This window comes from Glutamicibacter protophormiae (genome assembly GCF_016894325.1).
Lineage (GTDB): Bacteria > Actinomycetota > Actinomycetes > Actinomycetales > Micrococcaceae > Glutamicibacter > Glutamicibacter protophormiae.
Window position 1 is genome coordinate 1 of the sequence record NZ_CP069806.1, and the last position, 57671, is coordinate 57671.

Consider the following 57671-nt stretch of genomic DNA (forward strand, 5'->3'; position numbering starts at 1 on the left):
GTGAGCAGCGACGAGACCAATAGCATTGGTAGCTCATGGCGCCAAGTAGTCCGGAAGATCGAGGACGACGACCGCGTTAAGGCCCGCCATCGGGCTTTCGTTTCTCTCGCCAAGCCACAGGGATTGATCGGGACTACCCTGCTGGTGGCTGTGCCCAATGATTTGACCCGCGACATGCTGCAGACCCAGCTTCGAGAGCCACTGGATGATGCGTTGCGCGCGGTATTCCAGGACGACATTCGCTGCGCTGTCAGTGTTGACCTGTCGTTGTCAGATGAATTGGAAGCCGAAGAACCTGAGGTTCCGGCCGCGCCGGCAGCACCACCGGCAGTAACTGAAGCGCCTGGTCCGCGCCCGCAGCCAGCACCGCAACCCACTCCCCCATCAAATTCGCAGGAATTCGGGCGCCTGAACCCGAAGTACATTTTCGATACTTTCGTCATCGGGTCCTCGAACCGTTTCGCGCATGCAGCCGCTGTTGCCGTCGCAGAGGCCCCTGCCAAGGCATACAACCCGTTGTTCATCTACGGTGATTCTGGCTTGGGCAAGACACACTTGCTGCATGCCATCGGCCACTACGCTCGCCACCTCTACAAAGGCATCCGCGTACGCTATGTGAATTCCGAGGAGTTCACTAACGACTTCATCAACTCCATCCGCGATGACGAAGGCGCCAGCTTCAAGCAGACCTATCGCAACGTCGACATTCTGTTGATCGACGATATTCAGTTTCTGGCAAACAAGGATGCCACCCAGGAAGAGTTCTTCCATACGTTCAACGCGCTGCACAACCACAACAAGCAGGTTGTGATCACTTCGGATCTTCCGCCCAAACAGCTTCAGGGTTTCGAAGACCGTATGCGTTCGCGTTTCGAATGGGGCCTGCTTACGGATATTCAGCCGCCGGAGCTAGAAACGCGTATTGCTATTCTGCGCAAGAAAGCCGATGCCGAGAATCTTTCCGCACCCAGCGATGTCATGGAGTACATCGCTTCGCGCATCTCCACCAATATCCGCGAGCTCGAAGGCGCCCTCATCCGTGTCACTGCCTTCGCCTCGCTGAACAATCAGCAGGTGGACCTGGCGCTAGCTGAAACCGTGCTCAAGGATTTGATTAGCGACGATGGCGCGCAGGAGATTACTCCGTCGACCATTATCAAGCAGACCGCCGAATACTTCGGGTTGACCATTGAAGAATTGAACAGCAAATCGCGTACCCGCACGCTGGTCACTGCACGTCAGATAGCCATGTACCTGCTGCGTGAATTGACTGAGATGTCTCTTCCGAAGATCGGCGCGGAACTTGGCGGACGCGACCATACCACCGTGATCCACGCAGACCGCAAAATCCGCGAATTGATGGCCGAGCGACGCGCGATCTTCAACCAGGTGACGGAACTGACAAACCGCATTAAACAGAGCCAGCGGGAGCACTAAAAAGCCGAAACCACAGGTGTGGATAAATCTGTGGAAGATCTGGTGATGATCTGCGGATAAGTACGTCTTTGCATGTGGACGTTAAAAATCATGGAACTGAGTTTCAACAAGGTCATGGAACTGAGTGTCACTTCCAAACACATGTTGTTCACATGCACAATCGGCCTCAGGTCTGGCGTTATGGCACTTATCCACAGTATCCACAGGGGTTATTAACACTTCTACCTTTAAGACTTATTCATCCAAATAACGAGTCCACTCCCTGACCAGGACTTCGAAACTGTGCAGAACCCTGAATTTTTGTTGTCTCTTCCACACTTTGGGTCCATCGCTGAGACAGCGTCGGATGGACGTGGCAAAATTATTTGCAGAGAACGTGCAACTACCTGATCTATGCTTAAGAACTTGGCGGGAAACTACCTTCTTGGCCTGGCTTAAGACTTATGGGTTTCGAAAGGCGGATTTTTCGTGAAGTTCAGCGTTGAAAAGGATGTTTTGGCAGACGCCGTATCTTGGACCGCCCGGTCCTTGGCGCAGCGACCACCTTCGCCTGTATTGGCTGGCATTCTGATCACTACCCACGAAGGCATAGTTCGCCTCGAGGGATTCGATTACGAAATTTCGTCCCACATCGAAATTCCTGCGGACATTTCCGAGCAGGGATCAATCCTGGTCTCAGGCAAGCTGTTAGCAGAAATCACCCGCTCGCTGCCAAATTCCACAGTCACCCTCGAAACCGAAGGGTCAAAGATTTCCTTGGCCTGCGGCCGTTCACGCTTCCATCTCGCAACGATGCCAGTCGATGAATACCCAACCCTGCCTGCATTGCCTGAAATTGCTGGCACCATCGATGGGCAGGCATTCGCAGAATCCGTTTCGCAGGTCATCGTCGCTGCATCGAAAGATGACACTCTCCCGGTACTGACCGGTATCAAGGTCGAGATCGAAAATGATCTCATCACCTTCCTCGCTACCGACCGTTACCGGCTGGCCATGCGTGAACTCAACTGGACTCCGAACCAATCAGAAATCTCTACGTCGTTCTTGATCAAGGCAAAAACACTCAGTGAAGTGGCCAAGACCCTCTCGAGCTCGGGTGAACTCAAACTTGCCATCAGCAAGAACGGCGAAATGATTGGTTTCGAGAGTGCGAACCGTCGCACCACTTCATTGCTGATCAATGGTGAATACCCGAAGATCCGTTCGTTGTTCCCCAGCGACACCCCAATCCATGCCACGGTTCGTACCAGTGAATTGATTGAAGCCGTGCGCCGCGTCTCTGTGGTGGCCGAGCGAAATACCCCGGTACGCATGGCATTCACGGATGGACAGCTGACCTTGGATGCCGGTACCGGCGAGGATGCCCAGGCGGAAGAAGCCATTGTTGCAGCCCTGCGCGGCGAAGACATCGTGGTGGCATTCAACCCGACATTCCTCTCCGAAGGCCTGAACTCCTTCAACACCGATTTCGTTCGTTTCTCCTTCACCAGCGCACCCAAACCGGCAATGTTGACCGGGCAGGAAAAGCTGGATGAGGAAGACCAGGACCAGTACCGCTATCTGGTCATGCCAGTTCGCCTGCCGAACTCCAACTAGCAATTTTTCGGTGGGTGGCAGCTGCCACCCACCGCTTCTTCGTGTCAGGATTCCGGTGTATATCTCGCAGCTTTCACTCACGAGCTTCCGCTCGTATGCGCAAGCCGACGTGCACCTTGTCCCGGGGATCAACGTCCTGGTGGGGCCTAACGGCGTGGGCAAGACCAACATCGTCGAATCCATTGGTTATCTGGCGAATCTTGCCTCCCATCGGGTCAGCAATGATGCGCCGCTATTAAATTTTGGTGCCGAACGCGCGTTGATCCGAGGCACGCTGCATCGAGGAAACCAGCAGACGCAGCTCGAAGTGGAGATCACCAGCGGAAAGATCAACCGAGCTCGCATCAATCGCGCGAATCCGGTGCGTGCCCGGGAAATCCTTGGCATGGTGCGCACCGTGCTCTTTGCGCCGGAGGACTTGGCCTTGATCAAGGGCGATCCCTCGAACCGCCGCCGGTTCCTCGATGAATTGCTGGTGACCCTGCGCCCTGTCGAAGCCGGGACCAAAAACGACTACGAACGCATTGTGAAGCAGCGCAACGCGCTGCTCAAGTCGATCCGCGGCAAGTCCAAGCCGACTACCTCGCAGGAAAACACGTTGCAGGCGTGGGACTTGCAGCTGGCAGCCTGCGGAGCGCGACTGATCCGCGGCAGGCTCAACGTCCTGTCGCTGCTGCGTCCCTACATGCAGGCCGCTTATGCGGATCTTGCCGACGGCGCGAAGGAAGCCAGCGCGGTATATCGTTCATCGCTCGAGGGAGAAGTGGATGATGCCAGCCTGCCGGCCCGGGATCTCGAGACCCTTGGACAGGAAGAAATCCAGGAATTGCTGCTGACCGCGATCGAAGCGAATCGTTCCCGCGAGCTGGATCGAGGCATTTCCCTGTTCGGCCCGCACCGTGACGACCTGGTCCTGACCCTTGGCGCGGCACCGGCTAAGGGCTACGCCTCGCACGGCGAAACCTGGTCCTTTGCGCTGTCGCTGCGTTTGGCGGCCTACCGCGTCTTCGGCGACGACGACCCCCGTCCGGGCTCCGGGCCGATCTTGATCCTGGACGATGTTTTCGCCGAGCTGGACGCAACCCGCCGCAACCGCCTGGCCCATATTGTCGCTGGAGCTGAACAGGTGCTGGTCACCGCCGCCGTGGTAGAAGACGTTCCCGAGGCTTTGAAGGGGCATTTCTTCCAGGTCTCCCCTGGGCAGGTTGTCGATGCCTAGCCAGAATTTCGACGACGAGCATCGCATGGATCCGGAAATCGACGCCGCCAGGGCGTTGCTCAATCGCATGCGCAAGCTCGCCGAGGAACGCGGCGATTCGCGTCTGGACGCGGCACGCTTGGCCAAGGTGCGCAAACGCCAGAACTCCCGCAATACGCCGGGCGCAGGCAAGAAAACGATAGACGACGATGCTCCCCGCGACCCGCGGTCCATCGGCGCCGTGGTGGCCAGAATGTCCAAATCACGCGGCTGGAGCACCCAAGTGGCCGTCGGATCGGTGCTCGGCCGCTGGAACGAGCTGGTCGGCGAGAACATCGCAAAGCATTGCCGTCCGGAGTCTTTCGAGGACACCGTGGTGGTGGTCCGCTGCGATTCCACGTCATGGGCCACGCAGCTGCGGCTGCTGAGCCACCAGCTGCTGAAGAAGTTCGACGCCGAGCTCGGTCCGGGCATCGTGACGGTCATCCGGGTGATTGGTCCGAACGCACCTTCGTGGCGCCACGGCTTGAGATCGGTGGCCGGTCGCGGCCCCCGGGACACCTACGGCTAGAAATGCTGGCATGGCATATGGCGCTCTAACGCACCTCCCGGCTGGATCCCCCCTCAGTTGATCACCCAAACTCGCTCAGATGGTCTATTCCGTGCCTTCTGCGGCTGATTTAGGCCACAGAATCCCCGATAATTTTGCTGTAGGCGGTAGAATTAGGGGTAGTGAATTGACTGTGCCGTGGGTGAACCCACGTCTACGTCGCTCCAGACCAAGATCGCTGGACGCGTCCGGGCTCGGACCGCGCATGGTGGTCGCGCGCCAAAATCGAGGAGTTCGTAGCACCCGTGTCTAACGAAAACGCTTCACCGCAGGAACCGGACAACATCCCAGTGCCTGCAGAATCGATGACTTCAAAAGTCGAGCACACTTACGGCGCCCAGGATATTACCGTCCTCGAAGGACTCGAAGCGGTACGCAAACGCCCGGGCATGTACATCGGTTCCACCGGCCCCCGCGGCCTGCACCACCTGGTTTATGAAGTCGTTGACAACTCTGTCGACGAGGCGCTGGCCGGATACTGCGACACCATCAACATCACCCTGCAGGCCGACGGCGGCGTGCGCTGCGAGGACAACGGCCGCGGCATCCCCGTGGACATCCACCCCACCGAGGGCAAGCCCACCGTCGAGGTCGTCATGACCATCCTGCACGCCGGCGGCAAGTTCGGCGGCGGCGGCTACGCCGTCTCCGGCGGCCTGCACGGCGTGGGCATCTCCGTGGTCAACGCGCTGTCCCGCAAGGTCGACACCGTGGTCCGCAGGCAGGGCCACGCCTGGCGCATCGGCTTCTCCAACGGCGGGTTCACCACCACCCCGCTGACCCAGGGCGAGGCCACCGAGCAGACCGGCACCACCCAGACGTTCTACCCGGACCCGGAAATCTTCGACACCGTCGAATTCGACTTCGAGACCCTGCGCGCCCGCTTCCAGCAGATGGCGTTCCTGAACAAGGGCCTGCGCATCACCCTCACCGACGAACGCGTTCCGGAGGCAGCTGAGCCGGAGGCCGAGGTCGAGGAGGAGATCGAGAACCAGGTCGTCAAGCCGCGCCGCGTCGACTACCTGTACAAGGACGGCCTGCTGGACTACGTCAAGCACCTGAACGCCGCCAAGAAGGTCGAGCTGGTCCACGACGAGGTCATCGCCTTCGAGTCCGAGGACTCCGCCCGCGGCATCAGCCTGGAAATCGCCATGCAGTGGACTACCGCCTACGCCGAGTCCGTGCACACCTATGCGAACACCATCAACACCCATGAGGGCGGCACCCACGAAGAGGGCTTCCGCGCCGCGCTGACCAGCCTGCTCAACCGCTATGCGCGGGATAACAAGATCCTGCGCGAAAAGGACGACAACCTCACCGGCGACGACGTGCGCGAAGGCCTGACCGCGGTGCTCTCCGTGAAGCTTTCCGAACCGCAGTTCGAAGGCCAGACCAAAACCAAGCTGGGCAACTCGATGGCCCGCGGCTTCGTGCAGGGCGTTGTCAATGACGAGCTCGGCGACTGGTTCGGCCGCAACCCGAACATCGCCAGGGACATCATCCGCAAGGCGCAGCTGGCCTCCCAGGCCCGCATGGCCGCGCGCAAGGCCCGCGACAACGCGCGCCGCAAGTCCCCCATGGAATCCTTCGGCATGCCGGGCAAGCTCTCGGACTGCTCCTCGAAGAACCCCATCGAGTGCGAAGTGTTCATCGTGGAGGGCGACTCCGCAGGCGGCTCGGCCAAGCGCGGACGCGACCCGCACACCCAGGCCATCCTGCCGCTGCGCGGCAAGATCCTGAACGTGGAGCGCGCCCGGCTGGACCGCGCGCTGGGCAACGCCGAAGTGCAGTCGATGATCACCGCCTTCGGCACCGGCATCGGCGAAGAGTTCGACATGTCCAAGCTGCGCTACCACAAGATCGTTTTGATGGCCGATGCGGACGTCGACGGCCAGCACATCACCACGCTGCTGCTGACCCTGATCTTCCGCTTCATGCGCCCGTTGATCGAGCAGGGCTACGTCTTCCTGGCCAGCCCTCCGCTGTACCGCATCAAGTGGTCCAACGCCCCGCACGACTATGTGTACACCGACAAGGAACGCGACGCGACCCTGGTCGCCGGCGCCGCTGCCAACAAGCGCCTGCCGAAGGAAAACGGCATCCAGCGCTACAAGGGCCTGGGCGAGATGGACTACTCCGAGCTGTGGGACACCACCATGGACCCGGATCGCCGCACGCTGCGCCAGGTCACCATGGACGACGCCGCCGCCGCGGACGAGATTTTCTCCGTCCTGATGGGCGAGGACGTAGAGTCCCGCCGCAACTTCATCCAGCAGAACGCCAAGGACGTCCGTTTCCTGGATATCTAGGCGATACCACCGCGGACCGTAGAACTTTTTTGATGTGTAAGGGAAGAAATTGAGCGACGAGCAGACTCCTGAGAACGAACCGCTGGACGGCGAGGTCGTAGCGCACGAAGGCGGGCGTATTGACCAGATCGACCTGCAGGCAGAAATGCAGCGGTCCTACCTGGACTACGCCATGGCCGTGATCGTCGGCCGCGCGCTGCCGGACGTGCGCGACGGCCTGAAGCCGGTGCACCGCCGCGTCATCTACGCGATGTTCGACGGCGGCTACCGCCCCGAGCGCGCGTACAACAAGTGCGCCCGCGTGGTCGGCGAGGTCATGGGCCAGTACCACCCGCACGGCGACACCGCGATCTACGATGCGCTGGTCCGCCTGATCCAGGACTGGGTCATGCGCTACCCGTTGGCCCTGGGCCAGGGCAACTTCGGCTCCCCGGGCAACGACGGCGCGGCCGCCCAGCGTTACACCGAAACCAAGATGGCCCAGCTGGCCATGGAAATGGTCCGCGACATCAACGAGGACACCGTTGATTTCCAGGACAACTACGACGGCAAGAACCAGGAACCCACGGTTCTGCCGGCTCGTTTCCCGAACCTTCTGGTCAACGGCTCTTCCGGCATTGCCGTGGGCATGGCCACCAACATCCCGCCGCACAACCTGCGCGAGGTCGCCGAGGGCGTGCAGTGGTACCTGCAGAACCCTGAGGTCTCCCGCGAGGAACTGCTGGCCGCGCTGATGCAGCGCGTGAAGGGCCCGGACTTCCCGACCGGCGCCATGATCCTGGGCACCAAGGGCATCTCCGACGCCTATCGCACCGGCCGCGGATCGATCACCATGCGCGCCGTGGTCAACGTGGAGGAAATCCAGGGCCGCACCTGCCTGGTGGTCACCGAACTGCCGTACATGGCCAACCCGGACAACCTCGCGGTGAAGATCGCCGAGCTCGTGCGCGACGGCAAGATCGCCGGCATCGCGGACATGCGCGACGAGACCTCCGGCCGCACCGGCCAGCGCCTGGTGATCGTGCTCAAGCGCGACGCCGTGGCCAAGGTGGTGCTGAACAACCTCTACAAGCACACCGAGCTGCAGTCCAACTTCTCCGCCAACATGCTGGCGATCGTGGACGGGGTGCCGCGCACCCTGCCGCTGGACGGCTTCATCCGTCACTGGGTCACCCACCAGATCGAAGTCATTGTCCGCCGCACGAAGTACCGCCTGCGCAAGGCGGAGGAAGAGGCGCACATCCTGCGCGGCCTGCTCAAGGCCCTGGACGCCTTGGACGAGGTCATCGCCTTGATCCGCCGCTCCTCGACCACCGAGGCGGCACGCGACGGGCTGATGGAGCTGCTGGACATCGACGAGGACCAGGCCCGCGCCATCCTCGACATGCAGCTGCGCCGCCTGGCCGCCCTGGAACGCCAGAAGATCCAGGACCGGCATGCCGAGCTCGAGCGCATGATCACCGAGTTCAAGGAGATCATCGCCGATCCGCAGCGCCAGCGCACCATCGTCTCGGAAGAACTGGCCGAGATCGTGGAGAAGCACGGCGACGACCGCCGCACCAAGATCCTCATGGGCTACGACGGCGACATGAGCGTCGAGGACCTGATCCCCGAAGAGGAAATGGTGGTCACCATCACCCGCGGCGGCTACGTCAAGCGCACGCGCATCGACAACTACCGCTCGCAGGCCCGCGGCGGCAAGGGAATCAAGGGCGCCAGCCTGCGTGGGGACGACGTGGTGGAGCACTTCTTCGTCACCTCCACGCATAACTGGCTGCTGTTCTTCACCAACCACGGCCGCGTCTACCGCACCAAGTGCTACGAACTGGCCGAGGCCGGCCGCGACGCCAAGGGCCAGCACGTGGCCAACGTGATGGCCTTCCAGCCGGACGAGCACATCGCCCAGGTGCTGGACCTGCGTACCTATCAGGACGCCCAGTACCTGATGCTGGCCACCCGCAACGGCCTGGTGAAGAAGACCCGGCTGGAAGACTACGACACCAACCGCACCGCCGGCGTGATCGCAATCAACCTGCGCGAGGACGACGAACTGGTCTCCGCCCAGCTGGTCAGCGAATCCGATGATGTGATGCTTGTCTCGCGCAAGGGCCAATCGGTGCGCTTCACCGCCACCGACACCGCGATGCGCCCGATGGGCCGCGCCACCAGCGGCGTGACCGGCATGAAGTTCCGCGAGGGCGACGAACTGCTCGCCGCCGACGTGGTCCGCGAAGGGTCCTACATGTTCACGGTGACCGACGAGGGCTATGCCAAGCGCACCACGGTCGACGAATACCGCGTGCAATCCCGTGGCGGCTTGGGTATTAAGGTGGCCAAGCTCAACGAGGAACGCGGCGAGCTGGTTGGCGCCATGATCGTTGATGAAACCGACGAGGTGCTGGTTGTCATGGGTTCGGGCAAGGTCGTCCGCTCCGCGGTTTCGCAGGTTCCTTCCAAGGGCCGAGACACCATGGGCGTGATCTTCGCGAAGCCAGACAAGAAGGATTCGATCATCGCGGTCGCCAAGAATACTGAAACCGAGCTTGAAGAGAACTCGGAGGAAGATACCGTAATCTTGGATCCGGAAAACATCACTAATGAGTCATCCGGCACGTCGGAAAGCACTTCCGAGTCCGCAGAAGATGACACCACTAACGGAGGTAACGCATGAGCACGCCCTCGACGCCACGCCCCAGCGGCAGTGCCCCGAAGAGCGCAGCGCCGCGACCTACCCAGGTAAAGCGACCTGCGGCAGCCGGCAGCCGCCCAGCACCGGGCCAGCGCCCGGCGGCCGGGCAGCAGCGTCCAGCCGGAGCTCCCCGTCCGGCGGCTCCACGCCCAACAGGCCAGCAGCGTCCCGCTGGAAACCAGGAGCGTCTGGTGCGCCCTGCGCCGAAGGCCAAGGTCCGCAAGGCCCGCCTGCTGGTTTCCAAGGTGGAACCATTTTCGGTCCTGAAAATCGCCTTCCTGCTCTCGGTGGCTTTCGGCGTCATCACCGTGGTGGCAGCGGTGGGTATCTGGGCCGTGCTGGATCTCAGTGGAACGTTCGATGCCTTCAACCAGCTGATGCGCGAGGCCATTGGCGCTGAAGACAGCTTCGACCTGCGCGATTCTATGTCCCTGGGCCAAGTGGCTTCGTACGCCACCATCCTCGCCGTGGTCAACGTGGTCGTGATTTCGGTGGTCGCCATGCTGGGATCGGTGTTGTACAACATCGCCTCCTCGCTGGTGGGCGGCGCCGGCGTGACCCTCACCGACGACTAGAATCACCCCAAGTCGAGCCCGGGATTAGTGCTGTGATGCACGACACCCGGGCTCGATTTGTATCTTCGCAGAAACCCCGGTAAAGTTTTATTTCGTTCCGAAGAGAACAAAAACAAAAGCAAGGGCGTATAGCTCAGGCGGTTAGAGCGCTTCGCTGATAACGAAGAGGTCCCAAGTTCAAGTCTTGGTACGCCCACCGAATCCTTGCTGGAGGGAAAGAGGAAGTAATGAAAAAGTTCCTGGTTCTCGCAACGATCGCAACTGCTGCCGCAGTGCTGATCAAGAAGGTAAAGGCTTCTTCGGAAACCAAGGATACCTGGCATCAGGTAGCCGATAAAGTTTCCTAACGCTTTTGGGGCCTTAGCTCAGTTGGTAGAGCGCCTGCTTTGCAAGCAGGATGTCAGGAGTTCGAATCTCCTAGGCTCCACAAAAGGGAAAATGGAAAGCGAAAGCTTTCCGTTTTTGCTTTAACCCGCACTGGCCGGTAAATTTATTTCTTGCCATTGGGGGCCTTAGCTCAGTTGGTAGAGCGCCTGCTTTGCAAGCAGGATGTCAGGAGTTCGAATCTCCTAGGCTCCACACGAGAAGACGACGGAAAGCGAAAGCTTTCCGTCGTTTGTTTGTTAACCCCGGTTTCCAGAGGTCGAGCTCCAATCAGAACCGGGCGCGATGCGCTGCCCGGTGCAACCGCACCGACCTGTAGTGCTCCAGCAACTCGTCACCGATCTTCTCCCAAGTCTTGCCTTGGACGCTGTCCATCGCCGCAGCAGCGAAAGCCTCACGTTTGCCGCCGTCGAAGACAAGGTCATTGACTCGATAGGCGAGATCGTCGAGCTGGCCTGGCTCGTACAACCACCCCGTTCGCGAGGAATCCACCAGATCCAACGGTCCTCCCCTGCCCACGGCAACTACTGGAACACGGCTGGCCATTGCCTCCTGGATGGTTTGGCAAAACGTCTCCGACTCCCCCGGATGCACGAAGACATCAAGGGAGGCCATGATTTCAGCCAGCCGGCTCCCGGACAGGAACCCGGTGAAATGAGCTTTTGGCATCAGCGTCCGCAGCTCGCGCTCCATCGGGCCCGAGCCCACGACCACCAAGCGTGCCCCAGGCAGCTCGCTAAGCGCTCGGAGGTCCCCTACCTGCTTGTCTGCCGAGAGGCGGCCTACATAGCCGATGAGACGCTCTCCGGAGGGTGCAACGGCTCTGCGGAAGGCTTCGCTTCTTCGACAGGGCGAGAACAGCGCAGTATCCACACCCCTTCGGAGCAATTTCAAGTTATTGATCCCGAGCCCGTCCAGCTGGGCCATGGAGAAGCTGCTGGGTGCCAGTGTCAGGTCTGCTGCAGTATGAATGGCCCTGACATGCTCCCAGAGCCTGTCAGCCAGCCAGGGGAACTTGTAGCGCGCCGCATAGGTAGGCACTTCTGTCTGGTACACCGCAACGGTCGGTAATCCAAGCTCGCCTGCTGCGCGCAGCGCGCTCCAGCCCAGGAGAAACGGGCTGGCAAGATGAACCAAGTCCACTTGCTCCCGGAGCAGGATCCTTCGCAGCTTCTGCGATGACGCAGTGGAAAGCCGCACCTCGGGATACTTTGGAAGCGGCACCGAAGGCACGGTGATGACGCGGAACCCGCGGTAGCGCTTCGGAACCGCCTTGCCGGTGAACTCATTGGCCAGCGAGCCTGCCGGGGCGATGACCACCGCCTCGTGCCCTCTGAGTGCCAGATGGTCAAGGGTCCGCAGGATTGAATTGGTGACCCCGTTGATGTGCGGAAGAAAGGATTCAGCGATGATTGCTACTTTCACACCTACAGCTTCGACCTTGTACATGGCCGTGATGTGAACTGGACTTGCAGGGGGCATGAACAGCAATGCTTCGCCTGAGCTGTCCGCAGTTGAAACCAAGCACTAATGATTGACAGGATGTCAGGGTGCTGAATGACGATGCGACGACACAGGATACCGGTGCTGGCCAGACGAAGACCGAAAGGGAGTCCCAGATTGCGGTGTTGCTCTTCCCCGCTCTGATCCTGCTCGGCGGCGTGTCCGGAGTTCTGGTTCCCCAGGTATTTTCCGGGTTGTCGTCATGGATCAACCCCTTGCTGATGGTCATCATGTTCTGCATGGGTCTGAGCCTCACCCTGCCCGACTTCGGGTTGGTCTTCAAAAATCCCCTCCCGGTGCTCGGCGGTGTTGCAGCCCAGTTCATGGTGATGCCGGCGATGGGTTGGCTGGTCGCCTGGGGCCTGAACCTGGATCCCGCGCTAGCTGCCGGGCTGATTCTGGTCGGTTGCGCGCCGGGAGGTACCGCTTCCAATGTGGTCGCCTACCTCGCAAGGGGAAATGTAGCGCTATCGGTGTCCATGACTTCGCTGTCCACCCTTGTCGCACCCGTATTCACCCCGCTGCTGGCATTCTGGCTCGCCGGACAGTATCTGCCGGTGGATGCCCGGTCCATGGCCGGAACGGTCTTCCAGGTCGTTTTGATACCGGTGGTGCTCGGTATCGTGCTTCGAATGCTGCTCAACAGCGTAGTGCTGGGGATCTTGGCGGCTTTGCCGTGGTTCTCGGTTGCAGCTATCACCATCGTGGTGACAATCATCGTGGCTGGAAGCTCGGAGGCGATCATGTCCGCCGGGTTATTGGTATTCCTGGCTGTTGCCCTGCACAATGGTCTCGGATTGCTTCTCGGATACGGAATTGGGAAACTACTGCGTGTGCCAGAAGAATCCCGCCGGACCATCGCCATCGAAGTCGGCATGCAGAATTCCGGTCTTGCAGGCGGACTGGCGAAGCAGTATTTCACTCCTGAGGCGGCGCTCCCGGCCGCGGTATTCTCCGTTTGGCATAACTTGTCAGGTGCTGTGATTTCTTCTCTCTGGAGGAGGAAGGATCGTGGAGAGTAATCTAATAAATGCGCTTTGACATATATGTATGCGTATTGATGAATATATTTTCTGGTACTGAACCGGGACCATCGCGGGCGTGAAGAGGCTGATTTAGAAGCCCTATCAACAGCGGGTAATCTTAGCCTGTGACATTTTTGCTTGCCGCGCTGGGCATTCTGGGGATTTCGGCCTCCGGCCCAATCATCGCCGCTTTTCCCCAAGTTCCCGTGCTTTCCATGGCCTTGTGGCGAAACGGCGCTGCCGCGGCTGTCCTGTCCGTTCCCGTGCTCAAGAAGAATCGGCAGTCCTATCGGCAGATCACTGGCCGCGAATGGTTCTTTACCAGTATCGCTGGCGTCGCCTTGGCACTGCACTTCGTCTGCTTCATGTACTCGATGCGCCTGACAAGCGTCGCCGCCGGTACCGCGCTAGTGTGCATCCAAGGCGTGTGGATCGCTCTCTTCCAAGCGTCGCGCGGGGTCCGCTACCGCAAACCGGTTTTCTTCGGCATGGGTATCGCCATCGTGGGCGTCGTGCTGATCACCGGCTTCGATGTGGGACAGGGGCGCGATGCCATCATTGGAGACCTGCTCGCCCTCGCAGGAGGTGTTCTGGCTGCCATTTACACGCTGGCCGGTGCCGCAGCGCGCAAGACCATGAGCACAGCAACCTACTCGTCCAGCTGCTACGGCATCACCGCGGTGATTCTGCTGGTACTTTGTCTCGCGGTTGGCCAGCCTGTCTGGGGATTCGACGCCACAGGGTGGCTTGGCATCATTCTGCTTACGGTGTGCGCCCAGCTCCTCGGGCACACTGCCATGAACCACCTGCTCAATGTGCTGGGCCCGCTGACAGTCTCCACGCTCATTCTGCTGGAGATTCCAGGCGCTGCGCTGCTTGCGGCTCTTGTACTGGGGCAGGTCGTCCCGGCAGCGACCTATCTGGGACTCGGGGTAATCCTCTTGGGGCTGGTCCTCGTGGTCAGGGGCCAAGTACCGCCAAAATCCGGGACATGAGCTGGTTACTGGTCTTCACTCAGGATTTCGCGAACTTCTTCCACCGTGGCTTCGCGCGATGAGACCGGCTGTTGTGGTTCGGCGCTGGAAGGCTCGTTTTCCCATGGGTCCTCAACCGGCTTGGAAGCCTTCCATGCGGCCACCAACAACGCAACGAGTCCGACAATTAGGCCTACGGCTAGTAGCTTTCCAGCACTGCTCTTCTTGCTCATCTTTACTCCTTTGGGTTCAACCCGTTGTCCAACAGGTACCTTCAGCCTAGGCATATGCCACTGCCGTAGCCAGCGTTAGGCCTCTGTGCATTGAAAATTGCCCGAAATTTTCACTGACCGCGTAGGCCGCTTTTAGCGGCTCGGGCTGTGCTCATGGAAGAATGAGAGCATGACCGCAAACGCAACGCACAAAGCTACGATTCACACCTCTTTGGGCGACATTGTTGTCGATCTTTTCGGCAACCACGCTCCGAAGACTGTCAGCAACTTCGTCGGCCTGTCGACCGGTGAGCAGGAGTGGGTTCACCCAGAATCCGGCGACAAGAAGACCAACACCCCGCTGTACAGCGGAACCATTTTCCACCGCATCATCGCGGACTTCATGATCCAGGGCGGCGACCCACTGGGCCAGGGTTTTGGCGGCCCCGGCTACCAGTTCGATGATGAGATCCACCCGGAACTGAACTTCAACGAGCCTTACAAGCTGGCCATGGCCAACGCAGGCATCCGCATGGGCCGCGGCACCAACGGTTCGCAGTTCTTTATCACCACCGTTCCAACTACCTGGTTGCAGGGCAAGCACACCATCTTCGGTGAAGTTACCGAAGCTGAGTCCCGCAAGATTGTCGACGCCCTGAACGCAGTCGCCACCGATGGCCGCGACAAGCCTCTGGAAGACGTAGTTATCAAATCGGTCGACATCGAGGCTCTGTAACCTCTTCGTCCCGCAATTTGAAGGCTCCGGCGATTCCCTTAGTGGAGTCGACGGGGCCTTCGATGTTTAATCACCACTGATCCATCCAACGCTAGGTAGAAAACTAAATGTCCTACGGGCAAGTGAATCCTCAAGGTCAATCACAGCCGACCTGCTATCGGCATCCAGAGACGGTCTCTTATGTCTCGTGCAACCGCTGCGGCCGTCCTGTCTGCCCGCAGTGCCAAGTTCCAGCTCCTGTCGGTGTTCAGTGTGTTGAATGCGTCAGGCAGGCGAATAAGAATGTTCCGATGCAGAAGACGCAGTTCGGAGGCCGCGCTCGTGCCGGTGCTCCCCTGGTCACGATGATTTTCATCGGATTGAATGTGTTCGTCTATCTGTTGCAGTGGATTATTCCGGGCTTTACGAGGGAATTGGTGCTGATCCCGGCGATCGCAGCGTACGAGCCATGGCGCCTGATCAGCAGTGCATTCGCGCACTCCACCGGATCGTTCCTGCACATCCTCATGAACATGTACGGGGTGTATATTTTTGGCACGCTTCTCGAACCGCGACTTGGTAGGCTCCGATTTACTTGGCTTTACCTTCTCAGCGCCTTGGGTGGCTCATTGGGAGTCATGCTCCTGAGCCCGGTCACAACGGCAACGCTGGGAGCTTCGGGTGCCTTGGCAGGACTCTTCCTGGCCACATTCGTCGTTCTGCGCGGAAACAAGCAGGCGCTGCGCCAAATGGCGATCATTCTGGCGCTGAACGTCGTCCTCGGCTTCGTCGTTTCCGGGATCTCATGGCAGGCCCATCTTGGCGGCGCCGTGGCCGGCATAGTCGCCGCTTCCTGCATCATGTTGATTCCTCGAAGTAATCCACAGCGTTCGAAAATTCAGCTCTCACTCCTGGGCGCACTGAGTGCGGCAATGTTGATTTTGACCTATCTTGCAGTCGAAGCCGCTAAATGGCCTCTGGCCTGATTCGAAAACACGTCAGCAAAGATATCCACACTGCTTATCCACACTGTTAATAACTTACAGCCATGTAACTCTGCGGCGGCAAAGTTATTAACAGCCCGGAATGACCGCATTCTCAGGGAATAAGCCATCCGAAGAGTAGATACTCACACCTTTCTCCCCAGTTGTGGATAACTTTTAAACACGGCTGTAGATAGTGCATTTACGAACTGGAAACCTGTTAATAACCAGCGCTTCGAATCTTTAAACGAAGAGGGCAACACCCGCCCAGGATGCGCCAAAAGTGATGTTTCCACAAGCAGGATCCACAGTGTTAATAACTTTTGTACACACCTAATTTGTTGCACAAAAACCATTTGACAAGGCATTTTGATTCAAAAAGCCCACTAATGCCCAAGTTGTCCCCAGCTGTGGATAAAGTTGTGAACAAGTTGTGGTTGAAGGTAATCCACAAGACCTGTGGATACCTGTGGATATCCGCAGGTTAACTGGTGAAAAGTGGCGCCAGGAGCATGGTGGCGAAAGCCAGCATGAAGATGCAGATGAGCCCATCCAGTACTCGCCAAGCTGAGGGTTTAGCAAAGAATCGCGACAGGAAACGCGACGCATAGCCAAGTGCGCTAAACCAGAGCACGCTGGCCAGCATCGCTCCAACGGCAAATGCACCGGATTCTTCTCCTTGGGATGCCCCGATGGAGCCGAGCAGGAGCACCGTGTCGATGTAGACATGGGGATTAAGCCAAGTCAGCATGAGTGCAGTCCCTGCAATAGACCACGCAGTGGTTGGCGATGGCGTGCTCGATGACTCCATGCCTGACGGGGCGATCGTGCGCCGCAACGCAAAAAATGCATAGGAGACCAGGAAGATCGCTCCCCCGATGCGGGCGATCGTCAGGATCCACGGAGCCTGCTCCACAACGATGCCTATGCCGGTAACCCCAGCGAAGATGAGCACCACATCCGACAATGCGCAAAGGGTCACTGTCAACAGAACGCGTTCTCGACGGATTCCCTGTCGTAGAACGAACGCATTCTGCGCCCCGATGGCGACGATGAGTGACAGTCCTGTTGAGAACCCGAGAAAAAGGGAGGCGGTGATCATGGAATGACAGTACGAAAAGCGACAAGATAATGTCTAACTTAAGTATCTACATCTGCATTAGGGTAGCTAATGTGAAATTCGATGTGGAACACCTTCAGACCCTGCTTGCAGTTGTGGACGCTGGAAGCTTCGATGATGCGTCCATTGACTTGGGGATTACTCCGTCAGCCGTGAGCCAGCGGATCAAGGCGCTGGAGAACAGGTTGGGGGCCGTGCTGGTAGTGCGCAGCAGGCCTGTCATTCCTACAGACCAGGGAATCAAGGTATTGCGATATGCGCGGCAGATTGCGGCGTTGAGTGCGGAATTCTCCTACGAAATTACCCAAACCGGCCACCAACGAGTTGCCGTGGGCGTGAACGCTGATTCGCTCTCGACTTGGTTCACCCCGGTTTTCGAAGAACTGGCCCGGTGGGACAACGTTTCAATCGAAATCATGCGCATGGATGAGAGCCGATCGCTGGACATGCTGCGCAGCGGGCGGGTCAGTGCGGTGGTGACAAACAGCTCGGCCGCAGCCCAAGGCTGTTCGGTGCGCAGGTTGGGGGCGTTGCGCTATCGGGCGGTGTGCAGTCCAAGGATGGCCCGCGAATATTTTGCCAACGCAGGCGCTGACGGTTTCCTGATGGCGCCCATGATGATTTTCGACAGGGAAGACCGATTGCAGCATCACCTGCTGGAGCAGTTGGGGCTGGACCCGGCTCAGCGGAAGGGAGCCATGCATACGGTTCCGGATTCATGGCAGTTTTTGCATGCGATCCAGGCAGGAATGGGCTGGGGGATGGTCCCCGACCAACAGCTGGCGCAAGTTGAAGGGCTCGTAGAACTCGATGAGCTGTGGTTCATCGACGTACCGCTGTATTTCCAGCGCTGGGCAGTAGATTCTGAAATTCTCGGACGTTTGGAATCCACACTGCTGAAGGTAGCCAGCGACGGCGGTCTGAATTTGCTAACGTGAGTGCCAAGCGGGCAGTTCGGTCCGCGCCCGGACGAGGGAGCCGTACCCGGAATCAGGACAAGACGGCCAGAGAAGGAATCTGGTTATGTATTGGCTTGTCTTGATTGTTTCCGGCCTCTTTGAGGCCGTCTGGGCGACCGCTTTGGGGCTTAGCGACGGCCTGTCGAAGCTGATACCCACGATCGTTTTCTTTTCGGCGCTGCTGCTCTCCATGGGCGGTTTGGCCTATGCAATGAAAGAAATCCCCACCGGTACCGCCTACGCGGTATGGGTGGGGATTGGCGCATCGCTGACGGTGGTCTATTCCATGGCCACGGGGCAAGAGCCAGTGACACTCTTGAAGATGGTATTCATCCTCGGCCTTGTCGGATGCGTGATCGGCCTGAAGGCCGTAAGCCATTGAGGACTGCTATTTCCAGCCGGTGGTCATGAAGAAACCAACCATGGCGATGCCGAAGCCGATGACGATGTTCCAGCCGCCGATATTCGGGATCGGGAACAGGGTCTGGGACAGGTAGTACACCATGATCCACACCAGACCCAGAAGCATCAGACCGAACATCACCGGCTTGTACCAAACCGGCATCGGCTTATCCACGGCGTGGGTTCCCTGGCTCTCCTGGGACCGTGGCTTGTTCTTGCGTCGTGGCTTTGACTCCGGCACTCGAATGCTCCCTTGGCTTCTTCCGCATAATGTAGTAAATGTGGGAGACGATTGGGTCTTCCCGGTACGCTAGGTGCAGGAGAACGTTCGCATTGTTCCGGTTTTCCTGCGTAGCTTCCATACTAACGGTAATGTGTCCTGCCCAGAGAGTCGGGATATCTCCTCGCGAGAGAGCTTCCGCCCTTCCGCCGCCCGCCCCGTACCAAGGAGCAAGATCGACGTGAACCGTGCAGCAACTGCACCAGGCCGCCGAACAAGCCGTCCGCGACAGTCCCTGGGCGGCCGAATCGCCGGCTTTTTCGGCGAACTGCTGATCACCCTCGGCATCGTGCTCATGCTGTACGTCGCGTGGGAATTGTGGTGGACGAATATCGACTCCGCCCAGGCCCAGCAGGAGGTCACGAACAACCTGGTTGAAAACCTTGGCGATGTGGTTATCCCGGAGACCAATGACGACGACAAGGACTTCGGCCCGGCCCCGGTGGCCAAAATCGGGGCGGGGGAGACCTTCGGCATCATGTACTTCCCGACCTGGGGAGCAGACGGAACCTACCACCCGGTTACCAACGGCGTGGGAGACGACGTCATCAACAGCTTGGGCATCGGGCACTACCCGAACACGCAGCTGCCCGGCGAAAAGGGCAACTTTGCCGTGGCAGCGCACCGCCAGACACATGGCCAGGTGTTCTGGGACATCGACAAACTCCACGAGGGGGACAAGATCTATCTTCAGACCAAGGACGGCTATTACACCTACACCTGGTCCAAGACGGAAATCGTGAATCCCTCCGACGGGGAGGTCCTTCTTCCCGTACCGCACCAATGGGGTGTCGAACCGACAGACTCCATTCTCACCATGACCACCTGCCACCCGAAGTACACGACGCGCCAGCGCATGATCGCGTACTCGGAGCTGACCAATTGGCGCCCGCTTGATGCCGGACCGCCATCGGCAATTCGCGACCTTGTTGCCAAGGCAACGAGCTAGGGGAGAAAGAATGTACGCCTGGATTTTCCGAAACCTGCCCGGTCCTTTGTGGCTTCGTATTATTGAAGCATTGATTCTCATTGCAGCTGTCGTGCTATTACTGATGATGTACGTCTTCCCATGGCTGAATGAGTACATCAGCCCGTTCACCGACTCGACGATTGGCCAAAGCACCCAGTGAGCAGCATCAAGATCCTCGTGATCGACAACTATGACAGTTTCGTCTACACCTTGGTAGGATACCTGCAGGAGCTGGGCGCGCAGACAACCGTCTACCGCAATGACGATCTCTCCTTCGCTCAGGCGGCCGAATTGGCCGCCGAGCATGACGGGGTATTGATTTCCCCCGGCCCCGGAGACCCGGCTGGCGCCGGAGTGAGCATTGAGCTGATCAAATGGTGCGGCGAGCAGGCTAAGCCGATGCTCGGGGTCTGCCTGGGCCATCAGTCGCTGGCAGAAGCCTACGGCGGCGTCGTGACCCACGCCGAGGAACTGATGCACGGCAAGACTTCGCTGGTCTCCCACGAACGGCATCCGATCTTCGCCCGGGTTGCCAATCCGTTCACCGCAACCCGCTACCACTCGTTGGCCGCAGTGCGCGAGAGCATCCCCGACGAGCTGGAAATTATTGCCCAGACCGAAGGCGGAGTCATCATGGGGCTGGCACACCGCACCGCACCGCTGTGGGGCCTGCAGTTCCACCCGGAATCGGTGCTGACCGAGCAGGGTTACCAGATGCTCGGCAACTGGCTGGAATTCGTCGGCCTGCCTGGGGCGGCCGAGAAAGCATCTACGCTTAGCCCGTTGTTCAGCGGCGAGTAAGCAACAGATAAAATACATCGCGTCGGACCACATGGTCCGGCGCGATGCGTTTTAAAGGCGGTTATTCGGTCTTGGGGCCGGTGGTGGGCCGGGTGCGATCTCGTCCGTTATTCGACGAATTGCCGTTGTTTCCGTTATTTCCACTGTTTCCCTGGTCCTCATTGTCATCCGATGCGGAAGGAGGATCCTGCGGGTCTTCGCTGTCCGTCGCACTCGGCGTCGGGGTAGGCGTCGGCGACGGCTTCGGCTTGGCCACCGAGATCTTGACCAGACTGCCCTGCGCGACATCGGCTCCGGCTACCGGATCCTGCGCGAAGAGCGTGCCGGGTTCGTGGTCATCGGTTTCCACGTCCACGAACTGGACCTTGAGCTGGAATTCATCGGCAGTCAGGGCCTTCGTGGCCTCGTCCTGGGACATGTTGGTCGCGGCGGGCACCGTGACCTGCCCGGTGGACAGGATGAGGTCGACCTTGGAACCGGCCTTGACCTTCGAACCCAGCTCAGGGCTGGTGCCGATGACCCAATCGGTCGGGATGGTGGCCGAGTTCTCGCGGCTGACCTCGCCGACTTCGAGTCCGGCCTGGCGCAGCGCATCACGCGCCGCGGTTTCCGACTGGTTTTCCAGGTTTTTCGGGATCGTGCGCTGTTCCGAGCCATCGGAAATATACAGATCCACCGTCGATTCCTTGGCGATCTCCTGGCCGGTGACCGGGTCGGTGCGGGTCGCGTTCCCCTCGTCGACGTCGTCGCTGTATTCGTGTTTTACGCTCACGTTGAAGGTCGCGTTGCGCAGCAGGCTGGTGGCATCCTCCTCGGACAGGTTCAGCACGCTCGGTACCGCGACCGGGGCCTTGCGCTCTTGGTCGGCCTGGATGGAACGGATCACCAGGAAGCTGGCGATGCCCACGGCGAACAGCGCGATGATGGTCAGCAGCACGATCAGGCCGCGGTTTGACTTGTGCCCAGGCTGGTCGTTGGCCCGCGACTCGGCCCGCGATGCGAAGACCGGGTGCTCATTGGTCAGCGGAGCCGGTTCGGCCGCGTACAGCGTCTCGGTGGAGTCATGGGTGCCGTAGATCGGCATGGTGTAGGTGGGCACCGTGGACTCGTGGAATTCCACGCCGCGGGACGCATCCTCCAAGGCGTCGGCAAAGGCGCCGGCGGATTGGAAGCGTTCGTCGCGGTCCTTGGACAGCACTTTGAGCACGATCGGATCGTAGATCGGGTTGATGTCCGGGTTGGCCTCGCTGGGAGGAACTGGGGCTTCGCCGACGTGCTGGTAGGCCACCGACACCGGCGAATCGCCGGTGAAGGGAGGTTTGCGGGTGAGCAGCTCGTAGAACAGGCAGCCGGCCGAGTAGATGTCGGTCCGGTAGTCGACCTGCTCGCCACGCGCCTGCTCGGGGGAGAAGTACTGCGCGGTGCCGACCACCGCGGCGGTCTGGGTCATCGTGGCCGAGTTGTCCAGTGCCTGGGCGATGCCGAAATCCATCAGCTTCACGTGGCCCGACTCGGTGACCATGACGTTGGCCGGCTTGATGTCGCGGTGCACCACGTTCTTCGAATGCGAGTGGTCCAGCGCGTCGCAGACGCCGCGGATCAGCTCGACCGCATGGTACTCATCGACGTCTCCGTCGATGATGACCTGCTTCAGGGTGCGGCCGGTGACGTATTCCATGACCATGAAGGGCAGCGCCTCCGCGGACTGGCCGGTCGCCGGCAGCAGCCCGGTGTCGTAGACCGCGACGATGTTCGGGTGGCTGAGCCCGGCCACGGCCTTGGCCTCGCGCCGGAATCGGTTCACGACCATCGGATTGCCCGCGGTGTCCTGGCGCAGCACCTTGACCGCGACCTGGCGCGCCAATACATGGTCGGTGGCTAGGTAGACGTCGGCCATGCCGCCGCGGCCGATCAGCGACTCGATCTCGTAGCGCTCGTTGATCAGGCGCGGCAGTCCCGCAGGCAGCGCTTCAAATTCGCTCATTACTCGCCGCCTGGCGCCTCATCCTGCGCAGCGCCGGTGGAGGTGGCGGACTGCGTTGGAGTCGGGGTAGGGGTCGGGGTCGGGGTCGAAACCGGCTCCGGGCCCTTGGAAACCGTCAGGCTCACACTGGTCCCCGGGGCGACCTCGCTCTTGGCGGGGACGCTCTGGGAGAGCACGGTGCCGGCCACGGAATCGTCGAATGCTTCCGAGCCCTTGACCGCGGCCAGGCCGGCGGACTGCAGCAGCTGCTGCGCGGCGCTGAAGCTCATGCCGGAGACCGCGGGAACGTTCACGGTCTGCGAGGCCATGGCGTAGACGACCTTGATGGTCGAACCGGCCTCGACGCTGCCGGACGGGCTCACGGAGAGCACGGTGTTCGGAGACGCTTCGGAGGTCTCCTGAGCGACGTCGTTCACCTTCAAACCCAGGGATTCGAGCTCGGCGATGACCGTGTCGATGTTCTTGCCCACCAGCGAGGAACTGACCTGGACGAATTCCTTCTGCGTTTTGCTCGGCGAAGGAGTGCTGGAACTCTGCGTGGGCGCAGTGGTTTCCGTGCTGGATTCCGTGCTCTCCGCGGTGGTTTCGCTGGTCTCGGTAGTCTGCGTATTTGTTGCCCCCGTCGGCTTGTCGCCGCCCGAATTGCCGGTGAAGGCGGGGATCAGCCAGGCGGCCAGGCCGATGAGCGCAGCGAGCGCGATGATCGCGACCAGCGGGATCAGCCACGGGCTGCGCTTGCGCTCCTGGTCCTCATGGTATTCCTGGACGTCGGCATCCTCGTCGTCGAAGCCATCATCCGCACCGGTGCCGGCGCTTGAAACGGTGAATTCGTCCTGCGCCGGGCCGACCGGGGCCACCACGGTCGGCATGGCGTTGGTCATCGCCGGCGCCGAATCCGCCGGGGAGAAGGCCTGGGTGGCGTCGTCCTCAAGGTTCAGCGCCTGGGTGGCGTCCTCGGCCACGCCGGCGGCCAGAATGCCGGGCACCGCCAGCGCGGCGGTGTTGGTGTCTCCGGCGCGCAGGGCGTCGGCCGCCTGGGCCAGCGCCGTGGCGTTTTCCGGGCGGTCCGCGGGGTTCTTGGCCAGCATCGACATGATCAGCTGGCGCACCGGGGCCGGAATGGTTTCCGGCAGCGGTGGCGGCGCATCGTTGACCTGTGCCAGGGCGATGGCGATCTGCGATTCGCCGGTAAACGGCCGGCGGCCGGCCAGGCATTCGTAGCCGATGACGCCCAGGGCGTAGATGTCCGAGCTGCCGGTGGCGTTCTGCCCGGTGGCCTGCTCCGGAGCCAGATACTGGGCGGTGCCCATGACCTGTCCGGTGGCGGTCAGCGGGACCTGGTCGGCCAGGCGGGCGATGCCGAAGTCGGTGATCTTCACGGTCCCCGAGGGCATGACCAGGATGTTGCCTGGCTTCACGTCGCGGTGCACCAGCCCGTGCTCGTGCGCGGCGGCCAGTGCCCGGGCGGTCTGGGCAATCAGCGACAGCGTACGGTCCACGTCGAGCTTGCGCTCGCGTTCGATGATGGTCGACAGCGGCGGGCCTGGAACAAGCTCCATGACCAGGTAGGCCGAGCCGTCCTCCTCGCCGTAGTCGAAGACGCCGGCGATGCCGGAGTGGTTCAGCAGCGCGGTGTGCCGGGCTTCGACACGGAAGCGGGTCAGGAACGACTCGTTGTTCGTGTATTCCTCTTTGAGGATCTTGATCGCCACAAGGCGCCCAAGGACCTGGTCCCGTGCTTTCCATACTTCGCCCATGCCGCCGATTGCAATGCGATCGGTCAACTTGTAACGCCCGCCCAAGGTGGTGCCGGTTATTGGCCTCACTTGTTGAACACCGCCTCTACCATCTTCTTCATGATTGCCCCGGCCGTGTTATGGCCAGTGTTGTAGTCTACTTGCTGGATTGTCACCGTGATGGCGACCTGCGGATCGTCCGCCGGCGCGAAGCCGGTGATCCAGGAGTTCACGATCGGCACGCCATTTTCGTTCCTGACCTGGGCCGTGCCGGTCTTGGCGCGGAGGTCGACACCCGGAACCGCCGCGTTCATGGCGGTGCCCGACTGCACCGGCCCCTTCATCAGGGACTTCAGGTCAGCCGCGACCTCGGGAGTCGTCGCCGTGGAGAACTTCTCCGGCTTCGGCTCCTCGATGACCCGCAGGTCCGGCGCGGTGACCTTCTTGACCATGTTCGGCTTCATGATGACCCCGTCGTTCGCGATGGCCATGGCGGCCATGTTCATCTGCAGCGGGGTGACCTTGTTGTTGTACTGGCCGATGGCCATCTGCGCCAGCTGCGCGGCGGTGATGTCCTTGGTCGGGAACTGGCTCGGGGTGACCGACTGCGGGATGTCCAGCTGCTGGCCGAAGCCGAAGCGCTCGGTCACGTCCGCGAACTTCTCAATCCCCAGCTTCTGGCTGATCTCCATGTACGGGGTGTTGCAGCTCTGCGCGAAGATGAACTCCAAGGTCGCCTCGGAACGGCGTCCGCAGATGCCCTCGTAGAAGTTGTTCATCTTGTCCTTGGATCCCGGGTAGTTCACCGACGCGGGGTTCTTGATCACGGTGTTCATGTCGTAATCGTCGGACTCGAGCGCGGCGACCGTGCTGAGGATCTTGAACGAGGACCCGGGGGAGACCAGGTCGCCGATCGCCGGGTTGACGTAGGGACTCAACCCGTCGATCTCGCTGATCTTCTTCATGTTCTTCGCAGCCTCGGAGGTCGAATGGACCGCCAGGTCGTTGGTGTCGAAGGTCGGCTTGGAGACCATGCTCAGGATTTCGCCGGTCTTCGGGTCGGTGACCACCACGCTGGCGCGCAGGCCGTCAGGGATCGCATCATAGGCGGCCTGCTGCAGCTTGCCGTCGATGGTCAGCTCCACCGAGGCACCCTCGGCCTTCTGGCCGGTGAACATGCCGGCAAGACGGTCGAAGAGCAGATCGGAACTCGAGCCGGTCAGCCAGTCGTTGAGTTCCGACTCCAGCTGGGTGGTGCCGTTGGCCAGCGAGTAGTAGCCGGTCAAATGCGCATACAGCTCGGGGTCGGTGTACTTGCGCTGGAAGTTGAACTGGCCATCGTCGGTTTCCACGGATTCGGCGATCGGCTTGCCGTCCACCAGGATCGCGCCGCGCGGAAGATCGAACTCGCGGAACAGCTGCCGCTTGTTCAGGGCATTGTCGTTGAGGGTTTCGGCGTTGAAGAACTGGATGTAGCTCAACGCACCGAGGCAGATGACGAACATCGCCGTCAGGGCCACCCATACGTGCTTGATTGCCTGATTCACTGATTGGTCACCGCCTTCCGGTCCTTGAGCCTGCTGGTGGTGTGAGTTGCGATTTCATCGGTAGGTCCTACGGAGCCGCTCATGGGGCGGCGTGCATTGTGTGAGATGAGCAGGAGCAGGGCGATGATGATCCAGTTGGCCAGCAGCGAGGAGCCGCCGGCGGCCATGAACGGAGTAGCCAGGCCGGTCAGCGGAATGAGCCGGGTGACGCCGCCGATGATGACGACGCACTGCAGCCCCAGGGTGAAGGCCAGGCCGCTGGCCAGCAGCTTGCCGAAGGTGTCGCGGGCGCCCAGCGCGGCGCGCAGGCCGCGCGAGACCAGCAGCATGAACAGCAGGATGATCGCGGTGACGCCGATCAGGCCGATCTCCTCGCCGAAGGAGGCGATGATCATGTCCGAATTGGCCAGCGGGACGCGGTACGGTGAACCGCCGCCGAGACCCGTGCCGAACAGGCCGCCGTCGGCCATGCCGAACAGGCCCTCGACGATCTGCGCGCTGCCGCCCCGGGCCTGGTAGATCTCCGGGTCGAAGGCGTTGAGCCAGACGTTGACGCGGCGTTCGACGTGGCCCATGGTCAGCGCGGCGAAGACGCCGCCGACGGCCACCATCAGCAGGCCGATGATCACCCAGGAGATACGGGCCGTGGCCACGTAGATCATCAGGATGAACAAGCCGAAGAACAGGATTGCCGAGCCGAGGTCCCGCTGCACCACCAGCACGCCGATGGACAGCAGCCAGGCGATGATCATCGGAGCCATGTCGCGCATGCGCGGAAGCTGCAGCGGGCCGAACTTGCGGCCCGCCATCAGGATCAGGTCGCGGTTCGAAGAAAGGTACCCGGCGAAGAAGATCGACAGGGTGATCTTCGCCAGCTCGCCGGGCTGCAGCGAGAACGGGCCGACATGGATCCAGATGCGCGCGCCGTTGATCGTGGCGCCCAGACCCGGAATCAGCGGAAGCAGCAGCAGGACGATGGATGCCAGCAGGGCGATATATGTGAAGCGCCGCAGGACGCGGTGGTCCTTCACGGCCCAGAGCACCAGGGCGGCAACCAGGATGGCGATGGCCGTCCACATCAGCTGCCGGCTGGACTGGGATGTGCCCTTGGCGAGGTCAATGCGGTGGATCATCGCCAGGCCCAGGGAGTTCAGCGCCACGGTGATCGGAAGTATTACCGGATCGGCATACTTGGCGAAAATGCGCAGGAGCACGTGGATGACCAGGGCCAAGGCGCCCATGATCCCCATCTGGATCAGGAAATTCTTGCTGTCGTTGTCCTCGGTAGCGCTGCCGACCAGGAAGAAGGCGGCACCGCCCACGCATAGGGCCAGAAGCAGCAGCAGGAGCTCGAGATTGCGCCGAGGCACCGGTGCGGTTTGCACTTCGGTCATTGCATGATCTCCTGACAGTAGGCCGGCAGCGGCGATTGCGTTGATTGGTTGTTCGAGCTGCCCGGAACCTGCACCGGGCAATTCTGCTTCGCGGTGACCAGCAGCTCCTGGATGATGGACTGGGCATGTTCCCGGCTGTCGGCCGGAATGGTGGATTCAACGCGCTGGCGCGAGTACTCGGGCAGGGCCTCGAGCGGGACCGAGCTGACGGTGTCGATTTCCGAGAGGGAAATCGGGCCGAGCTCCTGGGGCACGCCCTTGTAAATGGCGACCTTTCCGTCCACCGGGCCGACGAAGTACTGGGTCTGCGTCCACATGTAACCCCAAGCGCCGAGGATGACCACCAGCACGGCGGTCAGGGTCAGCAGGATCGGCATCAGCCAGCGGCGATGCGGAAGGGATTCTTCGATGGGATCCAGTACGCCCCGGGCGGCGGGGGAACGGTGCGTGAGCAATGCCGCGGCGCGGCGTTCTCCGGTGTGCTGGGTGACAACCGGGATCTGCCCGGTCTGCGTGGCCAGCTGCGCGGAGCCCACCAGCAGATGCGGGCGTTGGGAGATCTCGTGGCGCAGCAGCGAGGCGCTGGCTTCGACGTCGCCCTCCGCGGCGATGGCCAGCTGGCCGGTATCCGGAGCCGGTTCAAGCCTTGCCGGTTCATCGCTGCCGGGAGCCTGGTCTTCCACGACCTCGAACATCACCACGGTGACGTTGTCCGGAGCGCCGTTCTTCAGCGTGATGGCGACCAGGTCGTTGACGGCTTGGTCCATGTCGGGGGTTGAACGGATGATCTCTTCGATGACCGGAACGGCCACCGCATCGGTCAGGCCGTCCGAGCAGAGCATCCAGCGTTCGCCCACGCTTGCCTCGAGCTGCTGGACGTCGAGCTCGGGGGAAGCATCCGAATCACCCAGCACGCGCAGGAGCACGTTCTTATGGGGGTGGATTTCCGCTTCCTCGCGGCTGATGCGCCCCTCGTCAACGAGGCGCTGGACGAAGGTGTGATCGGTGCTGATCTGCTCGAAGACACCATTTTTCAGGCGGTAGGCGCGTGAGTCGCCGATGTGCGCCATGTGCAGGGTCGTTCCGGACAGGAGCAGCGAGGTGACTGTGGTGCCCATCCCGGAAAGCTTGGGGTTGGCGCCGACCAGTTCGTTCAAGACGAGGTTGGCGGCCTGGATTTCATCGGGCAGTGCATTGCGTGGATCGGCAGTGACGGCGCGGTCCAGGTGCACCAGATCCAGCACGGTGGAGGCCGAGGCGACGTCGCCGCCTACATGGCCACCCATGCCGTCGGCCAGGACCGCGAGGTGCTCTCCGACATAGGCGGAGTCGTCATTTTTCTTGCGGATTCGTCCGACGTCGGACTTGGCGGCAAATTTAAGCTTCAAAGCCATAGGCTAAGCCTTCAATTCCAGGACAGTCTTCCCGATGCGGATACGCTGCCCCGGCTCAACTGCCTGGGCGCGGGTCAGCTGGCTGTCTCCTACGAAGGTTCCGTTGGTGGAACCGAGGTCTTCAATGAACCAGCGCGAGCCCTGCGGGAACAGGCGGGCATGGCGTCCCGAGGCGTAGTCGTCTTCCAGGACCACAGTGGCATCCTGGGCGCGGCCGAAGAGGATCGGCTGACCCTGCAGGGTGATGGTGCGCCCGGCCAGGGGACCCTCGAGGATCTGCAGTGAGCTTGCGGCCTTGCGGGTGGTCGGCTCCGGTTCTGCCAGCTCGGGGTTCTTCTTGAGGGCCCGAGCGCTGGGCTTTCCGGTGCGGGAACGCGAACCAATGGCCAGGTCGCGGCGCATCGACCCGACCACGCTGAGAACAAGCAGCCATATCAGGACAAGGAAGCCCAGACGGAGCAGGCTCAGAACGAGGTCATTCATGCATGGTCTCCGTTGTTCGTGGTAATCAGTCGGAAGACGATCTTCGTCTGTCCGATATTGATGATTGAACCGTCAAATATACGGGTTTCAGTGGAAATTTTCTTTCCATCGACGTAGGTTCCGTTGGTGGAACCGAGATCGGAAACGACATAGGTGTTCTGCCCTCGGGTTTCCACGCGCACGTGCTGGCGCGAAACTCCGGAGTCGTCCACCGGGATGTCGGTGCTGGCCGAGCGGCCGAGAACGATTGAGTGATGGTGCAACGCGAAGCGCTGGCCGTCGACTTCCAAAATCGCCTGCTTGGGGATGGAGGGGGCCGTCGGCTGCGGCTTCGGCCGACTGGTCGGGCGCGGCTGGGCGGTGGTCTTCGGTGCGGCGGAATCAGGGGGGACCGCAGCGGCGCCTGAGGGTTTGGGTGCGGGTTCGCGAACTGGTGCGGAGGCGGCCGGCTTGGAGCTGGCGTCCTTGATGGATCCGTTGATCTCCATTTCGCCGACCTTGAAGCTCGGATCGGAGACGAAGTGGATCATGATGTCGCTCTGCACCGAGTAGCCCTGGGTGCTTGCGTGTTCCGCAGTGACCTTGGCCAGCTCGTTGACTACGGATGAACCCCATCCCTTGGCGGTCTCGAAGTCCTTCTCGCTCAAGGAGACGACAAAGTCGTTCGGCGCCAGGCTGCGGCCCTCGCTGATTGGCAGGATGCCGCGATCCATCTCATTGCGCAGGGCCGTGGTCAGCTCCACGGGTTTGACCTCGCTGGTGCTGGTGCCTCGGAAGAAGCTGGTGACGACCTTTTCCAAGCCTCGTTCGACCTTGTCGAGAAAGCCCATTACTCGCGCTCCTTCCTACCTTTTTGGATGTCTGTTGAGTCCCGAGCCAAGTAGCCATTTCGGCCGGAACACGGAACTTCATTGTCGATCTTACTGTTTTCAGCTGTGCAATTGCCGGAAATTTGCTGGCGGACACATGGCGCAATAAGCCAACGATATAAGTGCCAAAAAGGTTGCAAATGTGTTGCTGACCACAAAGTACCGTTTCGATTAGGTGATCGGGAAAAGTGTGTGTAAGCTAATTCTTGTTGCCGACACAGTGGGCGGCAAAAAAGTGAATATGCGCGAGTGGCGGAATTGGTAGACGCGCTGGCTTCAGGTGCCAGTGATCGCAAGGTCGTGGGGGTTCAAGTCCCCCCTCGCGCACACGAATGAAATGGCCCCTGACCTGGGATTTTATCTCTCGGGTTGGGGGTCTTTCGCGTCGGGAGTGCTAGAAAAAGTGCTAAGCCTTGCCAGTCGGCGACTTGGGTCGGTGCGGTTCCGCATGGGAGAATCGCTTCATGCGCGCACCTCTTATTGCTGGACACACTCGATGACCGAGGCTGCGCCAACGGAACGCTTTGCTGGGCGCGCGTGGATTCTGCTCACCGTGCGTCTGGGTTCGATCCTCATCGTCACGGTCGTGTTGTGGGTCGTTCTCCGGGCCACCGCCGGGATCGAGTCGTTCCCGCCGAGTACGACATGGGCGACTCTGGGGCTTCTCCCCGTGAACGTGCTTTGCCTGTTGATCGTGCGCAAGTTTCACAGAGATAAGGGGGTCTCCCTCCGCGCTGCGCTGGGCATTCAGAAGGGTCGTATCGGGCGAGACGTGTTGTGGGGCCTGCTCTGGCTCTTCGTCCTGAACATCCCGTTCATGGCGGTGGTGGCTGGAACCGTGTTCGCCCTCTACGGGAGCGATGCGCCATCTGCGTTCGCCACGATCTTCTTCGATCCTGCGTCATCAGTGCGGATGGAACCGGTGGTTCTGCTCGTCATCTCGCTCGTGGCGGTGATCCCGTTCATGCTGATTAATGCGCCAACGGAGGAACTCGTCTTCCGCGGCTACGGCCTGGACGGGATCGCATCCCGATGGGGCGCTACTGTGGCGATCGTAGCCACGTCACTCCTGTTCGGCGCTCAGCACATTCTCTTCGCAGCCACCGTTCCCGGCATGCTCGTCTACTTCATCGCGTTTACGGTATGGGGCCTCTGCGCCGGGTTCATCGTGCGCAAGCAAGGACGCCTCCTCCCGGTGGTGATCGCTCACTGGATCGTGAACATCATGATGTCGTCTCCGGCGATCATCCTCCCGATCCTGCAACTCACAGGCGTTGTTCCGGTGTTCTGAACCCGACACGCGTTGCCGAGGTGGGCAGCGAAGCGGTCTACTGCCGAGCGCTGCATAGTTGGGGTGACGTGGGAGTTCAAGTCCCCCCTCGCGCACAGAATGGATAACCTCCGGGTCAAGATTTAGATCTTGAACCGGAGGTTATTTCTTTTCCGAAAGCATTGTATTTCGCGGCCCGCCGCCGTCGGAAAAACACGTTGTCGGGTCGCGGAGATCTCACTCGAATCAAACTACCCCGACCGCCGCGTGTCGGACATCAAGATCCCCGGCGCTGCCCGCCGGTGGTGCCGCCACCGCTCCAGCGCAACAACCGCATAGGCGATGGCAGTTATGGCTGCGGCAAAACCGGCGACGTATCCCACGACAGGTCCATAGCCGCCTTGCAGGTGTTGGTCGAGGAACGGGTACGGGTACCACCACGGGACTCCGGTGGCCGGGGCCGTCACGAACGGAGCGCGGATCAAGGTGTATCCGAGCCAGGCCAGCGGAAATATCAGCACCAAAGCCACCGATTTCCCGGGGAGCGTGCGGGGCCAGGGGCCGCAAAGCGCGTGGAGAAGCATGAAGGCCGGCCCCAACAGGTGCAAGACCTCGTTCGACTACGGCACGGTGGTTCCCTGATCCAGCGCGATGGACCTGAGTAGCAGGTTGTAGACCACGCCGGTGGCGATCATATAGGTCGTTGCGCAGGCTAGCAGGATGGCTAGCCAGGCGGCTTCCTGCGGCTTCGAGCGCGGTCTGGTCATCCACCATGCGGCAAGCAGCAGCACCACGGCGCAGAAGATATTGGACAGGATCGTGAAGTAGCTGAAGAAGTTGGCCATCGTGGTGGGCAAGTCCCGCCCGAGGCCTACGGTCCTTTCAATGGCCGCCCGGGCCTGGGCCGCGACCGCCGCGAGGATCAGCAGACCCATCGCGCCCTGCGCGGCGGCCCAGGCCTGCCGCGCAGCAGCTGTTGGTTCGGTCGCGCTCATGGGGCCATCCGCTCGATCCGGCCAAGGAGAAGTCATCTGATATTGCGGAGTTTACCAATTCGGGGACGTTCCGGTCACGTGCCCGGTGGCATAAAATCGGACTCGGAAAACCAATGAAGGGACAGGTTGATGGGTGCCAAGGGTGAAGCATTTGAACTAACCGGGACGGTGCGCATGATCGCCGACCGACGAATCGTCGTCTTCGACCAGGAATCCAGTGATCGACTGCCCAGCCGTGGCCAGGTCGCGGTGGAGCTGGTCTTCGCCGGCAAAACGTCAACCGTCGTGCTCGACCCGGACGGGCGCAGGGGGCATTGGTTGTCCATCGACGGCAGCGGGCCGGTGGATATCGAGGCCGAAAGTGGTTCGTCCTTGACTTTTACCGCCCAACTCAGCGACTCCTGGCCGGAGACAGAGGTGCCGATGGATCTTTCCGCAGCGCTGAAGGGCACCCCGGAACTCGATGGGACCTGGGCAGGGCTGACGCCGATGGCACGCTGGGAATGGGTGCGCTGGGTCGGAGCGACCAAGAATCCGCAGACCCGGCAGCGCCGCGTGGAAGTCAGCATCTCCAAGCTGCTGGACGGCAAGCGCCGCCCCTGCTGCTTCGACCTGTCTTCCTGCACCGACCCCGAGGTTGCCAAGAGCGGCAAGCTGATTGGCTAGGAAGGAACGTGCGGCACGACCCTGAACAGGTAGTAGCTGTCGATGTCCGGTTCGGGGTCGAAAATCAGCCCCAGCACGCCGCTGCTCATGACCACCATGCCCAGCACCACCAACAGAGCCACGACAGCCGTGGCAACGGTGAAGAACTTCGAAATCCGCACGCCTAGAGCCCTCCGTCGGCGGTCGTGGACCCGCGGACCACAAGGGAGCTCGGAAGCAGCGACTGCAGCGACTGCGGCGTCTGACCGTCGATCAGCTCGCGCAACTTGAGCGCGGCCTGCTGGCCGACCTCGGTGGCATGGAGCTGGACGCTGGTGATCGACGGGTTCGAGGTGGCCGAGTACGGCAGGTCGTCGAACCCGGCGACGGCCAGGCGGTGGGGGATCCGGATGCCCAGATGCCGCGCCGCGTGCAGCACGCCGAAGGCCTGGGTGTCGGTGGCGCAGGCCAGTGCGGTCACCCCGCTGGCCTCCCAAGCGGGCCAGTTGCGGCTGAATTCGTCGGAAGCCGAGCTGACGTCGATCATCGAGCTTGCCACATTGCCCGGCAGGACCTCGATGCCGTAGCGCTCGGCCGCTTCGAGGAACGCCTGGCGGCGAACCATCAGGGTGTCGGTGCCGGTGCTGCCGTCCAGATAGGCGGCCCTGGTGTGCCCCAAGCCGGAGAAATGGGCCACGACGGCCTCGGCGCCCTGCGCCACATCCATGTTCACCGCGGGAATCGAAGGGTCGATGCCAGGCGCGTCCAGTGCCACCAGCGGAAGCGGTCCGGCCAAGTCCTCGAGGAACGCCTTGGTCGGCGCGTGAACCAGCAGCCCCGCCGGGCGCAGGCCCAGCAGGCGCCGGGTCTCGGTCGCGCTGGGGGAGAGGCCGGCATCGGTCACCGACAGCAGCAGCTGGTAGTCGTTGCCCAGCACCGAACGCACGCCGGCGATCACCTTGGCGAAAAACGGGTTGGAGATATCGGGCGCCACCAGGATGACCAGCGAGCTGACACCCTTGGCCAGCGAGCTGCCGATGCCGTCCACAAAGTAGCCGAGCTCACGGATCGCCTCTCGGACGCGTTCCTCGTTGTGCTTTGATACGCGGCCGGCGGATTTGCCGTTGGCTACCAGCGACACGGTGGCTGTCGACACCCCGGCGTGCTCGGCGACCATTGCAGCGGTCACGCGGCGCGGCGGCTGCTTGCCCGCAGTTTTTTCCCCAATGTTCATGGATCCATACTAGTGCGGATTCTGTGCTGCGACGGGCAATAGTTAAGCGTTTGACGATCATCGTCGTTGCCGGGAGAATCAAGGAAGAACCCGTAATCCATGCCGACGGCTCCCGCCCGGCGCCCAAAGGACAGCACACCATGACTCATGAGGCACCTGCCCCTCGCAAGATCATCCTCGACTGCGATCCCGGCCATGACGATGCTGTCGCGATGCTTCTGGCCCACGGCAGCCCGCTGATCGACCTGCTGGCGGTCACCACCGTGGCGGGCAACCAGACCCTGGACAAGGTCACCGCCAATGCGCTCGCAGTGGGAACCATCGCCGGAATCACCGGCGTCCCGTTCGCGGCCGGCTGCGCCCGCCCCCTGGTGCGCGACATTGAAACTGCGGGCGACGTGCACGGGGACTCGGGCATGGATGGCCCCTCCCAGCCCGAACCGAACATCGAACTCGATCCGCGCCACGCCGTGGACCTGATCATCGACACGATCATGGCCCACGAGCCCGGCGAAGTCACCCTGGTGCCCACCGGGGCCCTGACCAATATCGCACTGGCCGTGCGCAAGGAACCGCGCATCGTCCAGCGCGTGCGCGAAGTGGTGCTCATGGGCGGCGGCTACCACGTCGGCAACTGGAGCGCCGTGGCGGAGTTCAACATCAAGATCGACCCGGAGGCCGCGCATATCGTTTTCAACGAGCAGTGGCCAGTGGTCATGGTGGGCCTGGACCTGACCCACCAGGCGCTGGCCACCGAGCAGGTGGTCGAGCGCATCGAGCAGATCGGGACCGGTCCGGCCCGCTTCGTACGCGAGCTGATGGATTTCTTCGCCCAGGCCTACCGCGACAACCAAGGGTTCGACGCGCCTCCGGTGCACGACCCGTGCGCCGTGGCCTATGTGATCGACCCCAACGTCGTGCGGACCGTCAAGGCCCCGGTCGGCGTGGAGCTGCGCGGCGATCTCACCCTGGGCATGACCGTCGTGGATTTCCGCGCCCCGGCGGCAGACGACTGCCATACCTCCGTGGCGGTCGACCTGGACCACGCCGGATTCTGGAATCTGGTCATCGACGCGCTCGAGCGCATCGGGGATGTCGAGCTTCCGCAGCCCGCCTCCCGCTGACGCTGCGGGGGCTTTGCGCGGCCAATCGGCGGAGCCTATCAGTAACAGCCGACACACTGGTGATTCACTGATATGTGACTAGGGTCAATGCAATTTCTGCCATCCGTTTCATAGACTGATTTCAAAGCGATATTCATTGAAACGAAGGTTGTGAGATGGCAGTCCGAACCCCGCACCAAAACGTAGCATTTGAATCCTTCGGCACCCAGGCGCATGGATACCTTGCCCTTCCAAAATCCGGCAAGGGCCCCGGGGTCATCGTCATCCAGGAATGGTGGGGCCTGACCGGCCACATTCGCGACGTTGCAGACCGCCTGGCCGCCCGGGGCTTCGTGGCGCTGGCTCCGGACCTCTTCGGCGGAAGCATCACCCACGACGGCGAGGAAGCCGGGCGCATGATGTCCGAGCTTCCGGAGGAAAAGGGCGCCGAACTGCTGGCCGGCGCAGTCGACTTCCTGCTGTCCAGCGACAACGTCACGAGCGAAAAGCTTGGAGCCATCGGTTTCTGCATGGGCGGCGGGTTCGTCCTGCAACTGGCGGCGCAGCAGGGCGAGAAGATCGCGGCGGCCGTGCCGTTCTACGGCGTCGGCCAGGGAGTGCCCAACGACTTCAGCGGCGTGAGCGCCGCGGTCCAGGGCCACTACGCGAACTTCGACGACTTCTACCCGGTCGACCAGGCGCATGAACAGGAACAGCAGATCCGCCGCGAATCCGGGGCGGAAGTCACCTACTTCTACTACGACGGCAAACACGCCTTCCACAACGACGAAAATCCGGCCGGAAACTATGATCCGGCCCTGGCCGGCGCCGCCTGGGAGCGCGCCGTGGATTTCTTGCAGGAAAAAGTCGCCTAGAACCCATAAAGTGGTATCCATCACAGCAAGCAGCATCACTACATAAGAGGAGAAAATATGTCTGAGACCATTATTGTCGGCGTTGACGGTTCCGAAACTGCGCAGCGCGCCGCGCGCCGCGCCGCCAACCTGGCCGTCAAGCTGGACGCCGAACTGGTCGTCGTCACCGCGCACGCATCGGACAATACCGAGGTCGTCTCCATCGGATCCGACACCTGGATCCTGGATGACGCCGAGCAGGCCCGCAAGCTGGCCCAGCGCGTCGCCAACGACGTCCAGAGCGCGGTTCCGGGCGTGAACATCACCGCGGCGGCAGGCCACGGCAAGCCGGGCGACGTCCTGATCTCCGAGGCCGAGGGCCGCAATGCGTCGATGATCGTCGTCGGCAACGTGGGCATGAAGGGTCTGGGCCGCGTGCTCGGCTCCGTCGCCTCCTCGGTGGCCCACTCGGCTCCATGCGATGTGCTGGTCGTCAAGACCGACAAGTAAGCAGCAGACTTCACCCGCTGGCGGGCTCCGGAGCATTCCGGAGCCCGCCAGCGGCGCTTAACCGCAATGCCGTGGGTGAAAGACAGTAGGCTTTAAACCGTGCAAAAACTTCGAGTTTCCTACGTTGCAGGCGTCACCCCGGGCAAGTGGATGGACCGTTTCGTCGAACGCTACCCGGATGTCCAACTCGTGGCCGCGCGCCACGACGACGGCGACATCCTCCAATTGCTGGCCGAGGATGCGGCGGACGCGGTGTTCGTGCGCTACCGCGGGGACTCGCCCAAGGACGCAACCCGCCACGTCATCCCGCTGTACGAGGAGCTGGAAGTGGTCTGCGCGGCCAAGGACCACGACGTGGAGTACTACGAGGAGTCCATCCCGGCGTCGGTCGTGGAATCCTTCCCGCAGCTGGATTTGGCCGACTACCCCGAGGGCGTCGGCGGCATTCCCACCGCCATGGAAGTGGTCGCCTCCGGCGCCCAGGTGGCCCGCGTGCCGCAGAGCATCGCCCGGCTCTTCCACCGCAAGGACGTCATCTACCGCCTCATCGAAGACGGCAACCCGACCCGGATCGGCATCGCCTGGCCTGCGGCGATGGAAAACACGACCCTGGTGGATGAATTCATCGGCATCGTGCGCGGACGCAGCGCCAGCTCCTCGCGCCAGGCCTCGGTGCGCCAGGACGAGCAGCAGGCGAAGCAGGCCAACGACAAACTGAAGGCCAAAGCCAAGGCCAAGGCGCAGGAAGCCGCCAAGAAGGCAAAACAGCAGGCCAAGAGCAAAGCCCGCGCTGCAGGTTCCAAGCCGCGCAAGCGCCGATAGACACCGGCGCAATCTCCTAGGACGTGATCCGCAACTCATGAGAGAGTTTGGGTATGAAGCAATTCGATACCCTCACCCTGTCCGTCCAGGACCATGCCCTGATCCTCACCATCGACCAGCCCAAGAGCCTGAACGCGCTGGCCCGCGAGGTGGTCAACGACCTCGAGGCATTCCTCGACTGGTTTGAAACCACCGGCTACGAGTACCGCGGGCTGGTCGTCACCGGCGCGGGGGAGAAGTCCTTCGTCGCCGGCGCGAATATCGTGCAGATGAATTCCATGGACGAGGCGACCTTCCTGGCCTACGCCCGCCAGATGCACGTGGTCACCGAGCGCTTCGAATCCCTGCAGGTTCCGGTCATCGCCGCGGTCAACGGATTCGCTCTGGGCGGCGGCTGCGAACTCGCGCTGGCCTGCGACTTCATCTACGCGTCCGAGCGCGCAAGCTTCGGCCAGCCGGAAGTCAACCTGGGCCTGGTCCCGGGTTTCGGCGGCTCGGTGCGCCTGCCGCAGCGCGTGGGACGCGCCATGGCCCGCGAATTGATCTTCACCGGACGGCGCATCAAGGCCGACGAGGCGCTGCGCATCGGCCTGGCCAACCGCGTCACCGCACCGGAGGAACTGCTTCCCGCCGCCGTGGCGACCATTGCGGAAATTGCCGCGGTGTCGCCGACCGCAGTGGCCATCGCCAAGCGCGCCATGGTGCAGATGGACGGGTTGGACACCCATGATGCCCTGGCCAAGGAAGCCGACGCGTTCATGAGCGCCTTCCACACCGAGGACTCGGTGGAAGGCCGGGCCGCCTTCGTCGAAAAGCGCACGGCGGAATTCCCGGGCAAATAGCCATGCACTACGGCGCCCATCCCGACCAGTGGCTCGAGTACTACGAGCCCGAGGCCGTCACCGCCCGCGGGGCCGTGATGGTCATCCACGGCGGGTACTGGCGCGAAAAATACACCGCCAGCCTGGGCGCACCGCTGGCCGCGGACCTGGCCGCCCGCGGTATTCCGGCCTACAACCTGGAATACCGCCGCGGCCCGGGCAGTGCCGCGCGGATGCTGGCCGACGCCAAGCTGGCCGTGGGGCTCATCAAGGAATCCGGCCCCATCACGGTCATCGGGCATTCGGCCGGCGGGCAGCTGGGCTGCGTGCTCGCCGCCCATGACGAACGCATCACGCAGGTCATCAGCCAGGCCGGGTTGCTGGACCTGGGCCTGGCCCAGGCCCTGGGGCTCAGCGACGGGGCGGTGGACGAGCTGCTCGGCCCGCTGCCGCGCGCCTCCTACGACCCGGTGGAACTATGGCCGATGCGCGCCCGTGTCATAATCGTTCATGGACGGGACGACGAAGACGTACCGGTGAAAATCGCGCGGCGCGCTGCCCAGCGGGCCGCGGCCCTGGGGCAGGAGCACACCTTCTCGCTCTTCGAGGGCGACCACTACACCTGGATCGACCCGCACAGCAGCCAATGGGCCGCCTGCATCCGGGCGTTGTCCCCGGCGCACTATTAAAAGGAGCAACATGAACCCGACCGTCATCGGCGAAGCCCTCGTCGATGTTCTGGCCTCAGGCATCGCCCCGGCCCAGGAATTCGTGGGCGGATCTCCGCTGAACGTGGCGGTTTCCCTGGCCCGGCTGGGCTACCCGGGCACCCTGATTTCCCGCTGGGGCGACGACGAGAACGGTCGCAAGATCGAGTCCTACCTGGCCGGCAACGACGTGCGCTACATCGGCGGCAAGGACAGCGAGCCGACCGTGCTGGCCCATGGCATCCTGGACCCGGCCGGCGGCGCCAGCTTCACCTTCAACGCCTACTGGCAGATGCCGAAAATCGGCCCCGAGCTGCCGCAGGACACCGAGCTGGTGCACACCGGCTCCATCGCCACGCTCTTCAGCCCCGACGAGCTGCTGCCGCTGCTCCGCGCGGCCCGCGCCCACGCGACCATCAGCTACGACCCGAACCTGCGCCCCTCGCTGGTCTCCAGCCACGCGCAGACCGTCACCCAGGTGGAGCAGTTCGTTGGACAGGCCGACGTGGTCCGGGTCTCCGGCATCGACCTGAAATGGCTCTACCCCATGCGCTCGGTGCAGGACTCGGCCCGCGCTTGGCTGGCGCTGGGACCGGCGCTGATCGTGGCGACCTCCGGATCGCGCGGCTCCTGGGGCGTGGTGCGCGCCGGCGACACCGCCCATGAATCCCCGGCAGTGGAGGTTGCGGACACCGTGGGCGCCGGCGACACGTTCACCGCGGCGCTGCTGTGCTGGCTGGCCGAGCACGGCACCCTCGGCGCGGCCAACCGCGCCAAGCTGGCGGACCTGCAGGTCGAGCAGCTGGCCCAGGCGCTGGACTTCGCCTCCCGCGCCGCCTCGGTGACGGTGCAGCGCGCCGGGGCCAACCCGCCGCGCCGCGAGGAGCTGTAGGTGATCAAGCTGATTGCCTCGGACCTGGACGGAACCATCGTCAACCATGACGGTTCGATCAGCGACCGCACCCGGCAGGCGTTCCTCGCAGCCCGGGACGCGGGCATCCAGATCGTTTTCGTCACCGGACGCCCGTTCCGCTGGCTGACCCCGGTGATCGAATCCTTCGGCGAGATGGGAACCGTCATCTGCTCCAACGGAGCGCTGCTCTACGACCTGGAGCACGACCAGGTCATCTGGTCGCGCACGCTGCCGGTGGAAACCGCCCGGAAGGCCGCGCAGATCATCCTGGACCACGAACCCCACGCCGCCTTCGCGGCGGAAACCACCAAGGGGCTGCATCTGGGCGAGGGCTTCGCCGACCGCCACCACAATTTCGGCATCCAGGCTCCGCTGGACCTGTCCAGCGACACGATCGACGCCGAAGGCATCGTGAAATTCCTGGCGCGCTCACCGCGCATGCCGATGGACGACTTCTACGCCGCGGTCGCCCCGCAGCTGGACAGCCTGCTCTCCGTGACCCACTCCGCCTTCGACGTCTCGCTGCTGGAAATGGCCCACGTGGACATCCACAAGGCAACCACGCTGGACGAGTACTGCCGCCGGCTGGGCATCGGGGCGGAAGAAGTCATGGCCTTCGGCGACATGCCCAACGACATCGAGATGCTGCAGTTTGCCGGCCACGGCTACGCCATGGCGTCCGGGCACCCGCTCACGCTGGCCTCCGCCCGCTATGTCGCCCCGCCGCTGGCAGAGGACGGCGTCGCCCAGGTCATCGAGGCACTGCTGCCATGACCCGCGCCTTCACCCACCGGGGAGTGCGCACCGGGCTGGAGGAGAACACCCTCATCGCTTTCCAGCGGGCGGTGGACCTGGGTGTGGACCACCTCGAATCCGACGTGCATGCTTCCGCGGACGGCACGGTCTACCTGTTCCACGACGAGACCCTGGACCGGGTCACGACCGCGAGCGGACGCTTCAACGACTACTCGGATGCGCAGCTGGCGCAGGTCCGCGCCGGGGGCCAGCCGCTGTGCACCCTCGATATGCTGCTGGACGCCTTCCCGCACGCCCTGCTGAACCTGGACGTCAAGGACGAGCACGTCATCGGCCCGCTGGCCGAACTCATCGAACGGCGCCAGGCGCACGGCTCCATCGCCCTGGCCGCCTTCGACACCAGGCGCAGCGCCGCGGTCGCCGCGCTGCTTTCCAAGCCGGTCCGGCGCTCGCCGGGGCAGCGCGACATGGTGCTGATCTGGCTCTGCGCGCACCTCTTCGGACGTGTCCCGCACCGGCTGATCCGGGATTTCTGGGCCGTGCAGGTCCCGCTGAAGCAGGGAGTTATCCCGGTGGCCACACACCGCTTCGTGCGCGCCGTGCAGCGCGCCGGCGCGCAGGTGCACGTGTGGGTCGCCAATGACGAGCCGACCATGCGGCTGCTGGCCGCCCGCGGCGTGGACGCCATCATGAGCGACGATGCGGAGCTGCTGGTGAAGGTGCTCGGCGCGCAGGCCTAGGCCAGCGCGAGGGTATCCAGTACCAGTGCGGCGTTCTCCCTGAGCTGCTCGTCGCCGGCGTCCAGCAGCAGGCGCAGCCAGGTTTCGTGCTGCGCGAGCGGGGCCACCAGGCAGGCCGGGGCCACCAGGTCGTAGAGGTCGTCCGGGGTGCCGTAGGCGGAGAACTCGTTCAGGTAGGCCGCCAGCGCGCGCATGACCCGCTCATCCTCCACGCTGCAGTTCCAGGCCTCGGTCATCGCCGCCAGCGGCGCGGCCAGCGAGGAGAACGGGTGCGCCCAGTGGGCCGCGCCCAGGTTCAGGATGCGTCCATGCTCGCCGGGTTCGGCCGGGACCACCACCTGCGCCAGGTCGAAGCCGCCGTGCTCCAAGCTCAGCGGCACCGGGCCGGCATGCAGTGCCTGGGCCGCGCGGGAGAGCGCGTCCACGTTGGCGACCAGCGCATCGGCGCGGGCCGGGTCAAGGTACAGCGGGTGGGCGGGATCCAGCGAAACATGCAGCATCAGCGCCTGCTCGAACTGCTCGGGCAGGAACTGCGGATCCACCACGGTTACACCGGCATTGAAGAAGTCTTCCTCGTGGCCCATGAGCGCCACCTGGAAGGAGCCGAGCGAAGCCATCGCCAGTTCCCAGTTCTCCATCGAATTGCCCAGGTCGATCATGGTATGCCCGAAGTCCGGGCTGAGCATGTATCCGGCCATGCGGTCGATTGCCAACGGCATGACCACGCGGTCCGGCAGCAGTTCGCCGGCCTTCACGGTCGCGGCCGCCTCGGCGGCCAGCCCCGGGGCATTGGCGCTGAAGATCAGGTCGGCCGCGTCGGTTTGCACCAGCGCCGAGATCTGATGCAGGCTGGCAGGCCAAAAATCCGGGCCGCCAACCCGAGAAATCTTGTAGGCGCTGCACGCCTGGTCGATCCATTCGGCGGCAGCTTCACGCCAGTCATCGCTATTCCACACATCTATCCACTGAGCCACATTCTTAATCGTAGTATGCCGGGTCAAGTGCGCAATGAGTTGCTACGGTAGGAATCACGGCCAGTAATTTGCCCCTCTTTCGAAGGATTTCGATCGTGAACGCTTTTCGACCCAGCTACAGGCACCGTGATTACAAGGCCGTCCTCTTCGACCTGGATGGCGTCCTGACGCCGACGGCGCTGCTGCACCGCTCGGCCTGGCATGAACTTTTCAGCGGCTACCTCGCAGCCGAACACCCCGACCTGGCTCCCTACACCGAAGCGGACTATTTCCGCCTGCTCGATGGCCGCCCCCGCTACGACGGGGTTGCAGCGCTGCTCGGCTCGCGCGGCATCGACCTGCCCTGGGGAACCCCGGACGACGCGCCGGGCTACGGCAGCATCTGCGCCCTGGGCAACATGAAGAACAGCGTGTTCACCGCCGTGCTGGAGCGCGACGGCATCGAACCCTACGCCGGCTCCCTGGCCTACCTGCAGCAGGTGCTCGCCGCGGGCCTGGACGTCGCAGTGGTCTCCTCCTCGCGCAACGCCAAGGCCGTGCTGGCCGGATCCGGCCTCGGTGAACTGATCCCGGTGGTCATGGGCGGCACCGAGGCCGCCGCCCGCCAGCTGGCCGGAAAGCCCGAGCCGGACACCTTCCTGGCCGCCGCCCGCGACCTGGGCTGGCGCCCGGAGGAATGCGTGGTCGTCGAGGACGCCTCCAGCGGGGTCTGCGCGGCCCGGAACGGCGGCTTCATGGTGGTCGGCGTGGCCCGCGAGGACAACGAGGCCGACCTGATGGCCTCCGGCGCGCACTTCGTGGTCGGCGACCTGTCCGAACTGGTCTCGGAGGAGGCCGTCGACGCCTGGGAATACGATCCGTGGTCCATCTCCCGCGACGCCGGGCGCGACGAGAACGGCGCCCAGGACACCGTGTTCTCGCTGGGCAACGGCTTCCTGGGCTGCCGCTCCGCGCAGATCGGGCTGGGGGAGCAGGCCGGCGGGACCTTCATCAACGGGCTGCATGAGACCTGGCAGATCCGCCATGCGGAGGGCGCCTTCGGCCTGGCTGAAACCGGCCAGACCATGATCAGCGCCCCGGATTTCCGGACCCTGCGCGTGTTCATCAACGACGAGGCGCTGGAAATCGGCCGCACCGAGATGCTGCGCGACGACCTGCGCCTGGACTTCCGCGACGGCGCGCTGCTGGCCACCACGGTCTGGCGCACCGCGGAGGGCCACCGGGTCGCGGTCACCGCCCGCACCATGATCTCCTTTTCCGACCGGCACCTGGCCCTGCAGGATCTGCACGTGCGCCTGCTGGACGCCCCGGCCAACGTGATCGTGCAGTCCTCGCTGATCGGCTACCGATCCCAGCGCCCGGTGGCCTCGCCCGGGGAACTGGACGGCTCCGGCTCGGCCGCCGACCCGCGCCGTGCCGAGGAGGCCAGCGTGAACCCGCTGGTGCCGGCCGGCCACCGCCGCGACGGGGCCCGCATGGGCATCTCCTACGAGGTGGCGGGTTCCGGCATGTCGGTGGCGGCCATGGTGGAACACCAGGTCACCACCACCGGCGGCGGCTCGCCGCTGGTGGATCTCACCCGCACGGTGACCGAAGAGCGCGCCGAAGAGGTCGCCAATGCCCGGCTGGAGGCCGGCCAGGGGCTGCGTGTGGCAAAGTTCGCGGTCTTCCACTGCTCGCGCCGCCACCCGGCCGAGGAAATGCTGCAACGCGCGCACCGCGCGCTGAACCACCTGGTGCCGCGCGGCATCGATGCGCACTTCCGGGTCCAGCGCGACTTCATGGCCGCCTACTGGGAACGCAGCGATGTCACCGTGGACAGCAGCGACAAGGCGCTGCAGCGCAAGATCCGCTGGAACCTTTTCCAGCTGGCCCAGGCCTCGGCCCGCGCGGACGGCATGGGCATCAGCGCCAAGGGGGTCAGCGGCAACGGCTACTCCGGGCACTACTTCTGGGACACCGAGATCTACGTCCTGCCGTTCCTGACCTACACCAACCAGCAGTGGGCCCGGAACACGCTGCGCGCCCGCGTGGCCATGATCCCGGCGGCCAAGCGCCGTGCGCGGATCATGAACGAGGACGGCCTGCTTTTCCCGTGGCGCACCATCAATGGCGAGGAGGCCAGCGCCTACTACCCGGCGGGCACCGCGCAGTACCATATCAACGCGGATGTGGTGTATTCGCTCAACCGCTACGTCACCGCGGTGGAGGACGACGAGTTCCTGATCGCCGGGGGTGCCGAAATTCTGGTCGGCACCGCGCGCATGTGGTCCTCGCTGGGCTTCTGGCGCGGCGGCGGGGACAGCGAACGCTTCCATATCCACGGCGTCACCGGGCCTGACGAGTACACCGCCGTGGTCAACGACAACCTGTATACGAACGTCATGGCGCGCTTCAACCTGCGCCGCAGCGCGCAGCTGCTGGGAGAATTCGCGCAGCGCCATCCCAAACCTTATGCAGACCTGGCCAAACGCCTGAATCTGCAACCTGAAGAGCTTTCGAGTTGGGAACATGCCGCTTCATGCATACATATTCCGTACTCGGAACGGGTGGGAATCCATCCGCAGGACGAGCATTTCCTGAATCGCGAGGTGTGGGACCTGGAGAACACCGGAGCGGACAAGCGCCCGCTGCTGCTGCACTACCACCCGCTGGTGATCTACCGCTTCCAGGTCATCAAGCAGGCCGATACAGTGCTGGCGCTGTGGCTGCGTTCCAGCGATTTCACCGCGGAGCAGAAGCTCGCCGACTTCAATTACTACGACCCGCTGACCACTGGCGACTCGACGCTGTCCGCCACGGTGCAGTCGATCCTCGCCGCCGAGGTGGGTTACCGGGACCTTGCGTGGGAGTACTTCGAACATGCGCTGAACGTGGACCTGGAGAACCTGCACGGCAACACGGCCGACGGGGTGCACGTCGCCTCCACCGGTGGGGTCTGGGCCGCGCTGGTCTACGGTTTCGCCGGGCTGCGCGATGACGACGACAGGCTCTGCTTCGATCCCCGGCTTCCGGAGGAATGGAACTCCATGAGCTTCTCCCTGGCCTGGCACGGCACCAGCATCCGCATCACGCTGCGCCAGGACTCGGTCGACTTCACCCTGCGCGGCCCGCATTCGCGCCCGGTGTGGGTGCGCGGAGAGCAACTGGACCTGCCGGTGGATGAGACCGTCACGGTGAAGCTCGATGGCCAGGGGCCGCTGCTCGAGGGGCGCCCGACCCTGGAGCACGTGCTCTCGCTGCAGGCTGACGCCGGGGCCGAGGTGCCGATCAAGCCCTGGTGACGGTCCTAGGAATCCTGGCGCAGGTTGTTGCCCGCGGTTTCGCCGCCGTCGATGGCGATCGAGGAGCCGGAGACGAACCGTGACTCGTCGCTGGCCAGATACAGCACCAGGGAGCTGATCTCCTCGACCTGCGCCGCGCGCCCGGCCGGCACCTGGCCGAAGCCGCGCTGGAGCCCGGCGGTCAGCGGCGTCTGCACGCTGCCCGGGTGGATCGAGTTCACGCGGATGCCGTCCGGGCCGAAGTCCAGCGCCGAGGTCTTGGTCAGTCCCTGCACCGCCCACTTGGAGGCCGAATACGCGGCCCGGTTCTTGAATCCGGTCAGACCGGCGATCGACGAGATGTTGATGATGGACGAGGTGTCCTGCTTGCGCAGTTCGGGCACCGCCGCGCGCATGCCGTAGAAGGTCCCGTTCAGGTCGATGTCAAGGGTGCGGTGCCAGTCATCGAGGCTGGCGCTTTCCACCGAGCCGGGGGTGTAGATGCCCGCGTTGTTCACCAGCACGTCGAGGCGCCCGAAGGTTTCCACCGCGGTGCGCACCGCCAGTTCCCAGTCCTCCAGCTTGGTGACGTTCAGCGGCGCGAAGACCGCAGCCTGGTGTCCGGTCTGCTCGTTGATAGAGGCGGCAAGCTCGTGCCCGGCCTGCTCCTGCAGGTCGCCGATGACGACCCTCGCACCATGGCTTGCCAGCACCCGGGCGTGCGATGCCCCCATGCCCTGTGCGGCTCCCGAAATGAGGACTACTTTGCCGGCAGCGCGGCCGGTAGAAATCTGTGCATTCATGCGACTCAGGCTACGAGCCGGTGCGGCCCGCGGAACCCGATGTTCCGTTCAACGGTATATTCTGGAGCATCGCAGGCAGAGAGGCAGGTGCGTCATGGCGAACTCGCCATCCGGAGAATCGGTGATCCACCGCGTGGTGCGGATCCTGTCCGCCTTCGGCGAGGATTCCCCGGCCCTGGGCCTCCGGGAGCTCGCCCGCCTGGTCGACTTGCCGGTATCCACGGTCTACCGGCTGGTCGGCGAGCTGGAGCTGGAAGGGCTGCTGGTGCGCGACGCCGCCGGGCGGCTGCGCCACGGGCATCGGCTGTGGGAGCTGGCTTCACGCGGTTCCCGGGCCTCCTCTTTGCGCGAAGCCGCCCTACCGCCCATGGAAGACCTGATCAACCACGGGTTCAGCCATGTCTCGCTGGGTGTGCTGGAGGGCAGCGACGTGCTCTACATAGAGCGGCTGGCGGCGGATGACGCCACCGTGAACATCACCAAGATCGCCGGGCGGCTGCCGGTGCACGGTTGCTCTGCCGGCCTGGTTTTCATGGCCTACGCGCAGGAAGCGGTCCAGGAGATGTTCCTGTCCCGACGGCTGGAAAAGCTGACCGAAGACACCGTCACAGATCCGGAGAAGTTGCGTGCCATCCTGGCAGAGATCCGTGGCCGCGGTTACGTGAGCATGCGCGGCATCATCGTCCCGGAATCCAGCGGAATTTCGGTGCCAATCTTCACCGAGAAGAACCACGCGGTGGCTACCTTGTCGGCCATCGTGCCGCGCGGCGGGGAATCGCTGAACCTGATTGTTCCGCACCTGAAAATTGCCTCCAGCGCTATCACCCGCCGTCTGGGCTACGAACCCTCCGGGCGTGAAATCCAGCGCCGCAGCACGCCGTCAACCTTTTGAGTGTTTCATTCAATGGAGCAAGGTGCTCCGTTGAATGAAACACCCAGCACAACCCGTGGTGTGACCCATGTCATGATCGTCTGCATTCAAGCAATGCACCCGATCGAAGGGGATCACTTCCATGCGCATCCTGAATCCGCAGTCCCGGCAGCCGCTCTCCGGCTACGACGTCGTAGTCGTCGGCTCCGGTGCCGGAGCACTGACGACCGCGGCCACCGCCGCCAAGTCCGGCCGCTCGGTCATCGTCCTGGAAAAAAGCGCGCTGCTCGGCGGCACCTCGGCGGTTTCCGGGGGCATGCTCTGGGTGGTCGACAACCACCACGCCCGCGACGCGGGAATCGAGGATTCCAAGGAGGCGGGGCGCGAGTACGTGGAGGCGGTAGCCCGGGGACGCGGCCGCGCCGAACTCCTGGATGCAGCGCTGGACTACGGCGACGCCATGCTGCAATTCGCCGAAACCGAGCTCGGCGTGAAATTCATCTTCCTGGACAACTTCCCGGACTACCGCCAGGATCTTCCCGGCGCGGTGTCCGGAGGACGTACCGTCGAACCGGAGCTTTTCAACTTCCGCGAAGCGCTCGGAGAATTGGCCGCGCAGGTGCGCACCGACGGCCGCCATCCCTACACCATGCAGGAATACGAGGACTGGGGTGCATTTACCAAGTTCCCCTGGGATGAGCTGACCGCGCGACAGGAGTCGGGCATCGCCGCCAAGGGCCACGCGCTGATCTGCATGCTGCTCAAGGCCTGTCTGGACAACGGCGTCACGCTGGCCGTCGAGGCCGCCGTGGCCGGGCTGGAAACCAGCGGAGGAAGGGTATCCGGCGTTCGGATGCACGACGGAACCCGCATCGACGCCGCCCACGGCGTGATGCTGGGAACCGGCGGCTTCGAGTGGGACAAGCCGCTGGCCGACTCGCTGCTGGCCTCCCGCCTCTACACCATGTGCTCCCCGCCGTCGAACACCGGAGACGGGCTGAAGATGGCCCAGCGCATCGGTGCCATGACCCGCGGCACCCGCGAGGCCTGGTGGGCCCCGATGTCGGTCACCGGAACGCTGCGTGACGGAGAACCAGTGGGCTCCCTGCTGCGCTTCGAACGCCAGGGCCCGGGATCCATCATGGTCAACCGCCACGGGCAGCGCTTCGCCAACGAGGCGCAGAACTACAACGACCTGGCCCGCGTGCTGCAGTCCTGGGATTCGCCGAACAACCAGACGCTGAATACCCCGGCCCACGTCGTTTTCGACCAGTCGTACCTGCTGCGCTACGGAATCATGGAGCACCGTGCCGGAAAGCCGACCCCGGACTACCTGATCACGGCCGAGACCCTGGAGGAGTTGGCCGCGAAGATCGATGTTCCTGCCGGAAATCTGGTCGCCACCGTGGAGCGTTTCAACCAGCACGCGGTACACGGCGAGGATCCGGACTTCGGACGCGGTTCCTCGGCCTACGACCGCTACTGGGGCGATGCCGAGAACCAGTGGCCGAATCCCTCGCTGGGTCCGTTGCAGTGCGGACCGTACTACGCGATGGAAGTTCTCAACGGCGCCTTCGGAACCTGCGGCGGCATCGGCACCGACGGCCGCGGCCAGGTGCTGGACGTCGACGGGACCCCGATCGAAGGCCTGTACGCCGCCGGCAACACCGCCGAAAGCGCCTACGCCGCCGGGTATCCGGGCGCCGGAGCGACCCTCGGGCCGCTGATGACCCTGGCCTACCTGGCCGGGCGTGCGATCGCAGGTCAGCCGGCCGAGTACTCGGCACAGAACCTGAGCGCGGTGGCCCGATGATCCGCCACATCGTGATGTTCCGCTTCTCCGAGGGATTCACCCCGCAGATCCGCGAACGCTGGATCGCCGGCCTGGAAGCCATGAAGGGCAGCATTCCCGGCATGCTGAATCTGGTCCACGGGCCAGATGTCATGAAGACCGACCGCTCCTGGGACCACGTGATCGTCGCGGACTTCCACAGTGCCAGCGACATCGCCGTCTACAACACCCACCCGCTGCACGAAGCGATCAAGCCGCTGTCCCTGCCGAATGTGCTGCATCTGGCCTACGTCGATTTCGAGCTGGATTCCTCGCCTCTCCCATGCACAGCTAAGGACACACCATGAGCTCTTCACCCGACGTGGCGGCGCAGTCGCCCACCGAGCGCGGCGGATCCGTCCCGCGGCGCACCCCGGTCAAGGCCGCACTGGCCTCCTTCCTGGGCTCGACCCTGGAGTACTACGACTTCTTCATCTACGGCACCGCGGCCGCCCTGGTTTTCCCGCAGCTGTTCTTCCCGGCGGGCAACCCTGCTATCGCCACCATCGCGGCCTTCGCGACCTTTGGCGTCGCCTACGTCGCGCGTCCGCTGGGTGGACTGGTCATGGGGCACTTCGGCGACAGGCTGGGACGCAAGAACGTCCTGCTGTTCACGCTGGTGCTGATGGGCATGGCTTCGCTGGGCATCGGCCTGCTGCCGGCCTACGAGCAGATCGGGGTATGGGCCACGATCCTGCTGGTCATCGCCCGGCTGGCCCAGGGCTTCTCCGCCGGCGCCGAGTCGGCCGGGGCTTCCTCGCTGACCTTGGAACATTCCCCGGAGGGCCGCCGCGGCTTCTTCACCTCGTTTGTGATGACCGGGTACGCCTCCGGCATGGTGCTCTCCACGCTGGTGTTCATTCCGATCACCGCGCTGCCGCAAGAGCAGCTGATGAGCTGGGGCTGGCGCATCCCGTTCCTGCTTTCGGTGCTCGTGCTGGCGCTGGCGTTCTGGGTGCGGACCCGGCTGGATGAAACCCCGGCCTTCGAAGAACAGGTCGCCGAGGACGAGCCGCGCAAGCTCCCTTCGCGAGAAGTGCTGCGCTACCAGCGTTCGGATGTGCTGCGTGTGCTGCTGATGTCGGTCTTCTCGGTCATGCAGACCATCTTTACGGTTTTCGGCCTGTCCTACGCGGTGCAGCACGGCGGAATCGAGCGCACCTCGATCCTGACCGTCAATGCGGTGGCCATCGGCCTGTCGATGATCGTCATGCCGCTGTGCGGCAGGCTGTCCGACCGCATCGGGCGCCGCCCATTGATGCTGACCGCGATGATCGGCAGCACCGTAAGCCTCTACCTGTACTTCCTGGCATTGGGCACCGGGAACATCTGGCTGGTCTTCGGTGCCAGCTTCCTGTTCATGACGGTTTTCTACTCCGGATTCAACGGGGTTTGGCCCTCCTTCTTCGGCGAGCTTTTTGCCACCCCGGTGCGCTACACCGGCATGGCCATGGGCAACCAGCTGGGGCTGCTGGTCGCCGGCTTCGGCCCGATGATCGGCGGGTTGCTGCTTACGGAGGGCGAATTCGGATGGATTCCTGTCGCCGTCTTCGGCTCGATCTGCGCCCTGCTGGCCGCCGTTGCCGCCTTCTCAGCCCGCGAAACCGCCCACACGAACATTGCCGAGCTCGGCGAGCCCTATCTCCGGGCCGTCGGAGCCAAACGATAGGACCCACACATGAGTACCACCTACAACTGCGACCTGTTGATCGTCGGTTCAGGAGCGGCCGGCATGGCCGCCGCCATCCGCGCGGCCCACGACGGGCTGAAGGTAATCGTCGCGGAGAAATCCCCGCACTTCGGTGGCACCACCGCGCTGTCCGCTGGATGGTCCTGGGTTCCGGGCAACCGCAAGGGCGCTGCCTCCACTGGGGACACCCGCGCCGAAGCCGAGGAGTACCTCAAGGCGCTGGCCCCGGACACGTACAACGCCAAGGGCGTGGACAGTTTCCTGGATACCGTTCCCGAGGCCATCGACTTCTTCGAGAATCAGACCGACGTGGTCTTTTCCTACCCCGAGAAGGCGCCGGACTACCAGATGGACCTGCCCGGGGCGAAGCTGGGCGGCCGGGCGCTCCTCCCTTCCGATGCCGACGTACGCATGCTAGGGGAACGGCGCAAGGAAATTCAGCCGTACCTCAGCTCCTACACCGTCGTCGGGTACATGCCGCAGGTCGGGCCGGACCTGACCCAGTTCCTGCACGCCAACCAGTCCCCGAAGTCCTTTGCCTACGTGGCCGCCAAGCTGCTGAAAACCTGGAAGGACATCGCGCTGCACGGCCAGCCGATCAAGCGCACCAACGGTTCCGCGCTGATGGTCCGCATGGTCCGGTCCGCGCTGGATGCCGGGGTTCGGGTCTGGACCGGCACCCCGGTGCAGGAGCTGAGCACCAATGCCGAGGGTGCGGTGACCGGTGCAGTGCTCGGCGGCAAGCACGCGGGACTAGTCAACGCCAAGCTGGGTGTGGTCCTGGCCGGCGGCGGGTTCTCGGCCGATGACGAGCTGCGCCACCAGTACTTCGCCCACGACACCTTGGGCGGACAGCACTTCACCCCCACGCAGGGGCACGACGGCTCCTCGGCGCGCATGGCCCTGGCCGCCGGTGGGCGGATCAACGACGAGGTCTCCTCGGTGGCCTCCTGGGCTCCGGTCACGGTGTTCAAGCAACTGCGCGGCGGCGCGCAGCGGCTCTTCCCGCACCTGCGGCAGATCGGCCTGCCGGGCATGATCACCGTGGACCGGGACGGCAAGCGCTTCGGCAACGAGGCGCTGAGCTATCATGACTTCGGCCGCCAGATGCTGGACCACCACGCCACCGAGCAGGAGGTCTACGCCTGGATCATCGGCGACAAGCGGCTCATGGACAAGTACGGCATCGGTTACGCCAAGCCCTGGCCGGTGCCGCGCGGCTTCTTCCACCGCATAGGATTCCTGCATAAGGGCCGCAGCATCGCTGACCTCGCACAGAAGATCGGCGTGGACCCCCAGGGACTGGAGCGGACCATCGAGCGCTTCAACCGCGATGCGCTCGCCGGGAAAGACGGCGAATTCGGTCGAGGTTCCACCGCCTACAACCACTTCCGCGGCGACATGGAGCACAAGCCCAACCCGAATCTGGCCCCGCTGGCCAAGGGGCCGTTCTACGCGGCCAAGGTGCAGATGGGCGACATCGGTACGTTCGCCGGCATCGACGTGGACGACCGCTCGCGGGTCATCCGCGCCGATGGCAGTCGCATTGACGGGCTGTACTCGGTGGGCGCCGCCGCGGTCTCGGTCTTCGGCGGTGGCTACCCGGGCTACGGCTCGCATATCGGCCCGGCGCTGGTGTTCGGCTACCGGCTGGGGCGCGATATCCTGCAGCTGGCCAGCGACAACCGCGAGGTCCGCCAGCGGTGAGCGCAGGGACGGCAGTGGTCACCGGGGCGGCCACCGGCATCGGAGCCGCCACCGCGCGGCTGCTCGCCTCGCGCGGGTACTGCGTGGTCATCGGGGACATCGATGCCCGGGCCGAGGATGCCGCTGCCGGGATCCGGACCGAAGGACACCAGGCGCTGGCGGTCACCTGCGATGTCTCCGACGAGCAGTCCGTGGCAGGGCTCTTCGCGGCAGCCCGGGACCTCGGCCCGTTGCAGGTCTTGGTGGCCAACGCCGGCATCGCCGAAACCAAGGGGCCGCTGCACGAACTGGACCGTTCAGCCTGGGATCGGGTGCTGGACATCAACCTCGGAGGCACGGCGTTGAGCATGAAACATGCGCTGCGCTACATGGTTCCGGATGGCGCCGGTTCCATTGTGGCGGTCTCCTCGATCCTCGGGCTGGTCGGCCAGGCGAACTCCGCGGCGTATTCGGCGGCGAAGGCCGGGGTGGCGAACCTGGTGCGCTCGGCGGCCTTGACCTACGCCGCACAGGGGATCCGCGTCAATGCGGTGGCCCCGGGCTATGTGGACACCGAATTGCTCCGGCAGCTGCCGCCGGAAGTGCGCTCGCGGATGACGGCCCGCCAACCGTTGGGAAGGCTCGGCACCCCGCAGGAAGTCGCGAATGTCATCGGGTTCCTCGCCTCGCCGGAGGCAAGCCTGGTGACCGGCGCGGTTTGGGCCGTCGACGGCGGCTACACTGCGCGATAGCCAATAAAAATCCAAGGAGGCGGGAACTGTTGTGGGTTCCCGCCTCCTTGCTTGCGCCATCCAGCCGGCGGCTACAGCGTCATGTCCTCCAGGGTGCGCCCCTTGGTCTCGCGGACCATGAAGGCAACGAAGACCAGGGAGAGCAGGGCGAAGAACGCGTAGATGCCGTAGGCCAGGGCCAGCCCGGCTTCGGCCAGCGCCGGGAAGGTCGTGGAGACCACGAAGTTGGCGATCCACTGGGCGGAAGCGGCCACGCCCAGGGCCAGCGCGCGAATGGAATTCGGGAAGATCTCGCCCAGCAGCACCCACACCGCCGGGCCCCAGGTGGCGCCGAAGCCGATCACGAACAGGTTCGCCGCGACCAGCGCGACCATGCCCCAGGAGCCGGGCAGCGACAGCGCCCCGTCAACGGTCACTGCCTGCGCGAACGCAAGGCTCATCGCGCCCAGCGACAACGTCATGAGCCCGGAGCCGATCATCAGCAGCAGCTTGCGGCCCAGTACATCGATCAGCAGCACGGCCACGATCGTGGCCAACACGTTGATGACCGAGGTGATCAGGGAGATGGTGAAGGAATCGGATTCGGTGAAGCCCACCGACTTCCACAGCGTGGTCGAGTAGTAGAAGATGACGTTGATGCCCACGAACTGCTGGAAGACCGAGAGCAGGATGCCCACCCATACCAGCGGGTGGAACCCGAAGCGGCCCAGCAGGTCCTTGAACTGCTGGCGGCGCTCGACGTGGACCGTGGCGCGGATTTCCTCGATCTTGTCCTCGGTCGGCTTGCCCGGCTCCAGTCCCATGTCGCGCGTCAGGACCGTGGCCGCTTCGACGTAGCGCCCGCGCTCCACCAGGTAGCGCGGGGATTCGGGCAGGCGCAGGGCCATCAGTCCGTAGATGACCGCGGGCACGGCCAGCGACAGGTACATCCAGCGCCAGGCCGCCAGCCCGAACAGGCCCACCGCGTCGGCCGAGCCCATCACGAACACCAGCAGCGCGCTGACCAGGAAGGCCACGAAGATGCCCAGCACGATGGCCATCTGCTGCATGGAGCCCAGTCGACCGCGGTGGCCTGCGGGGGAGATCTCCGCGATGTAGGCCGGGGCGATGACCGATGCGAAGCCCACGCCGATGCCGCCGACGATGCGCCAGATGATCAGGTCGACGGCGCTGAAGCACAGCCCGCAGCCGATGGCGGAGACCAGCAGCAGGCAGGCGGCGATCAGCATGGTGCGCACGCGTCCTACGCGCTCGGAGACCACGCCGGCCACCCAGGCACCCAGGGCTGCGCCGAGCAGCGCGCAGGACACGGTGAAGCCGACGGCCACCGCGTTGAGCGCGAACTCGTGCTCCACGGAGTCCACCGTGCCGTTCACGATCGAGGAGTCGTAGCCGAAGACGAAACCGCCCAACGCCGCCCCGAGGGCGATGAAAATCAGGCGTGCAGAGATCTTTCCGTCAGATGTGGTCGCAGTCATAGTTGCCCATCGTAGCGGAGTAATGGCTCCGCGTCACTTTTTGGAAGGCATCCTTACTATAAGTTTGGCCCGGCGGCTTAAATGGCCGCGGCGGCCGGCTTCCCCGTGGGGATGCCGGCCGCCGCAGCGCTGAAAAAGTGAAAACTAGGCGCTGGTCTGGGACAGGTCGTTCCCGCGCAGCTTCGCCGCGATGCTCATCAGGTGGAAGACCACCAGGGTGGCTATGGTTCCCAGCGCAATGCCGCCCAGCTGGAACTGCCCGAAAGTGATCTCGCTGGTCACCGCGATGGCGATGATCAGGCCGGTTCCCGCGGTCATCAGGTTGATCGGATTGCCGAAGTCCACCTTGGACTCGATCCACAGACGCGCGCCCACGATGCCGATCATGCCGTAGAGCACGATGCCCAGCCCGCCGATCACGCCTTCCGGGATGGTGCCGATCAGCGCACCCACCTTCGGCATGAAGGCCAGGGCCATCGCGGCGATCGCCGCGACCCAGTAGGCGGCCGTGGAGTACACGCGGGAGGCGGCCATGACGCCGATGTTCTCCGCGTAGGTGGTCGTGGCCGAGCCGCCGCCGAATCCCGCCACCATGCTGGCGGCGCCGTCGGCCATCAGCGCGCGGCCATTGAAGGCTGACAGGTCGCGGCCTGTCATCACGCCCACGGTGCGCACATGGCCGATGTTCTCCGCGATCAGCACGAAGACCGCCGGCAGGAACATCAGCGCGGTGTCCAGATGGAAGCTCGGGGTGTTGAAGACGGGCAGGCCGAGCCAGTCGGCATCGGCCAGCCCGGAGAAGTCCACCTGTCCCTGGGCCAGCGCGATCAGGTAGCCGACCACCAGGCCGACTAGGATCGACAACCGTCCCAGCAGCCCCTTGAACAGCACGGTGGCCAGCACCGTGGCGATCACTGTCAGGAAGGTGGTGGCCGGAAAGTCCTGCATCGGCTTGAGTGTGGCGCCGGCCAGATTCAGGCCGATCAGCGCCACGATGGTGCCCATGACCACCGGCGGCATCAGCGCGTGGATCCAGCCGGTGCCGGTCTTCTGCACCACCACGCCCACCAGGAACAGCAGCGCGCCGGTCATCACGATGCCGCCCAGCGCCGCGGACATGTCGTGGGCCTTGGTGGTGGCCACCACCGGGGCGATCAGCGCAAAGGAGGACCCCAGGTAGCTGGGCACCTTGTTCCGGGTGATCAGCAGGAACAGGATGGTCGCCACACCCGTGAAGAGCAGGGTCGTGGTGACCGGGAACCCGGTGATGGTCGGGACCAGGATACTGGAGCCGAACATCGCCAGGATGTGCTGCGTGCCGATGGAGATGGTCTGCGGCCAGTGCAGCCGCTCATCCGGGGCAACGACTTCACCGGGGGTGATCGTCTTGCCGTTGCCGTGAATGCTCCAACTCATGCAGTTCCTCCAGACTCTGCGGCCTTAACGCGTTTTAGGCCGTAGAGAATTCTACGCTCTCGGCATGGGCCTGCGCGAAAAAGGCCAGCTCATGTTCCGAAGACCGCAGGAATGCCTGGCGCATCCGTTCGCGCTGCCCGGCATCGGCCAGCATCCAGGCATCACGCACCATCTCGATGGCCTGCGCGGTGGATGCGTCGAATTCCTCCGAGGCGTAGGTCTGCAGCCAGTCGCCGTAGGGATGCCCCTCGTGGTTGGCCGCGGCCAGGCGCTTGCCGATGTCCTGGTACAGCCAGTAGCGCGGCAGGATCGCGGCGATCAGCTCCGGATAGCTGGTGTTGCACGAGGCCAGGTGGTTCACGTAGTTCAAGGTGGTGGCCGACGGATTCGCCAGCCCCTCCACCAGGCGGCTGCGGTGCAGCTGCAGCTCGCCCTCCAGGATCTCCCCGGCGCCCCTGGCCCAGAAACGCTGGGAATCCAGCTCCGGGGCCAGCGCGCTGGCCTGCGCGAGCACCTGCGCATAGCGCTGCAGGTACAGCGCGTCCTGCGCCAGGTAGTATTCGAACTTCTCGCGCTCCAGGGTGCCGTCGGCCAGCTGCACGATGAATGCCAACTCGTCGATGCCCGAGCGCAGCGGAGCGATGTCCTCCCACCAGGCGGCCATCGGATCCGCGGCACCGAAGAAGTCGACGAAGTGGTGCACCGGGCCGTGCCCGGAGCCCACCTGCAGCTGATCCGCGGCGCCGATGGCGCGGTCCAGGTACCCCTTGGCCTGCTCCAGCGCCGCGGCCCAGTCGCCGGTCGCGGCAAAACGGGTGGCCAGCGCGCTGGACAAGGTGCAGCCGGTGCCGTGGGTGTTCTTGGTGGCATGGCGCCGGGAGGTGAATTCTGCCAGCACCCCGGCGGCGGAGACCAGCGCGTCCGGGCATTGCGCCCCGGACAGGTGCCCGCCCTTGGCCAGCACCAGCACGTCGTGGGCCGCGGCCAGGCGCTGCGCCTGATCCAGGGCGCTCGACCAGTCCTGCGCGGCGGCAACGCCGAGCAGCGCGCCGAGCTCGGCGGTGTTCGGGGTGATGACCGTGGCGCGGGCCAGCAGCGGGTGCAGCGCGGCGGCGTCTTCCAGCAGGGCATCGCCGCTGGTCGCCACCATGACCGGATCCAGCACCACCGGGACGCTGACGGCATCCAGCCAGGCGGCCACCGCGTCGATGATCTCCTGGTTGGCGAGCATGCCGATCTTCACCGCGTCGATGCGTACATCCGCGCTGATCGCTTCGAGCTGCGCGGTGACGAAGTCCGCGCCGATGGCCTGCACGCCGCTGACCCCGAGGGTGTTCTGCGCGGTCAGCGCCGCGATCACTGCCATGCCGTAGCCGCCGTTGGCGGCG

General features: G+C 63.5%; 55 protein-coding genes, 4 tRNA genes and 1 riboswitch (1 of these 60 running past the window's edge). Of the genes, 39 read left to right on the forward strand and 20 right to left on the reverse strand.

Annotation, left to right across the window (positions count from 1 at the left end; all coding sequences use genetic code 11):
• The 11 genes from dnaA to JQN66_RS00050 all read left to right on the forward strand — a co-directional run bounded on the left by dnaA (position 1) and on the right by JQN66_RS00050 (position 10993).
• On the forward strand, positions 1-1437 hold the full coding sequence (gene dnaA, locus JQN66_RS00005; RefSeq protein WP_204676151.1) for a chromosomal replication initiator protein DnaA: 1437 nt from the start codon (positions 1-3) through the stop codon (positions 1435-1437).
• A 468-nt stretch (positions 1438-1905) separates the two neighbouring features.
• Positions 1906-3033, forward strand: coding sequence for a DNA polymerase III subunit beta (dnaN, locus tag JQN66_RS00010; protein WP_188949296.1), 1128 nt, complete (start codon positions 1906-1908; stop codon positions 3031-3033).
• Between the two features lie 55 nt (positions 3034-3088).
• Positions 3089-4252, forward strand: coding sequence for a DNA replication/repair protein RecF (gene recF / locus JQN66_RS00015; protein ID WP_188949295.1), 1164 nt, complete (start codon positions 3089-3091; stop codon positions 4250-4252).
• Positions 4245-4802 (forward strand): DciA family protein, encoded by a 558-nt coding sequence (locus JQN66_RS00020; protein WP_188949294.1) that lies wholly within the window; start codon positions 4245-4247, stop codon positions 4800-4802. The genes recF and JQN66_RS00020 overlap by 8 nt, the downstream gene beginning before the upstream one ends.
• Positions 4803-5146: 344 nt before the next feature.
• Positions 5147-7150 (forward strand): DNA topoisomerase (ATP-hydrolyzing) subunit B, encoded by a 2004-nt coding sequence (gene gyrB, locus JQN66_RS00025; RefSeq protein ID WP_204676152.1) that lies wholly within the window; start codon positions 5147-5149, stop codon positions 7148-7150.
• A gap of 49 nt (positions 7151-7199) precedes the next feature.
• Positions 7200-9821, forward strand: a complete 2622-nt coding sequence (gene gyrA / locus JQN66_RS00030) for a DNA gyrase subunit A (protein ID WP_204676153.1) — start codon at positions 7200-7202, stop codon at positions 9819-9821.
• A complete protein-coding gene (locus tag JQN66_RS00035; protein WP_188949291.1) occupies positions 9818-10414 on the forward strand; it encodes a DUF3566 domain-containing protein in 597 nt (198 codons plus the stop codon). The genes gyrA and JQN66_RS00035 overlap by 4 nt, the downstream gene beginning before the upstream one ends.
• Positions 10415-10536: 122 nt before the next feature.
• Positions 10537-10610 (forward strand) — tRNA-Ile (locus JQN66_RS00040).
• Positions 10611-10641: 31 nt separating this feature from the next.
• The gene (locus JQN66_RS18420) at positions 10642-10761 is read left to right on the forward strand and encodes a DLW-39 family protein (protein WP_209550362.1); all 120 of its coding nucleotides are present in this window, start codon (positions 10642-10644) and stop codon (positions 10759-10761) included.
• A 7-nt stretch (positions 10762-10768) separates the two neighbouring features.
• Positions 10769-10841: transfer RNA gene (locus JQN66_RS00045), tRNA-Ala, on the forward strand.
• Between the two features lie 79 nt (positions 10842-10920).
• Positions 10921-10993, forward strand: a tRNA-Ala gene (locus tag JQN66_RS00050).
• 75 nt (positions 10994-11068) lie between these two features.
• On the opposite strand, the gene JQN66_RS00055 is transcribed toward JQN66_RS00050, so the two are convergent.
• Positions 11069-12280: a glycosyltransferase family 4 protein gene (locus JQN66_RS00055; protein ID WP_239464250.1), complete on the reverse strand. Its 1212-nt coding sequence runs from the start codon at positions 12278-12280 to the stop codon at positions 11069-11071.
• A gap of 68 nt (positions 12281-12348) precedes the next feature.
• Between JQN66_RS00055 and JQN66_RS00060 the strand changes: the two genes are divergently transcribed.
• Positions 12349-13323 (forward strand): bile acid:sodium symporter family protein, encoded by a 975-nt coding sequence (locus JQN66_RS00060; RefSeq protein ID WP_204676154.1) that lies wholly within the window; start codon positions 12349-12351, stop codon positions 13321-13323.
• Between the two features lie 128 nt (positions 13324-13451).
• Positions 13452-14321, forward strand: a complete 870-nt coding sequence (locus tag JQN66_RS00065) for a DMT family transporter (protein WP_188949289.1) — start codon at positions 13452-13454, stop codon at positions 14319-14321.
• A 5-nt stretch (positions 14322-14326) separates the two neighbouring features.
• Here JQN66_RS00065 and JQN66_RS00070 read toward each other — a convergent pair whose 3' ends face one another.
• The gene (locus tag JQN66_RS00070; protein WP_188949352.1) at positions 14327-14533 is read right to left on the reverse strand and encodes a hypothetical protein; all 207 of its coding nucleotides are present in this window, start codon (positions 14531-14533) and stop codon (positions 14327-14329) included.
• Between the two features lie 169 nt (positions 14534-14702).
• Here JQN66_RS00070 and JQN66_RS00075 point away from each other — a divergent pair, with 169 nt between their 5' ends.
• On the forward strand, positions 14703-15248 hold the full coding sequence (locus JQN66_RS00075; RefSeq protein ID WP_188949288.1) for a peptidylprolyl isomerase: 546 nt from the start codon (positions 14703-14705) through the stop codon (positions 15246-15248).
• Positions 15249-15538: 290 nt separating this feature from the next.
• A complete protein-coding gene (locus JQN66_RS00080; RefSeq protein ID WP_204676155.1) occupies positions 15539-16213 on the forward strand; it encodes a rhomboid family intramembrane serine protease in 675 nt (224 codons plus the stop codon).
• Between the two features lie 481 nt (positions 16214-16694).
• Here the strand turns inward: JQN66_RS00080 and JQN66_RS00085 are convergent, their stop codons facing one another.
• Complete coding sequence (locus JQN66_RS00085) at positions 16695-17312, reverse strand: LysE/ArgO family amino acid transporter (protein WP_204676156.1); 618 nt, start codon at positions 17310-17312, stop codon at positions 16695-16697.
• A 71-nt stretch (positions 17313-17383) separates the two neighbouring features.
• On the opposite strand from JQN66_RS00085, the gene JQN66_RS00090 reads away from it, so the two are divergent.
• Together JQN66_RS00090 and JQN66_RS00095 are read left to right on the forward strand one after the other, a co-directional pair.
• Positions 17384-18268 (forward strand): ArgP/LysG family DNA-binding transcriptional regulator, encoded by an 885-nt coding sequence (locus tag JQN66_RS00090; RefSeq protein ID WP_204676157.1) that lies wholly within the window; start codon positions 17384-17386, stop codon positions 18266-18268.
• Between the two features lie 2 nt (positions 18269-18270).
• Positions 18271-18339: riboswitch (guanidine-III (ykkC-III) riboswitch) on the forward strand.
• Positions 18340-18353: 14 nt separating this feature from the next.
• Positions 18354-18671, forward strand: coding sequence for a DMT family transporter (locus JQN66_RS00095; RefSeq protein WP_204676158.1), 318 nt, complete (start codon positions 18354-18356; stop codon positions 18669-18671).
• Positions 18672-18677: 6 nt separating this feature from the next.
• Here JQN66_RS00095 and JQN66_RS00100 read toward each other — a convergent pair whose 3' ends face one another.
• A complete protein-coding gene (locus tag JQN66_RS00100; RefSeq protein WP_204676159.1) occupies positions 18678-18932 on the reverse strand; it encodes a cell division protein CrgA in 255 nt (84 codons plus the stop codon).
• Between the two features lie 220 nt (positions 18933-19152).
• Here JQN66_RS00100 and JQN66_RS00105 point away from each other — a divergent pair, with 220 nt between their 5' ends.
• From JQN66_RS00105 to JQN66_RS00115, 3 genes are read left to right on the forward strand one after another with little or no spacing between them, the layout of a single operon-like run.
• Positions 19153-19920, forward strand: coding sequence for a class E sortase (locus JQN66_RS00105; protein WP_188949282.1), 768 nt, complete (start codon positions 19153-19155; stop codon positions 19918-19920).
• Positions 19921-19930: 10 nt separating this feature from the next.
• On the forward strand, positions 19931-20101 hold the full coding sequence (locus tag JQN66_RS00110) for a hypothetical protein (protein WP_188949281.1): 171 nt from the start codon (positions 19931-19933) through the stop codon (positions 20099-20101).
• Positions 20098-20742, forward strand: a complete 645-nt coding sequence (locus JQN66_RS00115) for an anthranilate synthase component II (protein ID WP_188949280.1) — start codon at positions 20098-20100, stop codon at positions 20740-20742. The genes JQN66_RS00110 and JQN66_RS00115 overlap by 4 nt, the downstream gene beginning before the upstream one ends.
• A 61-nt stretch (positions 20743-20803) precedes the next feature.
• On the opposite strand, the gene pknB is transcribed toward JQN66_RS00115, so the two are convergent.
• Genes pknB through JQN66_RS00150 form a run of 7 tightly spaced genes read right to left on the reverse strand, consistent with a single transcriptional unit; the run spans position 20804 to position 30110 of the window.
• On the reverse strand, positions 20804-22726 hold the full coding sequence (pknB, locus tag JQN66_RS00120; RefSeq protein WP_204676160.1) for a Stk1 family PASTA domain-containing Ser/Thr kinase: 1923 nt from the start codon (positions 22724-22726) through the stop codon (positions 20804-20806).
• Positions 22726-24552, reverse strand: coding sequence for a protein kinase domain-containing protein (locus tag JQN66_RS00125; protein WP_204676161.1), 1827 nt, complete (start codon positions 24550-24552; stop codon positions 22726-22728). The genes pknB and JQN66_RS00125 overlap by 1 nt, the downstream gene beginning before the upstream one ends.
• Positions 24549-26009, reverse strand: a complete 1461-nt coding sequence (locus JQN66_RS00130) for a peptidoglycan D,D-transpeptidase FtsI family protein (RefSeq protein ID WP_188949277.1) — start codon at positions 26007-26009, stop codon at positions 24549-24551. Before JQN66_RS00130 ends, JQN66_RS00125 begins: the two co-directional genes overlap by 4 nt.
• Positions 26006-27403, reverse strand: coding sequence for an FtsW/RodA/SpoVE family cell cycle protein (locus JQN66_RS00135; RefSeq protein ID WP_204676162.1), 1398 nt, complete (start codon positions 27401-27403; stop codon positions 26006-26008). The genes JQN66_RS00130 and JQN66_RS00135 overlap by 4 nt, the downstream gene beginning before the upstream one ends.
• A complete protein-coding gene (locus tag JQN66_RS00140; RefSeq protein WP_204676163.1) occupies positions 27400-28797 on the reverse strand; it encodes a PP2C family protein-serine/threonine phosphatase in 1398 nt (465 codons plus the stop codon). The genes JQN66_RS00135 and JQN66_RS00140 overlap by 4 nt, the downstream gene beginning before the upstream one ends.
• Before the next feature lie 3 nt (positions 28798-28800).
• Entirely contained in the window at positions 28801-29280 is a 480-nt protein-coding gene (locus tag JQN66_RS00145) for an FHA domain-containing protein FhaB/FipA (RefSeq protein WP_188949274.1), read from the reverse strand.
• On the reverse strand, positions 29277-30110 hold the full coding sequence (locus tag JQN66_RS00150; RefSeq protein WP_204676164.1) for an FhaA domain-containing protein: 834 nt from the start codon (positions 30108-30110) through the stop codon (positions 29277-29279). Before JQN66_RS00150 ends, JQN66_RS00145 begins: the two co-directional genes overlap by 4 nt.
• A gap of 282 nt (positions 30111-30392) precedes the next feature.
• On the opposite strand from JQN66_RS00150, the gene JQN66_RS00155 reads away from it, so the two are divergent.
• Positions 30393-30476, forward strand: a tRNA-Leu gene (locus JQN66_RS00155).
• 169 nt (positions 30477-30645) lie between these two features.
• A complete protein-coding gene (locus JQN66_RS00160) occupies positions 30646-31440 on the forward strand; it encodes a CPBP family intramembrane glutamic endopeptidase (protein WP_204676165.1) in 795 nt (264 codons plus the stop codon).
• A 230-nt stretch (positions 31441-31670) separates the two neighbouring features.
• On the opposite strand, the gene JQN66_RS00165 is transcribed toward JQN66_RS00160, so the two are convergent.
• Together JQN66_RS00165 and JQN66_RS00170 are read right to left on the reverse strand one after the other, a co-directional pair.
• Positions 31671-32003, reverse strand: a complete 333-nt coding sequence (locus JQN66_RS00165) for a Pr6Pr family membrane protein (RefSeq protein WP_204676166.1) — start codon at positions 32001-32003, stop codon at positions 31671-31673.
• Between the two features lie 36 nt (positions 32004-32039).
• Positions 32040-32414, reverse strand: coding sequence for a hypothetical protein (locus JQN66_RS00170; protein WP_204676167.1), 375 nt, complete (start codon positions 32412-32414; stop codon positions 32040-32042).
• A 129-nt stretch (positions 32415-32543) separates the two neighbouring features.
• Here JQN66_RS00170 and JQN66_RS00175 point away from each other — a divergent pair, with 129 nt between their 5' ends.
• Entirely contained in the window at positions 32544-33080 is a 537-nt protein-coding gene (locus tag JQN66_RS00175) for a YdeI/OmpD-associated family protein (RefSeq protein WP_204676168.1), read from the forward strand.
• Here JQN66_RS00175 and JQN66_RS00180 read toward each other — a convergent pair.
• Positions 33077-33241, reverse strand: coding sequence for a hypothetical protein (locus JQN66_RS00180; protein WP_204676169.1), 165 nt, complete (start codon positions 33239-33241; stop codon positions 33077-33079). The genes JQN66_RS00175 and JQN66_RS00180 overlap by 4 nt on opposite strands.
• A 2-nt stretch (positions 33242-33243) precedes the next feature.
• Positions 33244-34293, reverse strand: a complete 1050-nt coding sequence (locus tag JQN66_RS00185) for a LacI family DNA-binding transcriptional regulator (RefSeq protein ID WP_204676170.1) — start codon at positions 34291-34293, stop codon at positions 33244-33246.
• Between the two features lie 140 nt (positions 34294-34433).
• On the opposite strand from JQN66_RS00185, the gene uriH reads away from it, so the two are divergent.
• The 9 genes from uriH (at position 34434) to JQN66_RS00230 (ending at position 41519) form a co-directional block, all read left to right on the forward strand.
• The gene (gene uriH / locus JQN66_RS00190) at positions 34434-35417 is read left to right on the forward strand and encodes a uridine-preferring nucleoside hydrolase UriH (protein WP_204676171.1); all 984 of its coding nucleotides are present in this window, start codon (positions 34434-34436) and stop codon (positions 35415-35417) included.
• 155 nt (positions 35418-35572) lie between these two features.
• On the forward strand, positions 35573-36271 hold the full coding sequence (locus JQN66_RS00195) for a dienelactone hydrolase family protein (RefSeq protein WP_204676172.1): 699 nt from the start codon (positions 35573-35575) through the stop codon (positions 36269-36271).
• 57 nt (positions 36272-36328) lie between these two features.
• On the forward strand, positions 36329-36760 hold the full coding sequence (locus JQN66_RS00200; protein ID WP_204676173.1) for a universal stress protein: 432 nt from the start codon (positions 36329-36331) through the stop codon (positions 36758-36760).
• Positions 36761-36859: 99 nt separating this feature from the next.
• Positions 36860-37582 carry a LysR family transcriptional regulator substrate-binding protein gene (locus JQN66_RS00205; RefSeq protein WP_204676174.1) on the forward strand — a complete coding sequence of 241 codons (723 nt, stop codon included), beginning with the start codon at positions 36860-36862 and terminating at the stop codon, positions 37580-37582.
• Between the two features lie 53 nt (positions 37583-37635).
• Positions 37636-38424, forward strand: a complete 789-nt coding sequence (locus tag JQN66_RS00210; protein WP_204676175.1) for an enoyl-CoA hydratase/isomerase family protein — start codon at positions 37636-37638, stop codon at positions 38422-38424.
• A 2-nt stretch (positions 38425-38426) separates the two neighbouring features.
• Positions 38427-39092, forward strand: a complete 666-nt coding sequence (locus JQN66_RS00215; protein ID WP_204676176.1) for an alpha/beta hydrolase — start codon at positions 38427-38429, stop codon at positions 39090-39092.
• Between the two features lie 10 nt (positions 39093-39102).
• Entirely contained in the window at positions 39103-40002 is a 900-nt protein-coding gene (locus tag JQN66_RS00220; RefSeq protein WP_188949263.1) for a carbohydrate kinase family protein, read from the forward strand.
• The gene (locus JQN66_RS00225) at positions 40003-40797 is read left to right on the forward strand and encodes an HAD family hydrolase (RefSeq protein WP_188949262.1); all 795 of its coding nucleotides are present in this window, start codon (positions 40003-40005) and stop codon (positions 40795-40797) included.
• Positions 40794-41519 carry a glycerophosphodiester phosphodiesterase family protein gene (locus JQN66_RS00230; protein WP_204676177.1) on the forward strand — a complete coding sequence of 242 codons (726 nt, stop codon included), beginning with the start codon at positions 40794-40796 and terminating at the stop codon, positions 41517-41519. The genes JQN66_RS00225 and JQN66_RS00230 overlap by 4 nt, the downstream gene beginning before the upstream one ends.
• Here JQN66_RS00230 and JQN66_RS00235 read toward each other — a convergent pair.
• Positions 41516-42475 (reverse strand): hypothetical protein, encoded by a 960-nt coding sequence (locus JQN66_RS00235; RefSeq protein ID WP_204676178.1) that lies wholly within the window; start codon positions 42473-42475, stop codon positions 41516-41518. The genes JQN66_RS00230 and JQN66_RS00235 overlap by 4 nt on opposite strands.
• Positions 42476-42588: 113 nt before the next feature.
• Between JQN66_RS00235 and JQN66_RS00240 the strand changes: the two genes are divergently transcribed.
• Positions 42589-45777: an HAD-IA family hydrolase gene (locus tag JQN66_RS00240; protein WP_204676179.1), complete on the forward strand. Its 3189-nt coding sequence runs from the start codon at positions 42589-42591 to the stop codon at positions 45775-45777.
• Positions 45778-45782: 5 nt separating this feature from the next.
• On the opposite strand, the gene chcB1 is transcribed toward JQN66_RS00240, so the two are convergent.
• Positions 45783-46559 carry a trans-4-hydroxycyclohexanecarboxylate dehydrogenase gene (gene chcB1 / locus JQN66_RS00245; protein WP_204676180.1) on the reverse strand — a complete coding sequence of 259 codons (777 nt, stop codon included), beginning with the start codon at positions 46557-46559 and terminating at the stop codon, positions 45783-45785.
• A gap of 94 nt (positions 46560-46653) precedes the next feature.
• Between chcB1 and JQN66_RS00250 the strand changes: the two genes are divergently transcribed.
• From JQN66_RS00250 to chcB2, 6 genes are all read left to right on the forward strand, one after another.
• Positions 46654-47451, forward strand: a complete 798-nt coding sequence (locus tag JQN66_RS00250) for an IclR family transcriptional regulator (protein ID WP_204676181.1) — start codon at positions 46654-46656, stop codon at positions 47449-47451.
• Between the two features lie 121 nt (positions 47452-47572).
• Positions 47573-49243: a 4-oxocyclohexanecarboxylate 2-dehydrogenase gene (gene chcC1, locus JQN66_RS00255; protein ID WP_204676182.1), complete on the forward strand. Its 1671-nt coding sequence runs from the start codon at positions 47573-47575 to the stop codon at positions 49241-49243.
• On the forward strand, positions 49240-49569 hold the full coding sequence (locus JQN66_RS00260) for a Dabb family protein (RefSeq protein WP_204676183.1): 330 nt from the start codon (positions 49240-49242) through the stop codon (positions 49567-49569). The genes chcC1 and JQN66_RS00260 overlap by 4 nt, the downstream gene beginning before the upstream one ends.
• Positions 49566-50930, forward strand: coding sequence for an MFS transporter (locus JQN66_RS00265; RefSeq protein ID WP_204676184.1), 1365 nt, complete (start codon positions 49566-49568; stop codon positions 50928-50930). Before JQN66_RS00260 ends, JQN66_RS00265 begins: the two co-directional genes overlap by 4 nt.
• A gap of 9 nt (positions 50931-50939) precedes the next feature.
• Complete coding sequence (gene chcC2, locus JQN66_RS00270; protein ID WP_204676185.1) at positions 50940-52658, forward strand: 4-oxocyclohex-2-ene-1-carboxylate 5-dehydrogenase; 1719 nt, start codon at positions 50940-50942, stop codon at positions 52656-52658.
• Positions 52655-53389 carry a cis-4-hydroxycyclohexanecarboxylate dehydrogenase gene (gene chcB2, locus JQN66_RS00275; protein WP_204676186.1) on the forward strand — a complete coding sequence of 245 codons (735 nt, stop codon included), beginning with the start codon at positions 52655-52657 and terminating at the stop codon, positions 53387-53389. The genes chcC2 and chcB2 overlap by 4 nt, the downstream gene beginning before the upstream one ends.
• A gap of 71 nt (positions 53390-53460) precedes the next feature.
• Here the strand turns inward: chcB2 and JQN66_RS00280 are convergent, their stop codons facing one another.
• The 3 genes from JQN66_RS00280 to thiD form a co-directional block, all read right to left on the reverse strand.
• Positions 53461-54867, reverse strand: coding sequence for a sugar porter family MFS transporter (locus JQN66_RS00280; RefSeq protein ID WP_204676187.1), 1407 nt, complete (start codon positions 54865-54867; stop codon positions 53461-53463).
• A 144-nt stretch (positions 54868-55011) separates the two neighbouring features.
• Positions 55012-56283 (reverse strand): uracil-xanthine permease family protein, encoded by a 1272-nt coding sequence (locus tag JQN66_RS00285; protein WP_204676188.1) that lies wholly within the window; start codon positions 56281-56283, stop codon positions 55012-55014.
• 34 nt (positions 56284-56317) lie between these two features.
• Positions 56318-57671 carry the 3' portion of a bifunctional hydroxymethylpyrimidine kinase/phosphomethylpyrimidine kinase gene (thiD, locus tag JQN66_RS00290; RefSeq protein WP_239464084.1) on the reverse strand. The gene runs 71 nt beyond the window's last position, so only the last 1354 of its 1425 coding nucleotides appear in the window; the start codon falls outside the window, past its right edge — the gene reads right to left on this strand; the stop codon is at positions 56318-56320.

Coding starts and splice junctions, on each gene's coding strand:
- chcC1 (WP_204676182.1), top strand. CDS start 47,573: ATGCGCATCCTGAATCCGCAGTCCCGGCAGCCGCTCTCCGGCTACGAC.
- JQN66_RS00165 (WP_204676166.1), bottom strand. CDS start 32,003: ATGCTTCTCCACGCGCTTTGCGGCCCCTGGCCCCGCACGCTCCCCGGG.
- JQN66_RS00220 (WP_188949263.1), top strand. CDS start 39,103: ATGAACCCGACCGTCATCGGCGAAGCCCTCGTCGATGTTCTGGCCTCA.
- JQN66_RS00095 (WP_204676158.1), top strand. CDS start 18,354: ATGTATTGGCTTGTCTTGATTGTTTCCGGCCTCTTTGAGGCCGTCTGG.
- JQN66_RS00110 (WP_188949281.1), top strand. CDS start 19,931: ATGTACGCCTGGATTTTCCGAAACCTGCCCGGTCCTTTGTGGCTTCGT.
- JQN66_RS00280 (WP_204676187.1), bottom strand. CDS start 54,867: ATGACTGCGACCACATCTGACGGAAAGATCTCTGCACGCCTGATTTTC.
- JQN66_RS00260 (WP_204676183.1), top strand. CDS start 49,240: ATGATCCGCCACATCGTGATGTTCCGCTTCTCCGAGGGATTCACCCCG.
- JQN66_RS00055 (WP_239464250.1), bottom strand. CDS start 12,280: ATGCCCCCTGCAAGTCCAGTTCACATCACGGCCATGTACAAGGTCGAA.
- JQN66_RS00150 (WP_204676164.1), bottom strand. CDS start 30,110: ATGGGCTTTCTCGACAAGGTCGAACGAGGCTTGGAAAAGGTCGTCACC.
- JQN66_RS00210 (WP_204676175.1), top strand. CDS start 37,636: ATGAAGCAATTCGATACCCTCACCCTGTCCGTCCAGGACCATGCCCTG.
- JQN66_RS00195 (WP_204676172.1), top strand. CDS start 35,573: ATGGCAGTCCGAACCCCGCACCAAAACGTAGCATTTGAATCCTTCGGC.
- JQN66_RS00175 (WP_204676168.1), top strand. CDS start 32,544: ATGGGTGCCAAGGGTGAAGCATTTGAACTAACCGGGACGGTGCGCATG.
- JQN66_RS00140 (WP_204676163.1), bottom strand. CDS start 28,797: ATGGCTTTGAAGCTTAAATTTGCCGCCAAGTCCGACGTCGGACGAATC.
- JQN66_RS00075 (WP_188949288.1), top strand. CDS start 14,703: ATGACCGCAAACGCAACGCACAAAGCTACGATTCACACCTCTTTGGGC.
- JQN66_RS00020 (WP_188949294.1), top strand. CDS start 4,245: ATGCCTAGCCAGAATTTCGACGACGAGCATCGCATGGATCCGGAAATC.
- JQN66_RS00230 (WP_204676177.1), top strand. CDS start 40,794: ATGACCCGCGCCTTCACCCACCGGGGAGTGCGCACCGGGCTGGAGGAG.
- JQN66_RS00185 (WP_204676170.1), bottom strand. CDS start 34,293: ATGAACATTGGGGAAAAAACTGCGGGCAAGCAGCCGCCGCGCCGCGTG.
- JQN66_RS18420 (WP_209550362.1), top strand. CDS start 10,642: ATGAAAAAGTTCCTGGTTCTCGCAACGATCGCAACTGCTGCCGCAGTG.
- JQN66_RS00250 (WP_204676181.1), top strand. CDS start 46,654: ATGGCGAACTCGCCATCCGGAGAATCGGTGATCCACCGCGTGGTGCGG.
- uriH (WP_204676171.1), top strand. CDS start 34,434: ATGACTCATGAGGCACCTGCCCCTCGCAAGATCATCCTCGACTGCGAT.
- JQN66_RS00070 (WP_188949352.1), bottom strand. CDS start 14,533: ATGAGCAAGAAGAGCAGTGCTGGAAAGCTACTAGCCGTAGGCCTAATT.
- JQN66_RS00265 (WP_204676184.1), top strand. CDS start 49,566: ATGAGCTCTTCACCCGACGTGGCGGCGCAGTCGCCCACCGAGCGCGGC.
- JQN66_RS00170 (WP_204676167.1), bottom strand. CDS start 32,414: ATGAGCGCGACCGAACCAACAGCTGCTGCGCGGCAGGCCTGGGCCGCC.
- JQN66_RS00085 (WP_204676156.1), bottom strand. CDS start 17,312: ATGATCACCGCCTCCCTTTTTCTCGGGTTCTCAACAGGACTGTCACTC.
- JQN66_RS00145 (WP_188949274.1), bottom strand. CDS start 29,280: ATGAATGACCTCGTTCTGAGCCTGCTCCGTCTGGGCTTCCTTGTCCTG.
- JQN66_RS00215 (WP_204676176.1), top strand. CDS start 38,427: ATGCACTACGGCGCCCATCCCGACCAGTGGCTCGAGTACTACGAGCCC.
- gyrB (WP_204676152.1), top strand. CDS start 5,147: ATGACTTCAAAAGTCGAGCACACTTACGGCGCCCAGGATATTACCGTC.
- pknB (WP_204676160.1), bottom strand. CDS start 22,726: ATGAGCGAATTTGAAGCGCTGCCTGCGGGACTGCCGCGCCTGATCAAC.
- JQN66_RS00135 (WP_204676162.1), bottom strand. CDS start 27,403: ATGACCGAAGTGCAAACCGCACCGGTGCCTCGGCGCAATCTCGAGCTC.
- JQN66_RS00160 (WP_204676165.1), top strand. CDS start 30,646: ATGACCGAGGCTGCGCCAACGGAACGCTTTGCTGGGCGCGCGTGGATT.
- JQN66_RS00200 (WP_204676173.1), top strand. CDS start 36,329: ATGTCTGAGACCATTATTGTCGGCGTTGACGGTTCCGAAACTGCGCAG.
- chcC2 (WP_204676185.1), top strand. CDS start 50,940: ATGAGTACCACCTACAACTGCGACCTGTTGATCGTCGGTTCAGGAGCG.
- JQN66_RS00035 (WP_188949291.1), top strand. CDS start 9,818: ATGAGCACGCCCTCGACGCCACGCCCCAGCGGCAGTGCCCCGAAGAGC.
- JQN66_RS00080 (WP_204676155.1), top strand. CDS start 15,539: ATGCAGAAGACGCAGTTCGGAGGCCGCGCTCGTGCCGGTGCTCCCCTG.
- chcB1 (WP_204676180.1), bottom strand. CDS start 46,559: ATGAATGCACAGATTTCTACCGGCCGCGCTGCCGGCAAAGTAGTCCTC.
- JQN66_RS00285 (WP_204676188.1), bottom strand. CDS start 56,283: ATGAGTTGGAGCATTCACGGCAACGGCAAGACGATCACCCCCGGTGAA.